Here is a 55,468-nt window from a genome sequence, read left to right on the forward strand (position 1 = left end):
GACGAACCCGGAGGCATCGCACCCGGAAACCGTCTCGGTGGAGATCAGCGGGTGCTCGCCGGACGACGCGCGCGTGGTCTTCGATGTGCTGAGCGCCTGCTTCGCATCGGACCGTGACGCGGGCGAGACCCCGCAGGCGCAGGACGAGGCACGCCCGACGGTGTGGCTCGGCACGTACGACATCGCGGACTCCCACACCGGGAACTGCCCGCCGGCCAAGCTCAGCGCGTCCGTCCAGGCGGACGTACAGGGCGGGTACTGGGCGGTGAACCGGTTCCGGGAGGCGCTGGACGAGATGTTCACGGTCCAGGAGACCGCCACGGCCTCCGGCGACCAGGAGCGGGAACTCCACCTGCTGCTGGGCAGCCGCTGACCGACCCCTCGTACGAAGTGCCCCGGCCGACCCCCGTCGGCCGGGGCACTCTGCTGTGTGGGCTGCGCCTGTGTGGGCGGCGCCCATGTGCCCTCCGTCCCACCCTTATGCAACTAGTTGCAAAAAGGTGAGCGCTTGCTCTACAACAAGAGGCGACCGCATCCCCACGGAGGGCCCGATGAGCCGTTACCCGCACCTGTTGTCCCCGCTCGACCTGGGATTCACCACCCTGCCCAACCGCGTCCTCATGGGCTCCATGCACGTGGGCCTGGAGGAGGCCGAGCGCGGCTTCGAGCGGATGGCGGCCTTCTACGCGGCCCGCGCACGCGGCGGAGTGGGCCTCATCGTCACCGGCGGCATAGCCCCCAACGACGAGGGGCGCCCCTACGAGGGCGGCGCCAAGCTCACCACCGAGACCGAGGCGGAGCAGCACCGCCTCGTCACCGACGCCGTCCACCGGGAGGGCGGACGCATCGCCCTGCAAATCCTGCACTTCGGCCGCTACGCCTACCACCGCGACCTGGTCGCCCCGAGCCCGCTCCAGGCCCCGATCAGCCCCCACGTCCCCCGCGAGCTGACCGACGCCGACGTCGAGCGGACGGTCGAGGACTACGTCCGCACCGCCCGCCTGGCCCGGCAGGCCGGGTACGACGGCGTGGAGATCATGGGCTCCGAGGGCTACCTGATCAACGAGTTCATCGCCGCGGGCACCAACCAGCGCACCGACCGCTGGGGCGGCTCGTACGAGAACCGGATGCGCTTCCCGGTCGAGATCGTGCGCCGGGTCCGCGAGGCCGTGGGCGAGGACTTCATCATCATCTACCGCCTGTCGATGCTGGACCTGGTCCCCGGCGGCTCCTCCCTGCCCGAGGTCGTCACCCTCGCCAAGGCGGTCGAGGCGGCCGGCGCCACCATCATCAACACCGGCATCGGCTGGCACGAGGCCCGTATCCCCACCATCGCCACCTCCGTGCCGCGCGGCGCCTACACCTGGGTCACCAAGAAGCTCATGGGCGAGGTGTCCGTACCGCTGGTGACCACCAACCGCATCAACACCCCGGAACTCGCCGAGGAACTGCTCGCGGACGGCCGCGCCGACATGGTGTCCGTGGCCCGCCCGATGCTCGCCGACCCGGACTTCGTCGCCAAGGCCGCCGAGGGCCGCCCCGAGGCCATCAACACCTGCATCGGCTGCAACCAGGCGTGCCTGGACCACACCTTCGGCGGCAAGATCACCTCCTGCCTGGTCAACCCGCGCGCCTGCCACGAGACCGAGCTGGTGCTCACCCCGACCCGGCTGCGCAAGCGCGTCGCCGTCGTCGGCGCCGGACCCGCCGGCCTCGCCTGCGCGGTCTCCGCCGCCGAACGCGGCCACCAGGTCACCCTGTTTGACGCCGCGAACGAGATCGGCGGCCAGCTCAACGTGGCCCGCAAGGTCCCCGGCAAGCAGGAGTTCGACGAGACCCTGCGCTACTTCCGCCACCAGCTCGACACCCACGGCGTCGACGTACGTCTCGGCACCTGGATCACCGCCGGTGACCTCGACGCGTACGACGAGGTCGTGGTCGCCACCGGTGTCACCCCGCGCACGCCGGACATCCCGGGCATCGATCACCCGCGCGTCGTCGGCTACCTCGACGTGCTGCGCGACAACGCCCCCGTCGGCGACCGGGTCGCCGTGCTCGGCGCGGGCGGCATCGGCTTCGACGTGGCCGAGTTCCTCACCGACGCCGGCGACAAGGCGCACGAGGACCCCGAGACGTACTTCCGTACGTGGGGCGTCGACATGGACTACGCGGCCCCCGGCGGCCTCACCGCACCGAGCCGCCCCGCGTCCCCGCGCACCGTCCACCTCCTCCAGCGCAAGGCCACCAAGGTCGGCGCCGGACTCGGCAAGACCACCGGCTGGATTCACCGCACCGAGCTGAAGCACCGGGGCGTCACCATGGTCCCCGGCGTCCGCTACGACCGGATCGACGACGCCGGACTGCACATTACCGTCGGCGAGGAGAGCCACGTCCTCGAGGTCGACACCGTCGTCCTGTGCACCGGCCAGGAGCCGCGCCGCGACCTGTACGAGGAGCTGATCGCGGCCGGAGTCAGCGCCCATCTGATCGGCGGCGCCGACGTGGCGGCCGAACTCGACGCCAAGCGCGCCATCAAGCAGGGCACCGAACTGGCGGCGGCCCTGTAGACACCGCGCGTCCCTAGGATGAGCCCATGTCACTCCCGCACGCCATCCTCACCGCCCTGCTGGAGAAGCCGTCCTCGGGTCTGGAACTGACCCGGCGGTTCGACAAGTCGATCGGCTACTTCTGGCCGTCGACCCACCAGCAGATCTACCGTGAGCTGGGGAAGCTGGAGGCCGACGGGCTCATCCGCGCGCTGCCGTCCGAGCAGCCGGCCCGTGGGCAGAAGAAGAGTTACGAGGTGCTGCCCGCGGGCCGCGAGGAACTGGCCCGCTGGACCGCCGCGCCCCAGGACCCCAAGCCGCTGCGGGACGCGATGCTGCTGCGTATGCGGGCGGCGGCGGTGGTCGGCACGGCGGGCCTGGCGGCCGACATGCGGCGCCATCTGGAGCTGCACCAGGGCCGGTTGGCGGTCTACCAGGAGATCGAGGAGCGCGACTTCCCGCCCGGCCGCGACTCCCCGCAGGACCGGCTCCGGCACCTGGTCCTGCGGGCCGGGATCGACCTGGAGACCTTCTGGGCCCAGTGGCTCGCCGAGGCGCTGAAGGAGTTCCCCGAGCTCGGACCGGACGCCTCCGAGGGCTGATCCGTCAGTACCGCCGGTACGCCTTGGGTCCTCGGCGCAGGAACCAGACGCCCGCGATGACCGCCGACCCCACCAGCGCCGCGCCCACCCCGAGGGTGAGCGTGCCGTAGTCGCGGGTGGCGCCGCCGAGACCCCCGGCCACACCCCGCGAGGGCGCGGCCGTGGCCACGCGGGTCGGCGTCGGTGTGGTGGCCGCCGACACGTTGACCACCTGGCTGCCCGCCGACACGCCGTTGGAGCACCGCACCGTGACCGTGTACGTCCCCGGTGCCACCCCCGCCCAGGCGGCCGACTGACTGGCCGTCGTACCGGTGAGCGCCACCTGCCGTCCCTGGGCGAAGCTCGTCTGCCCGCTGCCCAGCAGCGAGGCGGTGCCCCAACTGCCGCTGTTCAGGGCGCAGGCACTGGTCACCACCGACACGTTGGTGCCCGTCGTGCTGACCGAGATCCCGGCCGCCGCGGCGGCCGGCCCGGCGAGCGCCAGCGGCACCGCGACGGCGGCCAGGGGCGCGGCGGAACGGAAGAGAAGTCGTATGTAACGCATGGGCTCGCCTCCGGCGGCACGGTGGCGGTACGTCCCGTGCGCCGCCGGGGTCGGGAACAGCCGTGCCACCCCAGAAGCAGCCAACGCGGCCCGGCGGGGCGCCGCATGCGCAGGGCGTCCGCCCAGGTGACGCGCTCCGCCGTCCGGGCGGTCAGCGGCCCGTGGTGACGGTCCGTTCCGCGGAGAAGCCGCCCCAGGTGCCGTCCGGCAGCCGGGCCCGCAGCCGCACCCGGTGCACCTCCCCGGCCTTCCGCCCGGCGTACAGGCTGTGGTGCGCCCGGCCGGACGGCGGGGTGCCGCCCCACACCAGCGAGCTGTCCGTGCCCCGGTCCAGACGGATCTGGTACTCGGTGATCACCCCGTCCACCTTCGGCGGGTCCCAGGACAGATCCAGGTAGTACGACCCGGCTGTGTGGCGCGAGACCACGTCGAACCCGGTCGGCGCGGTGCCCCGGCGGTCGTCGGCGCCCGGTGTGGTGAGCCGGACCGGGGTGCTCGCGGGGGAGAGGTTCCCCGCCGCGTCCTGGGCCCGGACGGAGAAGGCGTAACGGGTACCGGGACGCAGCCCGGTGACCACGGTGGCGGTCTGGGCCCCGCCCACGGTGTGGATCGTCACCCCGCTCTGCTGGACGGCGTACGAGCGCACGCCCTGGGCGTCGTGCGCGGCCGCCCAGGACAACTGAACCGCACGGCCGTCCACCACCTTGCCGGTGACCCGTCCGGGACGGCTCGGCGCCACATGGTCCGCGGCCACATAAGCCGGAGTCTGGGCCCGTACCTCGCGGCTCGGCGGTCCGAGACGGCCATCCGCGCTCCGGGCCCGCACGGTGAAGACGTATGGGGTCGACGGCTTGAGCCTGGTGACATCCACCATGTGCTGCGCGGCCGGTACTTCGGTGACTTTTGTGGGGCCGCGATATACCTCGTAGGTGTGGACGCCGGAACCGACCGCGTTCCACATCACATGGACGCTGGTGGCGCTCCCCGCGTCGGCGGTGACGCCGGTCGGGGCTCCCGGTGCCGGGCCGTCGCCGGACTCGCCGTCGGCCGTTCTGCAGGAGACGGCCAGCAGAAGGGCCGCGCAGACCGGCGTCCAGCGGCAGGGGCGGAGGGGAACACGTCGCACGGCGCTGCCTCCCGGAGGCCCGCATCACGGCAAAGGTCCGGACCAATATGGCGCCCGTGAGGCCGTCCCGGCAAGGGGGCCGCGCTGGTGGGGGCGTCGGGGCGTTACGTATGCTGTGGTCTCTCCGAGGCGTGAACTGCCTCTCTGTGGAGCCCAGTTCATGCCCGTGGCGCGGACACGCTGTCGTCGCCGAATCCGCGCCGACGCGGGCGGCCGGGGGGCGGGCCCTCACCGGTCCGGCCCTCCGGACCCCCGTGAGCTGCTCCATCCGGCCGCAGAACGTGCCCTATCCGGCCGCAAAGCGGCAAGCCGTACGCGTCTCTCGCCACCCGCGTGGGTGATGGTGTCCGGAATGTCCCCTACGGGAGGTTCTCCAGCGTGCGTTTTCCGTCGTTGGTGCCGGTCCTGGCCGGTGCCGCCCTGCTCGCCCCGACGTCGCCACCCGCCGCTGCCGTACCCCACGGCGCCCGCCACGAGGCGCCGGTGACCGCCGCCGAACTGCGGGCCAGGACGCTGGACTGCGCACAGATCTCCCACGGCCGCTACCGCGAGGACGCGGGCGGGCCCGCCAAGGTCCGGGTGTGCGGCACCCGGAGCGCGGTGTTCTGGAAGGCGGACCTGGACATCGACTGCGACGGCCGGCCCGGCACCCGCTGCAACCGCCGCACCGACCCGTACTTCTCCCCGGCCACCGCCTTCCCCCAGTCCGACGGCCGTCCCCTCGACGCCGAACGGCTGCCCTACATCGTGATTCCGCCCGCCAGCGCCCTCTGGGACCACCGCGCCCACGGTGTCCGGGGCGGCTCGGTGGCCGCCGTCCTCTACCGCGACCGGGTGCGTTACGCCGTCGTCGGCGACACCGGCCCCCGCGACATCATCGGCGAGGCGTCCTACGCCACGGCGCGCGCCCTCGGCATCGACCCCGACCCGCGCGTCGGCGGTGCCCCGTCCGGCGTCACCTACATCGTCTTCCGCGACACGCAGGCCCGGCCCATCGAGGACCACGAGGACGCGGTCGCCCAAGGGGAGGAACTGGCCCGTAAGTTCGTCGGGCGCACGGACTGACGGCGTGCGGGCCGGCCCCCGGCGGCGGGACCGGCCCGGCGCTCACACCTTGCGGTAGGCGTACGCCTCGCTCGCTGCTGCCACCACCGCGTCCAGGTCCGCACCCGTCGCGGCCGTCACCACGGCGGCCACCGCGCCCTCCACGAACGGGGCGTCCACCAGGCGGGTGTCCGCCGGGAGTTCATCGCCCTCGGCGAGCAGCGCCTTCACCGTGAGCACCGCGCTGCCCAGGTCGGTGAGGACCGCGACCCCCGCGCCCTGGTCCACGGCGGCGGCCGCCGCGGAGATCAGCTCCGCGCTGGTGCCGAAGCCGCCGCCCTCCGTACCGCCCGCCGCGGCGACCGGCACCGAGGTGGCACCGCCCGCCAGGGCCTTCGCCAGCCCGGCCACCGACTCGGCGACCTCGGCGCTGTGCGACACCAGCACGATCCCGACATGCCGCTCCTCACTCATCGGAGCCTCCCTCCGCCGCGGTCACGAGCGCGGCGATCAGCAGCGCCGAGGAGGTGGCGCCGGGGTCCTGGTGGCCGATGCTGCGCTCTCCGAGATAGCTCGCCCGGCCCTTGCGGGCCTGCATCGGAGTCGTCTCCACCGCGCCGGACTCGGCGGCCCGGCGCGCCGCGTCGAAACCGTCGCCGAGCACGTGCACGGCCGGGATGAGCGCGTCCAGCATCGTCTTGTCACCCGGCGCCGCCCCGCCGAGCGCCTTCACCCCGTCCACCCCGGCCCGCAGCGCCTCCGCCAACTGCGCCTCGCTGACCTCGGGCGCGTCCCCGAGCACCTTCCCGGCCCGGCGCAGCAGCGTGCCGTACAGCGGGCCGGAGGCGCCGCCGACCGTCGAGATGAGCTGGCGTCCGGCGAGTGTGAGCACGGCACCGGGGGTGTCCGGCGCCTCCTTCTCCAGGGTGGCCAGCACGGCCGCGAAACCGCGCTGGAGGTTGCTGCCGTGGTCCGCGTCGCCGATGGCCGAGTCGAGCGCGGTGAGCCGCTGCGCCTCCCGGTCGACGGACGCGGCGGTCGCCGTTATCCAACGGCGGAAGAAGTCGGCGTCGAGCACTGGATCTCCTTGGCTGGTAGGGATGTTGACCACTGACTCCGCCGTATCACATCCCCCAGCGCAGGGCCGGTGTCCGGACCGGCGCGTCCCACAGCCGCAGCAGTTCCTCGTCGACCTGGCACAGGGTGACGGAGGCGCCCGCCATGTCGAGCGAGGTGACGTAGTTGCCGACGAGGGTGCGGGCGACGGCCACGCCCCGCTCCGCCAGCACCCGCTGCACCTCGGCGTTGAAGCCGAACAGCTCCAGCAGCGGGGTGGCGCCCATGCCGTTGACCAGGACCAGCACCGGGCCGCGCGGTGTCATGTCGTCCAGGATGGCGTTCACCGCGAAGTCGGCGATCTCCCCGGAGGTCATCATCGGGCGCCGCTCACGGCCCGGCTCACCGTGGATGCCGATGCCCAACTCCAGCTCGCCGGGCGGCAGATCGAAGGTGGGGGAGCCCTTGGCCGGGGTGGTGACGGCGCTCAGGGCCACACCGAAGCTGCGCGAGCTGTCGTTCACCTGGCGGCCGATGGCCTCCACCCGCTCCAACGGCTGCCCCTCGGCCGCCGCCGCGCCCGCGATCTTCTCCACGAACAGGGTCGCACCCGTGCCGCGCCGGCCCGCCGTGTAGAGGCTGTCGGTCACGGCCACGTCGTCGTTGACCAGGACCTTGCCGACCTGGATGCCCTCGTCCTCGGCCAGCTCGGCGGCCATGTCGAAGTTGAGCACGTCGCCGGTGTAGTTCTTCACGATGAACAGCACCCCGGCCCCGCTGTCCACGGCCGCCGCGGCCCGCGCCATCTGATCGGGCACCGGCGAGGTGAACACCTCACCCGGACAGGCCGCCGCCAGCATCCCGGGCCCGACGAACCCGCCGTGCAGCGGCTCATGCCCCGACCCGCCGCCCGACACCAGCCCCACCTGCCCGGCCACCGGCGCGTCGCGCCGGACGATCACCCGGTTCTCCACATCCACGTTCAGATCCGGATACGCGGCCGCCATCCCCCGTAGCGCATCGGCCACCACGGTCTCCGGGACATTGATCAACATCTTCATCGGTGTCTCCTGGTGAGAGCTAGCAGACGGGCCCCTGACCAGCGTTTCTGCTGGTCAGGTTGGGTAAGCTCGATTTTTGATCTTGGCGGTCCTGATGCTGACTTCGTGCCGACTTTCGTGATGGAGTGCCAGGTGTCGATGGGTGATCTGGGACGTCGTGATTGAAGTACTACTGTCGGAAGTATCGACCTTGCGGCTGCGAAGGTCACGTGGAGTGCGACAGGTGCTTGTACGCGCTCCGCACGCCTCCGTCGCGCGCTGGGCGGGCGTCAGCTCAGGCATTGCGGGGTGTCTGCTGCCCGCTCGACCTGTAGGGGCCCTGATGGGTGCGGGTCGTGCAGTGAGTGCGGCGAGGTAGCAGAATCGCCGCCCGCCCTACGAAGGGCCGGATCGTCCATTGGGGTGATTTTGGCGGTGAGAGGCAGGCAGGCGGGCGCTTCCATGGAAAAAGACCTGGTATGGCCGACTTTGCCATGAAGCGCCGGGTTCGATGTGACTGCTGAGAATGACTGCCTCGTGGGTGTAAGCCTGTTTCGAAAGTCGACTTGGTCCTGAATTATCAGGCGCCATGTGGATGTGAGGCGCGAGCAGTTGCGGGCTCGGGTTAGTCAAAAATGCCTGATCAGGTGGTTCGGACCAGTGTTAGCGTCGCCGACATGCCCGAACTGGTCACACCCACAGGTCAACTCCTTTCCTCATGGCTCGCCGCGCGCGACGAGTGGCCTCCAGGTGCCCACCAGGACGGCACCGGCTTGCGTCTTGCGCCGGACGGCGACCTCGCCAGCCCCGAGGTTTTCTCGGCGTGGGTCGAGCAACTGAAGCAGCAGTCGGACAAGTCAGTTGCTGTAGGAGAAGGGCGCGTCCACGCCACCCACTGGTGGATCGTCGAGGGCGACAGCTATCTGGGAGCCATCGATCTACGGCACTACCTGAACGCCCTGCTGCTCGATGTCGGCGGGCACATCGGCTACAGCATTCGTCCCTCCGCCCGAAGACGCGGCTTGGCCACGTGGGCCCTCGGTGCGGTTCTGCCCCAGGCCCGCGCGCTCGGCTTGGATCGGGTCCTCGTCACCTGCGACGACGGCAACGTCGGATCGGCACGCAGCATCGAGCGCAACGGTGGCGTCCTGGAGGATGTCCGCACCACCGGCGCGGGCATCAAGCGCCGCTACTGGATCACTCTGTAGGCAGTGGCGCAGCCGGGCTGGTCACAGCCACTCGTTGATGACTGGACCAGCACGGTCACCTCGTAGCGGACGGCGAGTTTGTCGTAGCGCGTGGCCACCGCGCGGTGGCGTTTGAGGCGGTTAATCCGGCACTCGACTGCGTGGCGCTCGCGGTAATCGGTCTTGGCGAACTTCGGCGGTAGGGCGCCGCGAGAGCCGAGGTTCTTACGATTTCGGACGCGGTCCGCCGGAACCGGAATGGTGGCCTTGATGCCGCGTCTGCGCAGGTAGGCGCGGTTCTTGCGCGAGTCGTGCGCCTTGTCCGCGCGGACTCGGTCCGGCCGCTTTCGGGGGCGCCCGAGCCTCAGCCGGGGCACCCGGATCGCTCCCAGAACCGGCTCGAACCGCGGCGCAGAGTGGACTTTTCTGGTCAGCCCGCCGCGGGATCGCCCGAGCCCGTGATCATCCAGCTCGGCGACGATCCCTCCGGGCGGCTCCTTTCCGGAGATCCCCCTTTTCACCGCCCCGGCGGCGTGCTGGTGGGCCCGGCCCCGGCACACCGTGGAGCCGATGTTCACGTCCCAGGTGGCCAGGCCCTAGACATCCGACTCGGCCTGGAGCTGGGTCACCGCTGTTAGTGCCGGAACAGGTCATAGACCCGGTCCCGCGACCCGTAGCGATTCGGCGCGTCGCGCCACGGGGCACCAGTCCGCGTCCGCCGCCGTATGCCGTTTATCAACTGCCGCCGTGTCCAAACCTGCGGACGACCCGGCTTGATGCCCTGCGCCAGCGACGGCTGCAGCCGGGCCCACTGGCCATTCGCCAGATCCCCACGTCCTACGACGTGTGATCATCCATGACCAAGATCGACTTTCGCAAAGGCCCTAGGCCGATGGCAGAGTGCCGAACAGCCGATGGCTTCCGTTGTCCTAAAAGAGCGTTTTGTCCCGTCAGAAGTGTTTGGTAAGTCGCGCGGTGTCAGCGGGTTGGGGCCACGCGCGGAAGCGTGTGAGGATCCGCTCGTGGAGTGCGATGTGTGTGGAAGGGCGATGTGGCGATGGCCGGTGCAGCCGACTGTGCCGCAAGAGGAGGTCTGGTCCTGTTCCTGGTGCCATGCCGTCACGCATGTGGGTGGCGAGTGGTTCGAGGTCTCGCGGCCGCCGTACTTGCCCGCGGGGATGCGCTGGGAGAGGGCCGTCGCGGACGGCCTTCCCGCCGATGTCTCCCACGCCTTCGGCGTCTTCGACAGGACGTTGTGCGGAATCCAGATAGCCGGTATGTCGCCTTCGGATCACTGGTGGCTGCCGGAGCGGGAGAACGCCTGTAGCGCCTGCCGGGAGGCGGCGGGTGTCATTGATGACCGCTGGTCGCAGGAAATGAGGGACGAGGACGCGCGGGTCAGCGTGGCCCGGCGGCTATGAGTCCTTCCAGTTCGGAGTCGATTCTCGTGTGAGCCTGCGGCTCATCAGGTCGATCATCGGGATGCGGATCATTGCTTCGGAGCGGTGTGGGTGGGTTTCGTAGTCGCGGGCGAGGCGGCGGTGGTTCATGAGCCAGCCGAAGGTCCGCTCGACGACCCAGCGCCGTGGGGTGACCTTGAGGCCTTTCTGGCCCGGGTCGCGGGGGGTGACCTCGGCGTCGATGCCGAGGATGGCGCCGTGTTCGATGGCCTTGATCCGATAGCCGGTGTCGGCCCACGCTTTGGTGATCGTGGGGTGGTCCTTGGCGATGTGGGAGAGCAGGTGGATGCCGCCGGCGTTGTCGGAGACGCTGGCCGCGGTGACCCAGACCGTGAGGAGGAGGCCGAGGGTGTCGACGCCGATATGGCGCTTGCGTCCGGCGATCTTCTTGCCCGCGTCGATGCCTTGCCCGGCGGTCGGGACGTTGGCAGAGGTCTTGACACTCTGGGCGTCCAGCACGCACGCGCTCGGTTCGGCGTCCCGGCCCGCGGCCTCCCGAACTAGTCGGCGAAGCAGGCCGTTGAGCTGGTCGAACACGCCGTCCTTCTGCCAGGCGGCAAAGTATCCGTAGACGGTTTCCCGCGGCGCGAAGTCGTGGGGAAGGTAGCGCCAGGGGATCCCGGTGCGGTCCACATACAAGACCGCGTCCATGATCCGACGCAGGTCGTGCTCGGGTGGCCGCCCGATGTCCAGGCCCTTCCCTCTCCGCTCGGCCCGCCAGGTCGACAGAATGGGCTCAAGCAGATCCCATCGGGCATCGGACAGGTCACTCGGGTACGGCCGCTGTCGGGACACGTTTCGATAGTCCCGTCAGCAGACACGCAGCCACAGGGCGCAAACAGGGGTGACTGGGGGCGCCTTGGGATCAGACAGGAGCGAACGGGCGGAAGCGTCTCCAGCAATCGAGTCAGCCGTCTCTCACATCACGGATAGCGACCCTAGCCTCAGCCGTCCCAACCCGCTCTGCCACCCATAACGGCACCAAATCTCCCTGACAGGACAAAACGCTCTTTAAGACGCCGTTTAATTTGGTGCAGCACGATGAGAGTGGCTGTCACAGTGATCGGTATGGATCTCCCTCCCGCCACAGTGCTCATCTTTGATCAGGACGAAGACCTGATTGTCTTCGAGTCCTTCGTGCACGCCACGAACTACCTTGAGGCGATTGACGTATCGGCGGGTGAGTACACGTCGGCGTACTCACCGGAGGGTCGCCTGCTGGCACTGGCTGCTCCCGAAGGCCCGCAAGGCTCGGTCGTTCTGACCACGACCGACAGAAGTGACCTGGCCGATTTGGAGCGGAGAGTGGCCCGCTACTGGCAACGTCATCAGATAGGCCAGCCCTCGCGTGATCCGCTGCAGACAGCCCGCTTCTTGATTGACAGGGACAGCCAGCCCCGCAAGGAATGGCTGAGCCGGGTCACTGGCCGCCTGCTGAGACGCAACAGTCCTGGGGACGAGCCGGCGGCACCGCCTCACGAGCGTTCCACCGGGCAAGGCGGCGGTGAGCGATGAGGGCTGCGGCGATGCCAACGAAGGCAAGGAAGTGCTCGGCATTGCGTTCGTAGCGGCGGTGCAGGCGTCGGCATCCGGCCAGCCAGGACACCGTCCTCTCGACCACCCACCGGTGGCGCCCCAGCCGTTGCGAGAACTCGATGCCTGTGCGGCGATGCGATGGCTGATGCCGCGCTTGCGGAGTCATCGGCGCAGATGGTGGGGGCCCTGACTGGACCGAATCCGACCGACCGCGGCAAGAACGGATCGAAAATCCACTTGATCACGGACCGGAACTGTCTACCCCTGTCGCTGGGCATCACCGGCGCCAACGTGCACGACAGTCTCGGCCTGAAGCCATTGGTGCGCGGGACCCCGCCGATCCGCTCCCGGCGCGGCCCGCGCCGCCGGCGACCGGCCAAGCTTCATGCCGACAAGGGCGACGACTACGACGGCACCAACCGCTCGATCAGATCGCCACGACGATCTCGCCGGCAGCCACGGCGGGAGCGACTTGGGCGTGCACGATGGAGCGGTACTGGAGTGCGGCGGCGAGAGTGAGCGTCCGTGGCGGTGTCGGAGCGGAACAAACGGGTGACGGCGCGAACGACGTCGGCATGCGCTGAGTCACCGTCCGGCCGGGCCTGGGTCGATCCTGCTAACTGGCCGGCCGGTGTCGGCCAGGCCAGGCAAGAGGTGGTCGACGATCGTGGTCTTGCCAGAACCGTCGGCCCTTCGATGACGACGAACAGGCCCGTAACGCGATGTTCAGCCACGATGCGCCTCCTGTTTCGCATCGCGATGGGGCACCACCGTATCCAGTCGAGAGCACTGAGCCGAGTTGCGGTCAGGGCTTCGATCGCGGCCGTCCGGAGCTGCCGAAGGGCGGACCCGGTACGAGGACAGCCAGCCGTCGGTAGGCGATGTAGTGGCGCAGCGTCGCGACCTCGACCTCGCCCCACGCTGTGAGCGCCTCGTTCAACTCCCCGTACGGGTCCCGAAGGCACTCGGGAACGTGGCCGGTATCCGTCGGCGAAGGAGCCCCCGCGACGCCGTCGCGCTGTCGAATACCGCGTCCCGCTCCCTGATTGCGGCGGGACGATGCCGTGCTCAGGGAGCCGGGCGTGGAGTCGACGAGGAGCAGGCTCAACAGGGCGCCCTCGAAGACCCGGTAACGCAGTAGGTCGATCCGTTCGGGCAGCCACTGCACGGCCACCCGGTCGGGGTGGGAGAAGCCGGCCGCGATGCAGACCACTAGCGGGCGGCGCCAGTCGCTCGACTCGGCAGCCTCCGGCCCCAGCAGCGCCCGGACCAGCGCTTCGAATTCGTGCTGCGCCGAGCGCAGCCAGGACAGGTGCAAGACGGCCTGCGACAGGACCCCGCTGTCGGAACCCTTCTTGAACTCGTCTGCGTCGGGTTTTCAGGGTCGACCGGCTTTATGAAGGATTGTGGTCAGGCGTGCCAGCCCCTCTGACCCGTAGCCGTCCGCGACAGCATGGTCGAGGATGATTCGAGCTGCGGTGAGCATGCCCACATCGATCCCGTGGCTGGTGGCGGTGTTGATGACGTGCGTGATCCCGGACGCGGCGGAAGCGATCGTGGATCGATCCCCGGGATAACTGCCAGTCTGGATCTGCTGGGCGAAACGCTTGATCATCTCCGGGAGGAGTCCGCCGATTCCGGTGGCGAAGGTCGCGAACCGTTCTGGCTCGATGCCCTCGGCCGACGCGAGAGCGAAGGCGTGCACGATGCCGTTGACCGAGGTGGCGAAGATGTCCAGGAGCGCGACCTCGTAGGCAGATGCCTGGCCGGGATCGTCCCCGAGATGCACCGCGGTGCCGCCCATGGCGGCCATCGTCTCCCGAGCGGCCTCGTAGACGTCGCGGGCGCCGCTGAAGAGGACGGTGGCAGATGGAGTGCCGATCGTCGGGGTCGGGGTCAGGATGGCGCCGTCCAGGTAGCCGATCCCGCGCGATGATGCCCACCGTGACATCTGGCGGGCCTGAGCCGGTTCTCCGCTGGTGAGGTTGACCAGCCACCGGTTCCCCCACCCCGCCTGCGGCGATTGTTCGAGCGTGGCCCGCACTGCTTCGTAATCCCTCAGGCAGGCGATGATCACTTGTCCGGCCTCCACCGCATCCTGGACCGAGTCGGCTGCCACGGCGCCCCGTTCGAGGAGGTCTCCGGCCTTTCCAGGCGTGCGGTTCCACACGGTCACCGGATGGCGGGCGTTGAGGAAGGCGGAGGCCAGGGCGCGGCCCATCGGCCCGAGGCCGAGGACGGTCACGGGTGTGCGTCGGGTGTTCTCATCAGAGGTTTCGACCATGCCCAGAACGCTAAACCTTCACATTGACGTCAAGGTCAAGCGCTGCTGGACTCTTTCTCATGAGGATCGGTGAACTGTCACGACACACCGGCGTGAGCCAGCGCTCCCTGCGCTATTACGAAGAACAGGGATTGCTCACCCCGACACGCCTGCCGAACGGATACCGCGACTATGACGAACACGCCGTCACCACCGTGCGACGCATCCAGATCCTGCTCTCCGCGGGACTCGGCACATCCGCCGTCGCGGAGATCCTTCCCGGCGCCGTCGACGACAGCGTCGTCCTGTCCGGGAAGTGCCCGGAACTCGTCGATGGCCTGGCGAAAGAGCGGCGCCGGATCAACGCGTCGATCGACGACCTGATCGCCGCTCGCGACATCCTCGACTCCCTCATCGGACGCCCACTGCAAGCCCAGGCCGTCCCTTCACGCTGAAGGCGATGGATATCGACACACTCGCTCGTGGGCCGGCCCGCTCCACCAGGTCGGTGGACGGGCCATCAGGTGTCAGCGGGTGTGATCAGGCTGTTGGTTCAGGGCCGGTGAGGCGGGCTTCGAAGTCGGCGACGCGCCGGTCCTGGAAGCGGAGGGTGGAACGGGCGGCCTTGAGTCGCTCGTCGAGGGCGCGGTTGTCGGTGGTGAGCTGGCGGACGTGCTGTTTGAGGCGGTGTTCTCGGTGGTGATCCGCTGGATGGCCTCCTCGGTCCGATCGGCTTGCAAGTCCCTTATATGGCTGGGGAGTTCACCGATGCGGGTGCTTTTAATGAGGACCTCGGCGTGGCCGGCCTTGAGAGCTTCTCCGGCGCGTTCAGGGCGCGTTCGCGCCAGGTCGCCTCGTGCTCGTCGTCCTGTTCAGCAAGCGTGCCGGGACTGGTGTTCGCCGGACTGTGCCATCGTTGCGGCGGTCGCGGCTCTGGCTTCGGGGTCGTCGTAGAGGAAGGTGCGCGAGACGTCCGCTCGGCGGGCGATTGCGGTGACGCTGACCTGGGCTCTCTCGCGTCGGAGCCGGGCGATGGCCTGGGGGACGCGCTCAAGAGCGGCGTTGGTCCTACGGCGGCGGGCGGCCAGGGCCGCCGCGGTGTGGGGGTCGGGAACGGTGGCGGTGTTCATGCGGCTTCCTGTTCGGGGCCACGGCAGATGAGCCCGCACAACGCCGGTGACGACGACGCCCTGATCGGGCAGGCCCTGGAACGCGCCAGCCGCGACACCACCAACCCGCCCCGCACCCTGAAGGGCCAGATCAGCTACCTGCTGGCCAAGTTGATGCGCCCAGGCGGCGAAGGAGTTGTACTTCCAGGACGGGGGTGCCGCGCTCAACGCCTGGACGTGAAACTGACCGGCATCGACTACATCGCCGCGCGGTTCTGAGGGAGGGGCGAGCACATGGTGTTCGGCAGCGACGATGAGCCGAAGCACGATAGCTGTCACATGGGCACGCTTGTTATCACCGGCGTAGTGATGAAGTACGTGTGGTGCGACTGTTCGGGATCACCGAGCAGACCGGCATGCGCTGCCTCGGCGTCGGCCCACCCGAAAGGCATCGCCAGGCTGCTCAGGTAGTCCGTCGGTTCAGCTCTCAAGCGTGGCGAGCCAGTCGGTCAGCAGGCTGTTGACCTCGTCGGGGCGTTCCTGCTGAATCCAGTGGCCGCAGCTTTCCAGGAGGTGGGAGGCCGACAGGCGGGGGAGGGTGGTGGGGTAGGCGTCGATGGCGTCGGACATCCAGATGGTGGAGGCGTCCAGGGCGCCGCCGATGAACAGGGACGGCTGCTGGATGGGAGCTCCGCGGTACGGGGCGAGGTCTTCCCAGTCGCGGTCCATGTTGCGGTAGCGGTTGAGGGCGCCGGTCATACCAGTGCGCTCGAACTCCCCGGCGTAGACGTCGAGGTCCTCCTCGCTCAACCAGGCCGGGAGCGGGCCGGCGGGGAAACGGTCGCGCAACTGACAGCCCAGGGCCACGAAGTGAGGGTCGGGCTCGCCCTCGGCGGGCATGGTGTCGGCGGACAGGGCTGCGTAGAAGCCTGCGAGCCAGTTCCTGACGTCGGGCTCGATCTCCGCCTCGGCACGGCCGGGCTCCTGGAAATAGGAGACGTAGAAGTCCTGCTCGGGGCCGCCGATCTGGCCGAAGATCTCGGTGGGGCGAGGACCGCCGGGTGGCGCGTACGGCACGCTCAGCAAGCCGACCGCGCGGAAGACTCCGGGGTGGAGCAGGGCGGAGGCGGCGGCGATGTTCGAGCCCCAGTCGTGGCCGACGATCACCGCGCTCTCCTCGCCGAGGGCGCGTACGACGGCGACGTTGTCCTCCACCAGGTCGAGCATTCGGTAGGCGTCGGTCGCGGCAGGCTTGGAGGAGCGGCCATAGCCGCGCACGTCGATCGCCACTGCCCGGTACCCGGCCGCGGCGAGGGCTGGGAGCTGGCGGCGCCAGGAGTACCAAGACTCGGGAAAGCCGTGCACGAGCAGGACCATCGGGCCGGTGCCCTGCTCTACCAGGTGCAGGCGCCCGGCGGGGGCCTCGACGGTGCGGTGGCGTGCGGCGGTCGGCTCGGATCGCATGGGCAACTTCTCCTCGGTTCACGGGCGGCCGGCGGGAACCCATCGATCATGCGGCGCTGCGGCCGCTCGGCGCGATCAGCATTGCCATTCTGGCAAGGTTGCAGGACGGAGCGGTGAAGCGGCACGGGGAAGGGGCGGGGACGGTGGCAGGTGACGACGTGGAACAGACGCTGGCAGCGATGGGGCCACGGTTGCGGGCCGTGCGCGAGCGCCGTGGCGTCACCCTCACCGCTGTCAGCGGTGCGACCGGCATCTCGCCCAGTACGCTGTCGCGGATCGAGACCGGCAGGCGCAAGCCCACCCTGGAGGTGGTGCTGCATCTTGCGAAGGAATACGGAGTCGCCCTGGACGAGTTGGCCGGTACCGCACCCGCCTCTGCGGCCGAGCCCCGCAGCGCGGCGCCGTACAGCTTCGGCGACGACAAGGCGGTGTTGCCGCTGACCCAGTACGTCGGCGGCCTGCACGCCCACAAGCACGTGCTGCCTGCCGTCGGGGAGCCGCCTGGGCGGCCTCGCCAGGTGTCCCACGAGGGCTACGAGTGGCTGTGCGTCCTGTATGGGCGGTTGTGGATCGCACTCGGCACCCAGGACCTCGTCCTGACCGCCGGGGACGTCGTCGAGTTCGACACCCGCATCCCCCACGGAGTCGCAAACGCCGGACCCGCCGGGCCGGTCGAGTATCTGATCATGTTCGGGCCTCAAGGAGAACGTCTACGGCCGCGCACCCCTCCAGCCGCTGGTCGCGGGACGGGGGACAGAAAGACTGCTGAATGAGCAGTTGCGACGAACCGCGTGCCTCGGCGGTGACAATCCTGCTTCGGGCGCCCGCATTCGCCACGTCACCCGACTTCTACCGGTGACAACTATCGTGCTTCGGCTCGGACGAACCGCTGGAGCAGCGCATCGACTGGCACCGCAAGGCGCGCGCAACTCGCGCTGCTGTTCTCCGGGGTGACGGAGGGGAAGGGGGCGCACGCGTTCACCATCACGGTGGCCCCCTCCCCGCAGCAGATCCTGAGCGGGGCCCAGCGGGGCGGGCGGGGTCAGCCGGCCGGTGAGTCGCTGACCTTGCCCACCGGGCTGACCTGCATCTTCCCGCCGTCCTCGCCGTCGGTGACGGCGAGCGTGCCCGCCGGCCACGTCAGGGTGACGTGCTTGGTCTCGTTCGGGGGCGTCACCACCATGTCGGTCAGCCGCACGCCCGAGCCGCCGCTGTTGTTGACCGGGAACGTGATGTTGAAGGCGGCGGTCTCGCCCTCCTTGAGGATCTGCGGCACGGCCTGCTCGCCGTTGCGGTCCACGGAGAAGGTGTCGCCCAGGGACGTCTTCAGGTCGACACCCGGGAAGCCGCTGATGCGGCAGTCGTTGCCGCCGCTGTTCTTGAAGGTGACGGTGACGACGCCTTCGGTCTTGTCCGTGGTGTTGTCGGCGGCGGCGGCCTCGAGCTCGTCGGTGCGGCAGATGTCGATCTTGCCGTTGCTGTTGTCACCGGTGCTGGTGTCGGCGCTCTGGTCGTTCCCGCCGGTGCCGGTGCCGGTGCCGGTGCCAGTGCCGGTGCTCTGGTCCGCCTGGTCCGCCCCGCCGGTGCCGCCCGCCTTGTCCGCCGACGCGGTGGGGCTGGCCTGCGTGCTGCCCGACGCGTTGTCGTCGCCGTTGCAGGCGGTGAGCGAGAGGGCGGCCACGAGGCCGATGGCGGCGGCGATGGCCTTGCGGGTGTGCAGCATGATTCCCCCGGGATGTGGTGCGGTCTGTGCGGTCTGGATGATGCCGTGGTGCGTGCTTATTTGTACCGCGCAGTTAGTTACGAGCCATCAGCGATCGTGTCCGTGTTCAGTCACAGGTGCGACCGTGCCCCCGGCGGCTAGGGCCTTTCCTTCGGATCATCTCGCCGACCAGATGAAGATGGCGGGTGTGCTGGAACTTCAGCGCGGCGGCCGCCTACTGCAGCGGACACGATCAGCGACCGCCAGACCGGGGTGCGGCGCTTCGCCGCGTACACCAACGCCTATCCATGGCAGTGGCCGGCGTCCGACCGGGACACCGATCTCGTTCGGCGGTGCGACGGCTTCTCGGGCCCGGTGCCGATGATTTTCGGCGGGCCGGTGGGTCTGTACCGGCATGACTGATGAGAACATGCCGGCGGTCGTCTCCCGCCGGGAGTGGCTGGACGCCATCGACACCCTGCGTGCCCGGGAGAAGGCGCACACCCGGGAGAGCGACGCGATCGCCGCCGCACGGCGGCGGCTGCCGATGGCCGAGGTGGACCCCTCGACCCCGCTCATGGGCAGCGAGGGCGAAGTCCCCCTGATCGACGTCTTCGAGGGGCGAACCCAGCTCTTCGTGTCGTATCACATGTGGCACGACGGCCGCCCCACCGCCGATCAATGCGAGGGCTGCACCTTCTTCACCGGCCAGGTCCGCGAACTGTCATATCTGCACCAGCGTGACGTCACCTTCGCCGTCTTCTGCCAGGGCCCCTACGCGGAGTCCGACCGCTACCGCCGCTTCATGGGCTGGGAGATGCCCTGGTACTCCGTGCCCGCCGAGTCCCACGAACGGCTCGTCGCCGACCGCCACTTCGGCATGAAGGCGTGCTACCTGCGCGACGAGGAGCGCGTCTACGAGACGTACTGGACCACCGGCCGCGGCGTGGAGCCCATGGCGCCCTCGTACGGCATCCTCGACATGACCGTCTACGGGCGGCAGGAGACCTGGGAGGCCAGCCCGGCGGGCTGGCCGCAGCCGTACGAGATCAACGGCGAGCAGTTCCGCGAGGACGGACGGCCGACCGCGCAATGGGCACGGATCGCCGCCGGCCACGACGACGACCTCGGCGGAGCGACCTCCCCGGCGCGCAGGTCAGGCTGCTGCGGCTGAACCGGGGGCGAGAGCCAGAGGGGGACCACCTCCGATGACCGCGGTGGGCACCCCATGTGCCCACCGCGCCCAGCGATGGCGTCCGCTGGACTCGATCCCGAGCGGGCAGAACAAGCCTCGGCTCCCGCCCATTGATCGGCCATCGGAGTGATCTTGACGGTCCGGCGTGGGCGGACGCGTGTTCTGCCGGCCGGCCCGTAGTCCGCGGGCGTGGCATGTCCGGGACCGGCGTCTGCCGCTCAGCGAGTCGGGTGCCGGGCGGAGGATACGTGGCCGGGATGCCGTGTGGAGTGCTCCCGAGCGGATATTCGTATGTCGCCGGTGGTCCGTGCGGAGCAACCGGCGGGCAGCCCCGGCGGAACCCCTGTCGGGACTTCCTCGAGTTCACCTAGAGCAAAGGAAGCACAGCGTGGGCATCATCGCCTGGATTCTCATCGGCCTCATCGCGGGCGCCATCGCCAAGGCGCTCATGCCCGGCAAGGACCCGGGCGGCTGCCTCGTCACGATGCTCATCGGTATCGTCGGCGGTCTGCTCGGCGGCTGGCTCGGCAAGGTGATCTTCGGTGTTGACTCCATCAACGGGTTCTTCCATCTGTCGACGTGGATCGCCGCGGTCGTCGGCTCGGTGATCGTGCTCCTGCTGTACCGCCTCGTGACCGGGCGGCGACGTTCGCACTGACCGCGACCGGCGGTCCGCGTCCGCGTAGCCGGGGTTCCTGCCCGGCCCCCGGTCGGCGAAACCGAACGGCATCGGCTCCGGGGTCCGTCCCCGCAACCGGTGCCGTTCGCCGTTTTCCGACAGCTCCCGGACCGCCGCAGATCGGCTCGATGGACGAATCCCGAGCCGACCGCACGGCGGGCGCATGCGGCCGGATGTCCGTGCGGCTGTCAGACCGCTGTGGAACCTGCCCCCGTTGCCCGGCGCCGTCTCGGAGACGCTGACGGCGCTCGTCGGCAAATGCGCTGCTCGGAGGGGGCTTTCCCCACGTGAGTGCCGACATGGTGGAGGAGGTACGTGGGACGAGGTCCGCGCGACGGACAGGGCGTGGACCGGCAAGAGGGTTGGCTGACCTTCAGAGCGCCGACCGCAGCCCGTCCAGTTCGGCGCTGATCGCTTTCCGGAGTGGGTCGTGCTGCGGGCCGAGTCTGGTGTGGTCGTCGCTCCATCGTTCGCGCGGGTGGAGCCACACGGGGGCACCGACCAACTCGGCCGGCTCCCAGTCGAACCGTGGCCAGATGTGTGCGTGCAGGAACGGCTCCGTGTTTCCCAGGATCTCCAGGTTGACGCGCCGGAAGGCCGGGTCCAGGCGGCGGCAGGCTCGCTCGACCGCTTCGGCGAGCTGGTCCATGTCGGAGAGGAATGACAGGCGCTTCGATTTCGGCAGGTCCGACAGCCGCTGCACATCCGGCTCGTCGACCAGCAGGACCGAGTAGCCGGGCAGGAACTGGACGTCCCCGATCACCGCGAACCCCGCCGTCAGCCGTCGCAGTACGGTCGGGTTCTCGCCTCTCAGCGCGGCCCCGATCCGGTCCGTCCGCCAGTCATCGCCAGGGCCGCCGAGATTCACCGGGACACCCCCGCCCGCCACTGCTCGAACGCCGTGAAGTGCTCCAGCAGCGTGGCGAGATGGTGCTCCCCCTCGGCGTAGAGGGAGCCGATGTGGGAGAGGGGGACGACGGCGGGCAGCGGGGCCTCGCCCGCTTCCTCGTCGGTGGTGAGCGCGTCGGTCTCCGCGGGGCTCAGGCGGTCGCGGGGGTAGGTGAGGCGGGGGGAGCCGGGCCAGTCCTCGCCGGGGTGGGGGCCGTCGGGGGACCAGGCCCAGATGGCGCCGTGGTGGCGGACGGCGATCTCGCCCAGGTACCAGGCGGCCGCCATGAGGGTGGGGTCGTCCGGGTGCTCGTAGATGTCCTCCCAGGTGCCGTAGCGGGAGCGCAGGAGCCGTTCGAGGCGGTCGAGGGAGGCGGAGGAGTAGTCCCAGTCGCCGCCGGCCCCGGAGGCCAGGGAGTCGAAGGCGGTGCGCGCGGCTTCCAGCCATGCGTCCAGGCGCGGGTTGTGGTGCCAGGCGGGGTCGTCGATGCTGCGCATGACCCTGACTCTACGACCCGCACGACCGGTACGACCGGATGTAACGATCCTGTGTGCGGCGGGAGTTGACGCAGACACGCAACGCGAAGCGATGGCTAGAGTGAGGAACTCGGCGCCACAGTCACGGGGGCCCTGGCGCCGGCCGTGAACCCGTATTCGCAGGGCTCCCGTTCGGAGAACCCTCGTGACTCAAGTGATATCGGCGTCGCGCCACCGGGTGTGGCCGCGTGCCGCGCTCGCGTTAACCGCGGCGGGCGTCCTGACGCTGACCGGCCTGCCGGGTCTGCACGACGACCTCGCGTACGCGGCCAAGGGGAAGCGGTGCGACAGCCTCCCCGGCGTCACCAGCACCCGGCCGGGCACCAACAACCTGCCGTGGGACCGCGGCGTCAAGGTCCGCGCACCGGGTGACCGGGACTCCTACACCTACGACGCGCCCCGGCAGAGCTTCGACGGACTCACCCTGCCCGGAGACGCCGAGAACCCCACCCCCGAACAGGCCGCCCAGCGCGCGAAGTTCCTCGCGAAGTTCGACAAGCCCTACTCCTCCTACCCGGAGAACAGCGAGGAGCGGGTCTTCGCCCGGTACAAGAGCTACCTGAACAACGGGAACCCGAAGTACAAGACGTTCGCGGACTGGCTCGAGGGCGGCTACATCATGCCGCACAACAACAACAAGCGCGGCGCGGCCTACGAGACGAAGGTGATCAACGACCTCGGCCTGGTCGGCGAGGACTGGCTCTGCCAGGAAGAGATCGCCATCAAGGACAAGAACGGCAAGCCCATCATGGTCAGTGATGGGAAGGGCGGCCAGAAGCCGCTGGTGCGCAAGTTCGACGCAGTGAACTACAAGACCGGACAGTTCCTGGAGTTCAAGGCCGGACCCGGCCGCGACACCGGCCAGGACCTGGCGAACAGGAGATTCCTGGAGGACCCGCGCTTCCAGAACGGCGAGCTGGCGAAGAACGGCCGCATCTCCTACGTCAACGGCCAGTCCAAGGACTCCGCGACCACCAAGTACCTCGGCAGAATGGCCGAGCAGTACAAGGGAACCGACGGACAGCCCCGCGTACGCGCCTACGAGCACCTCTCCACGGACGTGCCCAAGTACAAGCCCGTCAGCTACAAGCACGTGTCCGGCACCACCAGGCCCGACCCGAACTTCTCCGCGAGCGGCAACAACCGCCTCGGCGGGGCGGCCTCACGCACCATCGGCCAGTCCCCGGAGACCCCGAAGGAGATGGCCGACCGTATCCGCCGGCTCGGCGGCAGCGGCCCCGCGCGCTTCGGCGTCCGCGGCCCCGGCGGCGTCGACTTCTCCACCCTCGACCTCGCCTACGTCGGCAAGCCCGTCAAGGGCAAGGGGCTGCCCTACGCCTTCTCCGCAGACAAGGTGCAGGACGAGAGCCAGGACAAGGGCTGGGGCGGCAAGGCCAAGGCCCAGCTCATCTCCGACTCCTTCTTCACCTGGCTCGCGCTCACGCCGGACAAGTTCTGGGTCAACCTGAACCCCGACCAGCCCGACCAGATCATGGACAAGACCTTCGGCAGGACCGACGCCGGCCGTGTCCTGCTCCAGGCCGACCTCCAGATGAAGCACGACTACGCCAAGGACGTCGACTACCGCAAGGACCCGGGCAAGCAGTACGCCGAGGCCATGCGCGCCGCCAACATCCCCTGCGGGGACACCATCCGGCTTTGGATCACCCCGAAGACGGCCAAGGTCCGCGCCGACGACGGCGGCCTCTACATCCTCGACACCCCGCTGAAGGTCAACGTCGACCACATCGACCGGGAGACTCCCGACCCCAACGGCAACGACTGCAAGCTGACCCAGGCCCAGCGCGACACCGCGAACGGCCTGCTCAAGCAGTACATCATCCCGAGCGTCGAGAAGAAGGTGAACACCTCCGCCGACTACGCCGACCTGCGCCGGGTCTACAGCGCCCGCGTTGCCGCCGAGTACGTCCGCCAGAGCGACGCCGAACAGGCCGGTGACTACCACACGGTCATCAACAGCGGCGACGTCTCCCGCTGGCCCGTACGTTCTCCCAACCGGTCGTGGACGCCCAAGCAGACCTGGGACGACTACATGAAGTCGTTCACCAAGGGCGACTACTCCCTGCCGTGCGAGGTGGGCGGCCAGCAGAAGATGTGCGTCATGGGCGGCGTGGACTTCGGTAAGGCGCCCAAGCAGAACATCAGCCGTGTGGAGTTCAAGGCCCAGCACCCGAACCTGGAGAAGACGACGAAGATCGCCACCGAGGGGCAGACGGAAAGCGCCGACAACGCGGCGCTGGCCCTCCTCGGCGGCGGCAGCGCGTCCGCCGGCGGCGGGGGCGGGACCACCCCGCCTCCGACGCATTCCTCCGAGCCGACCCACCGGCCCACCACGTCTCCGACGGACCACGGCAGCACACCTCCGGCGAACCACACCCCGTCGCCGGTCCCCTCCACCCCGGCCGGCGGTCCCACGCCACCGGCCACCCCGCCCTCGAACGGTAACGGGGGTGGCGGCGGTCTCGCCGCCACCGGCACCCAGGTGCTCACCGTCGCCGGACTCGCCGCCGCGCTCCTCGCGGCCGGACTCGGCCTGCTCTGGGCCAAGCGCCGCAGGGCCGGCCGGCGGTAACCGGTACACGGCACAAACCTCGGCCCCGCGTCCAAGCACCTCGGACGCGGGGCCGAGGGTTTCGCTAGCGCGCGCGTCAGCCGTCGCCGCGAACCCGTCGCCGGGCGAGCAGTTGGAGCGCGGCGCCGACGCCACGCCCTCGGACCGCTACGGCGCCCAGGGCTTGAGCATGTCCTTCATCGTGTCCGTCAGCGCGAGTTGCAGCAGCGGGCCGTAGGTGACGCGGCCGACGCCCAGGCGACGGAAACGTTCGAGGTCGTGCTTGACCGGGTGCGCGGTGGAGTTCACGGGGATGCTCACGGCGCCGGTCACCGCCGTGAGCAACTCGTCGTTGTCCTGGATGGCCACCGGGTAGACGCTGTCGGCGCCGGCCTGCTCCATGGCCCGCAGGCGCTCGATCGCCTCGCCGAGGACGGCGGCCGGGTCCTCCGCGTGCAGGAAGAGGTCGGTGCGGCCGTTGACCCAGACCGGAACTCCCGCCTCGTCGGCCGCCGCCCGGAGACCGGCGATGTAACGGGCGTGCTCCTTCGTGTCGCGCACCCGGCCGCCGTCCGAGTGGACGGTGTCCTCCAGGTTGAGGCCGACGCCGCCGGCTTCGATGAGCCCGGCGATGAGGTCCGCGGGCTCCTGGCCGTACCCGGCCTCCAGGTCCACCGAGACCGGGACGTCGACCGCCGCGATGATCGGCCTGACGGCGGCGAGCACCTCCTCGAAGGTCTGCCCCTCGTGGTCCTCGGCGCCCCGCGAGTCGGCGAGCGGGTGGCTGCCGATCGTCAGCGCGGGGAAACCGGCGCCGGCCGCCGCCCGCGCGGACCAGACGTCCCACACGGTCGGCAGTACGAGTGGCTGGTACTCGGCGTGCAGCTTCTTGAGGCGCTGAGCGCGCTCGACAGTGGTGTGAAGGCTCATGCCGAGGACGCTACCCCCGGATCGCCGCGCACAAAGCGCCGACGGGGCGCGGTCGTCGGGTCAGGACGACGGTGGCCCGTCGCGGAGCACGGCGCGGCGGACCTCGCCGGTCCGGGTCGTTGTGCTTCGATCCGGCGGCGGGCTCGTCCTCCGGTGCCCTCTGGCCTAGAACGGTCCCCGGCAGGGAACATGTCGACATAGCGTCATGGTCATCCCGCACGGTCCGTCTCGTTCCGGGCCCGGTCCCCGCCAGGAGATCACGAAGTGTCCTACGACAGCTCCGAGTTACCCTTCGATCGTCACGAGCCCAGTTGGTCGAGGGGACACGGTCCGACGGAGCCGCCGGGCCCGCGCTCCGGTCCGCACCGCACCCTGCGCATGCTGCGCCGCGCCTACCGCTGGCAGCGGCGCGTGGCGTCCCTCACCGCGCTCGGCTACTTCGCCGTGTTCCTCACGCTGACCGTCAAGGCCCCTTGGCTGATGACCCGTCCGGGTCCGGGCGGACTGCCCACCGGGCTCGTCCTGGCCCTCGTACAGATCCCTGTCACCTGGCTGGCCGTCCTGCTGTACGAGGCCACCGCCTACCGGCTCGTCGACCCGCTGGCCCGTAGCGCCCGCTCGTCCTACCCGGCGCCCGTGCACCGGGAAGGAGGCCGGTGACGGAGTTCAGCGGTCCCGCGCAGTCCTGGTCCCTGGCCGCCTTCTGTTCCGTCGTCGCGCTGACCCTGCTGCTCTGCGTTCTCACCGGTCCGGACGCGGACGACCTCGCCGAGTTCTACACCGGCTACAAATCCCTCTCGCCGCTGCGCAACGGGCTCGCCATCGCCGGGGACTACATCTCCGCCGCCACCGTGCTCACCATCGGCGGCATCATCGCGCTCTGCGGGTACGACGGGGTGGTCCTCGCGCTCAGCGCCGTACTGTCCCTGCTCCTGCTGATGTTCCTGCTCGCCGAGCCGCTCCACAACACCGGCCGCTACACCATGGGCGACGTGCTCGGCCACCGCCACCCCGCACGGTCCGTCCGTATCGCGGCCTGCGCGGTCACCCTGCTCGCGCTCGTCCCGATGATGATCGTCCAGCTCGCCGGGGTGGGTGAACTCCTCGCCTACGTCATGGGTTTCACCGAACCGGCCGCGAAGAACGGCTGTGTGGCCGGAGCCGGGATACTCATGATCAGTTACGCGGCGCTCGGCGGGATGCGGGGTACCGCGCTCGTGCAGATATTCAAGACGGTGATGCTGCTCGCCTCCGGTCTGGTCGTCAGCGGGCTGATCCTGCACACCTTCGGCTGGAGCGCCGAGGCACTGTTCCGCACCGCCGCGCGCGAGAGCGGGGCGGGCCCCGCCTATCTGCGCTGGGGACTGCAGTACTCCAGCAGCCCACACCCCGCGCTCGACCTGGCGAGCACCCAGTGCGCGATCGTGCTGGGCGCCGGGTGTCTGCCGCACGTCACCATGCGCATGTACACCGCCGGGACCCCGCGCCAGGTGCGGCGGGCGATGTCCTGGGCGGTCTCCTCGGTCACCCTGTTCATTCTGATGCTCGTGCTGATCTGCACCGGGGCCACCGCGCTTCTCGGGCACGCCCGCATTACCGGGGCCGATCCGCACGGCACGACCGCCTATCTGCTCGGTGCCCGCGCCGCGTTCGGCGCGAGCCTCTCCCGGTCCGGGAGTCTGCTCTTCGCCACCGTCACCACCGCCGTGTTCCTGACCCTGCTCGCCTCCGTGGCCAGCATGACGCTGGCCTGCGCGAACGCTCTCGCCCACGACCTGACGGCCTCCCGCCCGATGGCACCGGCGCGGGAACTCACCCTCGCCCGCTCGTGCGCCCTGCTGGTCGGCATCCCCGTCATCCTGGTGGCCGCACTCGCCCAGCACCGCAGCCTGCAGCCGCTGGCGACCCTCTCCTTCACCCTCGGCGCCTCCGCCATCGCGCCCGCGCTGCTCTACACCCTCTTCTGGCGTCGCTACAGCCGCGCCGGCCTGCTCGCCACGCTCGTCGTCGGCTCCCTCACCGTCCTCGCCCTTACCCCGGGCACCACCCTCGTCTCCGGCACCCCTCTCTCCGCCTTCCCCGAGGCCGACTTCGACTGGTTCCCCTACAACACCCCGGCCCTCGCCTCCATCCCGGCGGGCTTCCTCGCCGGCTGGCTCGTCTCCCTCCTCTCCGGCAAGTCCGCCGCCGACCGGGAGCGCGCGCGGTACGAAGCCACCGAGCACCGCCTCCTCACGGGGCCGTCGGCTCAAGACCGGCCGGCGGGAGGCACGGATGGCTCTTGACGAGTTCCGGCGACGGGCGGGGCACGTCCGCGACCTCTACGACCGGCTGAACCTCTCCGAACGGGGCCGGGTGTGGACCAACGAGGAGTTCATGCTCGGCTTCGTCGGGGACGTGGGCGACCTGGCCAAGCTGGTCATGGCGGCGGAGGGCGCCCGCGAAGTGCCGGGCGGCCGCGCGGCGTTGGAGCACGAACTCGCGGACTGCCTCTGGTCCGTGCTCACCCTCGCCGACCGCTACGGCATCGACCTCCACGAAGCGTTCCACCGCACGATGACGGAACTGGAGACGACGATCAAGGCCCGCCTGGCCACCGGCGGACCCGAGAAGGCCGAGGACGATGACCATGGACCTTGACGCCTATGCCGCCCGCGCTCGCAACGGCCCCTGCTTCATCTGCGCGTACCTCGACGGCCACCCCGACTACCGGCACGAACCGGTCTACGAGGATGACGCCCACGTGGCCTTCCTCGACCGGTGGCCCACCCTCCCTGGCAAGCTTCTCGTCGCACCCAAGGCACACATCGAGCACGCCGTCCGCGATCTGGACGAGACGGCGTACACCGAGTTGATGCTGGTCGTCCGCCGGGTCGCACTGGCCATGGAGGAGGCCCTGCGCCCGGAGCGGACGTACCTGCTGTCCCTTGGTAGTCGGCAGGGCAACGCGCACCTGCACTGGCACATCGCCGGCCTGCCGCCCGGCGTGCCGTACGAGCGGCAGCAGTTCCACGCCTTGATGACCGAGAACGGTGTCCTCACCCCGACCCCGGCCGAGAACGCCGACCTGGCGCGGCGGCTGCGTGCCCTTCTCGGGGCGGGCCCGGGCGGGGCCTAGAGCGTCGCCGCGAGGGAGTCCGTGTCCTCCGGCTCGCCGAGCTCCGGCGGCTTGCTGGCCAGGGTGAAGACGATGCGGGTGCCCTCGGTGTGGGTGAGGTCGACCGCGATGGTGCCGCCGTGGAATTCGACGATCTTCTTGCACATGGCGAGGCCGATGCCGCTGCCCTGGTAGCGGTCCTTGGTGTGGAGGCGCTGGAAGATGACGAAGACCTTCTCGGCGTACTCGGCGGCGATGCCGATGCCGTTGTCGGTGACGGCGAAGCGCCAGAACTCGCCGTCCTGCTCGGCGGAGATGTGGATGACCGGGGTGTCGCCCGGGCGGCGGAACTTGATGGCGTTGCCGATCAGGTTCTGCCAGAGCATGCCCATCTGCGTGGAGTCGGCGATGAGGGTGGGCAGTTCGTCACGGGTGATCACCGCGCCCGACTCCTCGATGCTGACGCTGATCGCGGTGAGGGTCCGCTTCATCACCGTGTTGAGGTCGACGCTCTGGTGGGTGTTGTGGACGCGTCCCACGCGGGAGAAGTCGAGCAGGTCGTTGATGAGGGTCTGCATGCGGTTCGCGCCGTCGACGGCGAAGTCGATGTACTGGTCCGCCCGTTCGTCGAGCTGACCGCCGTACCGCCGCTGGAGCAACTGCGTGAAGCTGGACACCTTCCGCAGCGGTTCCTGGAGGTCGTGCGAGGCGACGTACGCGAACTGCTCCAGCTCCGCGTTGGACCGCTTGAGGTCGGCGGACTGCTCGTCCAGGCGCAGCCGGGCCTCCTCGCTGTAGTCCAGCGCCCGCACCAGCCGCCTGCGCATGGACTCGATCTCGCCGCTCAACTGCCGCAGGTCGGCGGGGCCGGTCGGGGTGATCGAGTGCCCGAAGTCGCCCTCCGTGATGGTCCGGGCGTCCGCGGCGATCCGCTCCAGCGGCCCGGTGATACCCCGGCGCAGCGCCTCGGAGACGATCACCGCGAGGGCAACGATGACGGCCGCGATGGCGGTGAAGATCCAGCTACGCAGGCGCATCGTGGCGGCCAGGTCCGCCCGCGTCGCCGCGCGGTCGGCGCGCAGTCGGTCCTGCTGGGTGGTCATGGCCGCGCGCACGGCGTCGAAGGCCCCCTTGCCCTTGACCGCGTACTGGGTGGCCAGGGGCGAGGGCCTGCCGGGCGGTGAGGCCGCGATCGGCCGCGCGACCTGCGCCTGCCACGTCTCGACGCGGTCCTCGACGGCCTTCAGGTCACGCAGGCGTGCGGGGTTGCCCCGGAGGAGGTCCGACAGATCCTTCGTATAGGTCCTCTGCTGATCGAGCCCCTGCCGGTACGGTTCGAGGAAGTCGGTCGTGCCGGTGACCCCGTAACCGCGGATGCCCGTCTCCTGGTTGAGCAGCGCCGACTCCAGCCGGATCGAGGTCGTGAGCGCGGGGGACTTCACGTCCACGAGGTTGTCGCTGATCGACGCGGTCCGCGCCAGGGCCCAGGCGCCGGTCGCGCCCAGGAGCACCAGGACGGACATCGCTACGGTGACTCCGAGGCGAAGCCAGCGCCGAGTCGTCCAGCGGGACAGCTCCCGCGGGTGCGGCGGCTTCTCGTCGACGGTCATCCTCTGTTCCCCTCCGCGGTGACGGCCGCGATCGCAGCGGCGCAGGCTTACCTTAGGCGACGATGACAACTGTTGTTGTCGCGGGTGAGGCCGAGGGCTTACTCTGCTGGTCATGCCTGGCAAGAACTTCGTCGTGCCGACCGCACCGCAGGAGATGGCCGCGCTCGCGGACGCCGCGGTCGACGAGGCCGCGCGGCGCATCGTCCACGAGGTGGCGGAGGAGAGTTCCCGTCTTCCCTCGCCGGACGATCCCATGCACGCGCTGACCCGGCTGCACGTACTGACGCATCTCCAGCGGGCCGCCGAACGCCTCCAGCGTGCGGCGGCCGTGGACGCCGCACGCGCGGGCGCCGGCTACCCCCAGCTCGGCGAGGCCAGCGACATGACGCGCCAGGGCGCCCGGCGCCGCTGGCCGGGCCTCTTCACCCACTCCAATGAAGCACCCACGGAGCATCCGATGATGACCACCCCCACCCGCCCCTTCGACGTCCTGCTCGTCGAGGACGACGTCGCCGACGCCCTCCTCATCGAGGAGGCCCTCTCCGAGCGCGGCGCCCGGAACCTGGTCCAGGTCACCGACGGAGTCGCCGCGCTGGAGCACCTGCGCTCCCCGGACAGCGTGCGGCCCGACCTCATCGTGCTCGACCTCAACATGCCCCGTATGAACGGCCGCGAGCTGCTCCAGATCCTCAAGGCGGACGAGGAGCTCCAGACCATCCCCGTCGTCGTCCTCACCACGTCCTCCGCTCCCGACGACGTCGCCAGCGCCTACCAGGGCCACGCCAACGCCTACGTCACCAAGCCCGTCAACCTCGCGGAGTTCGAACAGGCCGTCCAGAGCATCGACGCCTTCTACCTGGAGACGGCGACCCGCCCGCCCCGCGCCTGAACCGCGGGCCCTCAGTCCAGGGCCACGTTCTTCGTTTCCGGGGCCCAGGCCACCGACGCCGCCAGGCCGATCGCGAGGACCGCGGTCAGGGCCAGCATGGTGGGGGAGAAGCCGATGTGGTCGAGGCTCAGGGGGAGGAGGAACGTGCCGATCGCGGAGCCGATGCGGCTCATGCCGTTGAGGAGGCCGACGCCGGAGCTGCGGAGGTCGGTGGGGAAGAGTTCGGCCGGGTAGACCTGGTCGAGGTTGACGGCCGCCGACATGGTGAAGGTGAAGACCAGGAACAGCGGGAAGAGCAGGGCCTTGGGCGCGTCGGGCCAGGCCGCCATGGGGGCGAGCGCGGCGATCAGGACGACGAAGGACCAGATCGTCAGCCCGCGCCGGGTCATCTTCGCCACGAACCACAGGCCCGCCACACTGCCGCCCAGCAGGAACAGGTTCAGGATGCCGTCGCTGGTGGTGTCCTGCTCGCCGACCCCGATCTTGGCCAGCACCAGCGGCAGGAACGTGTAGATGGCGAAGTACGGCACCACCTGGGCGTTGTAGAAGATGACGCCGAACGCCGTGCGCCGCCAGTACTCGGGGCCGAAGAGGTCGCGGTAGCGGGCACGGGGGCGCTCGGCGGCGGCGCGCGCGATACGGGCGAGCGACGCGACCGCGTCCTCGTGGCCGCCCAGTCGGCGCACCACGGCCCGCGCCTGATCGAGGTGCCCGCGCGCGACCAGCCAGCGCGGGGACTCCGGCACACCGAGCCGCAGCAGCACCACCGCCAGCGCGGGCAGACTGCTGGACGCGAGCAGCCACCGCCACGCCTCGCCGCCCAGGCCGACCACCCAGTTGCCGAGGAAGAACGCCACCACGTACCCCACCGTCCACATGACGGTCAGGGACGCGAGCAGCCCGCCCCGGTAGCGGCGCGGTACGAACTCGGCGACCAGCGTCGGGCCCAGCGCGTAGTCGGCGCCGATACCGATGCCGATCAGCAGCCGCAGTACGAACAACTGGGTGGGACCGGTCACGAAGAACTCGGCGGCCGACGCGACCGAGATGAGCAGGAAGTTGTACGTGTAGAGGCGCTGACGGCCGATCCGGTCGGCACCTAAGCCGACGACGACGCTGCCGAGGAAGATGCCGATCAGCGCCGCCGCGCCGAGCAGCCCCTCCCACACGGAGCCGAACCCCAACTGCTTGGCGATCAACGGCAGGGCGATGCTGATGATGCCCAGTTCATAACCGTCGGAGTAATTGGCGCAGAACGTCAGTGCCGTGATGCGCAGATGGAAGCGGTTGAGGGGAGCGTCGTCGAACGCGGTCGCCGCCTGGTCGCTCCCCGCGGGTCCGGGGTTGTCACTCCCGGAGGAAGAGGTCTTGCTCTGCGGCATAGTCTTCGAAACCTTCCAGTCGTTGCCTGGCCGAGGCACCGGCCGCGTCGGCCATCGCCTCCACCAGCGCCACGGTCAGCGAGACGACCGCGGCGTGCGAGTCGAACACGAACTCGGAGGCGACTCCCGCGCTCAGCACGTCGTCGGCGAGCGGGGTGAGCGCCGTGACGAGCCGGTCCGTGATCACAAGCGTGTGCAGGCCCAGGGTGCGAGCCTGTTGGAGCGCGGCCGCGCACTCCCGCGGGTAGCGGGGGAGCGCGACCATCACCAGTGTTTGAGCGCCACACCGGTGGGCGTGCCGCAAATGGTCGCCGAACACACTGCCCGAGTCGGTCAGCAGCCGGACATCCGGATGGATCTTGCTGGCAAGGTAGGCGAACGACGCGGCCTGCGCGGCCGACACGCGGTACCCCACGACGACCAGCGGAACGGACGCCATCAGCCGCTCGGCGATCGCGCGCAGCCGGGACTCGTCGGCGAGCTGGGCGCGCAGCGCGGCGAGGTTGCGCAGGTCGGCGTCGACGGCGGCCTGGAACTTGTTGCCGCCGCGCTCCACGACCGGCTCGGTCGTCGCCGTACGGAGATAGCGCCGGAACTGCGCGTACCCGTCGAAGCCGAGCAGCGCGACGAAACGGGTCACCGACGGCTGGCTCACCTGCGCGTGCTCGGCCAGCTCGGCGCTGGTCAGCGCGGCGGCGTCGCGCGGACGCTCGGCCAGGTAGCTGGCGATGCGCCGCTGGGCGGGGGTGAGGCGGTGCGCGGTGAGCAGCTCGTGCAGCGACCGGGGCACCAGGTTCTCCTTCTCGCCTTCTCGCCTTCTCGCCGGCAGGTTCTTGCCAGCAGGATGAATCAAGAGTTACATGCTATTCGCATCAATGAATGAACTCTTGTCAAGAGGGGTGGCGATGACCGACTCCAGCCGCATCCTGATCAGCGGCGCCGGGCTGCGGTGTGCCGACGTGGTCCGCGTGGCCCGGCGCAGCGCGTGGCCGAAGCTGGCGTCCGACGCGCTGACCAGGGCGGAACAGAGTTACGAACTGGCCGTGGAGCTGGGCGCGAAGGGCGCGGTCTACGGCCGGACCACCGGCGTCGGCGCCAATCGTCACATCGTCGTCGACCCCGACGGCGCCGACCTGCACGGCCTGCGCCTGCTGCGCAGCCACGCCGGCGGCACCGGCGCCCCGCTGCCCGACGACGCGGTGCGCGCGGTCATGGCCGTACGCCTCAACCAGCTCGCCGCCGCCGGCAGCGGCGTACACCCCCGGCTGCTCCGGGCGCTGGAACAGGCCCTGCGTGTCGGAGCCCTGCCCCTCGTACACACCCGTGGTGCGATCGGCACCGGCGACCTCACCGCGCTGGCCGAGATCGCGCTGACCCTCGCCGGTGAACTGCCCTGGGAGTCCGGCGGGATCGACCCCGTCGCGATCAGCCCCGGTGACGCGCTCGCCTTCATCTCCAGCAACGCCGCGACCCTCGCGGAGGCGGTGCTCGCCTGGCACGACCTGTCCCGGCTCCTTGCGGCGAGCCATGTCGTGACCGCGCTGACCTTCTGCGCGCTGGGCGGTTCGGCGGAGGCGTACGACGAGCGCGTACACGCCTCGCGGCCGCACCCCGGCGCCGTGCGGTGTGCCGCCGAGCTGCGCCGGCTGCTCACCTCCGGCGGCGACCTGCCGCCCGGCCGGCGCCTCCAGGACCCGTTCGGTCTACGGGCCTTCCCCCAGGTGCAGGGGCCCGCGCTGGAGGCCGCCGCGCATGTGGAACAGGTGCTGGAGGTCGACATCAACGCGGCGGCGGAGAACCCGCTGATCGACACGGAGACCCAGCAAGCCTTCCACCACGGGCAGTTCTCCACGGCACCGGTCGCGCTGGCCTTCGACTACCTGCGCGCCGCGCTCCACCACACCGCCGAGCTGTCCGCCGCCCGCCTCAGCGACCTCGTCGAACCCGACCTCAGCGGCCTGCCGCCCTTCCTCGCCGAGGGCCCGGCGGACAGCTCCGGCGTCATGATCCTCGAGTACGTCGCCCACGACGCCCTCGGCACCCTCCGCCACGCCGCTTCCCCGGTCACCCTCGGCACCGCCGTCATCTCCCGCGGCCTGGAGGACCACGCCAGCTTCTCCACCCACGCCGTCCGCAGCACGGTCGCGGCCACAGCCGCCTACCGCACGGTCCTGGCCTGCGAACTCCTGGGCGCGGTCAGGGCGTTGCGCATGTCCGGCACCGAACTCCCCGACACCCCCCTCCGCCACGCCTTCACCATGGCCTCGGCCGGCCTCCCGCATGTGGCCGAGGATCACCCCCTGAGCACCGAAATCCAGCAGGCGGAACGGCTGTTGGACCGGCTGGCGGTTCTGTAGGCGCGGAGCCCTGCATGGGTAGTCGATCCGCGATGAGTTTCAGAGGTCCCGTCAGTCTCACCATCACCGTCGACAGTCCGGAGGAAGCCGTGGGTCAGCTATTGCGGGTGCAGAACTTCAATGTTTCCAGTGATGGGATCGGGGCCGGGGAGGATCAGACGCTGGAGCGGCCGTTCGGGCATGTCGATCCCGGGAGGTTCTTCGGGTGGGCCGGGGCCACGGCGAGCTGGCCGATGCGGACCGAGCCGGGCGGGAGCCGGGGGCTGGACGACTACCTCACGCGGGACTACGCGCGGAACATCGGCGCGGAGATCATGGGGCGGAACAAGTTCGGGCCGCAGCGCGGGCCTTGGGAGGACTTGGAGTGGCAGGGGTGGTGGGGCGACGAACCGCCTTTCCGGACACCGGTGTTCGTGCTGACGCACCACAAGCGGCCCTCGATCACCCTGTCCGACACCACCTTCCACTTCGTGGAGGGGGAACCGGCGGACGTGCTCGCGCAGGCCAAGGAGGCGGCGCAGGGCAAGGACGTACGGCTCGGGGGCGGGGCCACCACCATCCGGGAGTTCCTCGACGCCGACCTGGTCGACACCCTGCACGTGGCGGTCTCGCCGTTCGAGCTCGGCTCGGGCGTACGCCTCTGGGATTCCCCCGACGACCTGCTGGACCGGTTCCACCGGGACGTCGTGCCCAGCCCGAGCGGGGTGACGCACCACCTGTTCTGGCGCAAGTGACCAGCGCTCAGGGCAGCCCCGCGACCGGAGCTGCCCTGAGGCGGGGGGGCCGCTCTTTACTCCTTGTCCGCGCCGGTCAGGGCGTCGGTGACCATGCGGGTGGCGAAGTCACGGTCGTCGGACATCCGGTTGATGTGCTCGGCGAGCAGAACCGCCGTCCCCTCCAGCGGGTTCATCTCGGCGTCGGTCCAACGCCCGTACTGCGCACGCCACAGGCTCGGGCTCAGCCCGAGGCCCGAGGAGATGAGCAGCCCGGCCATGATGGGGATGACCTCGGGACGGAAGGTCTGCGGCATCTTGCGCATCGTGCTCACCAGGGTGGGCACCACGGTCTCGATGACGTCCTGGTCGTGCGCCTCGCAGGCCAGCCGCAGCCACTTCATGTACAGGTAGATCAGCGTGCAGGTGCCGTCCAGCAGCGCGTCGAGCCCCGAAGGGCCCAGGGACGCGGCGAACTGGTCGAGCAGCCGCTGGTATTCGGGATCGACCTCAGCCTTGTCGTCATAGATCGCCTGGAGCCGAGAGTCGATCATCAGGAGCGCTCCACCCACGTCGCCGACGGGCGCTTTTGAGGGATCGCAAGGTGATGACACAGGACTCCTCTCACGGGGCCGCGACGGTCCGCGCGGCGTGCCTTCACGGTAGACCGCGGACGGGACGAGGGGTGAGGAATCCAGATGAATCACCGGTACGTGGCCGACCTGCACCGTGGCGGGGTACGCCGGCGGCTTGAACCGGTGCGCGAACCGCCCATGTTCGGAGCCAGGTGATCTGGTCCGTCTGCACGGTGTGGTCAGGGGGTGGCCGGGGGTTCGGCGATGCCGATGAAGTTCCCGGCCATGGTCCGGATATGAACCGACCACCCGAGCGTGGTGAGGTCGTCCGTGAGGGTCTGGGCATCGTGGAACACCTTCACGATGCGGTACTGGCTGCCATCGTCGAGCCGGCGCAGTGCTGCCGGGGCCGGCTGGTCCGCGAGGACTTCCTCGTGTGCCGCTGCGGCGGGGCCGTCGTCGACGAAGACTGCCTTGCCGCCCGGCGCGAGCGCGGCGGCGACGGTGTTCCAGAAACGGGGCAGCCGTGCCGGCGGGACATGGGAGAGCCAGAAGGCGAAGAACACGGTGTCGTAGCGTCGTGGCGGCTGCCACTGGAACAGGTCTGCCTGGAGGAATTGGACGGTGGGGGATGCCGTGCGCGCACGGGCGAGGGCCAACACTTCGGCTGACGCATCGACAGCCGTCACCGACCGCGCCCGCGCTGCGAGCCTCGGGGTCCACTGACCGGTTCCGCAGGCCAACTCCAACGTGCTCAGCTCGCCGGCTTGGTCACCGCGGATACTGTCGGCCTTCACCTTTGGGCAAGGTCAAGTGCCGTGGTGTGATCCCAGTTTGAGAACCGCCCAGGTCTACGCATGGTCCCGCACGATGATCTTTCCGGTGTTCTTGCCGTGCAGCATGCCCAGGAACGCGTCCACGATGTGCTCGAATCCGTCCACCACCGTCTGGTCCAGCGCTAGCCGGCCGCTCTGCAGATGGGGAACCGCGAACTCGTACAACTCGTCCTGCAGATCACGGTAGTTGCTGACCAGGAAGCCCTCCATGCGGAGGCTCTTCTCCACGATGTCCGAGTAGTTGAAGTGCGGCGGGGGCGCGTCCGGGGTGTTGTAGCGGCTGATGGTGCCGATCCGGACGATGCGCCCGAACTCGCGCAGTGCGCCCACCGCGGCGGCCAGTTGTTCGCCGCCGACGTTGTCGACGAAGACGTCGATGTCGTCCGGTGCCGCCTTGGCGAGCAGTTCAGCGGCGAGGCCGTCGTGGTAGTCGAACGCCGCGTCGTAGCCCACCTCCCGGATCAGGTGGTCGACCTTGGCCGCCGAGCCCGCGCTGCCCACGAGTCTGCCGGCGCCCAGCAGCCGGGCGAACCTGCCGGTGGCGGTGCCGACCCCGCCGGCCGCGGCGGAGACGAAGAGGTCGTCGCCCTCCCGGAGCCGGGCGATGCGGGTGAGGCCCACGTAGGCGGTCAGTCCGGTGCCGCCGAGGACGCTCAGGTAGGCCGTCAGGGGGACCCCGTCGAAGCGGGGGAGTTTGCGGATCTCCTCGGGCCGGACCACGGAATGCGTGCGCCAGCCCTGCCGGTGGAACACGATCTCGCCCTCAGTCAGCGCCGGCGTCCGCGAGGCGACGACGCGCCCGAGAGTCCGGCCCTCTAGCGGCGTGTGGAGCGCGAAGCCGCCGGGCACGTCGTCCATCATCTCGCGGTGGTACGGGTCGACGGACCAGTAGAGGTTCTCCACGAGCGCGGTGCCGACCGCGGGATCGGGAATCGCGGACTCGACGAAGGCGAAATCCCTGGTGGTGGGGAAGCCGTGAGGGCGGGCGGTCTGCTGGACGGTGATCGCGTTCTCGGTCATGACGGGACCGTAGGAAGGGAATGGGGCCCTCGGGCAGGCAGTTGACCTCATGTGACGCCCTGTTCCATGAGTCGTTCTCATATCCTGAGGTGAGCACCCTGTGGCCCGCACCAGCGACACCGATCTCGCTCCGCACGAACTGCGCATCCTGGTGGCGGTCGCGGACGCCGGCGGCTTCTCGGCCGGGGCCGAAACGCTCGGCCTGACCCAGTCCGCGGTCTCCCACTCGGTGCGCGGCAGCGAGCGCAAGATCGGCGCCGTTCTGTTCGAACGCGGCCGCAGCGGTGCGAGACCCACTCCGGCGGGGGAGAAGGCTGTGGCGCATGCGCGCCGTGTCCTGCGGCTGCTGGACGTGCTCGTCGCCGAGGTGCGGGGAGCCTCCCGGCCCGAGGCGACGCAGGGGCCGGAGGGCCCGCTGCGGATCGCGGCCTTCCGCAGCACGGCGCTGCACCTGCTGCCGCCGGTCCTGCAGCGGCTGCGCGCGCGGTATCCCGGGATCGAGCCGCAGGTACGCATCGTCCGCGAGCTCGGGCGCGGCACGGCGGGCGAGGTGGCCGACGGGCGGTCGGATCTCGCCATCGCCACACTGGACGCAGCGCGGTTGCCGGCGGGGCTGCTGGCGCGCGGACTCTTCGAAGAGAGCTACTCCCTGGTGCATCCGGCCGGGCACCCGGCTCCGCGCTCGCTGCCGCTGGTCGACTGGGTCGAGAACTGCGGCTCGTACACCCGCGCCTGGTGGGGCGCACAGGACTGGATCCCGCGGGCCACCATCGAGGCCGAGGACGACGGAGCAGTGCTCTCGCTCGTGAGCGGGGGGCACGGAATGGCGATCATGCCCGCGCTCTCCCTGGTCGGAGCACCGGACTCGATCGAGATCACCGATCTCGGTCCGGAGCGCCCGACGCGCCGTATCGGCTATGTGACCACCCCGGAGCTCGCCGGCTCCGCCGTCGTGCGCGCTCTGGTGCGAGAGCTGCGGGCCGCCGGCTCCGCCATCTGACGCAGCCAGTGCCCAAGGCTCTGCTGGGCGCGACCACGGGGGACCCGAGCGTCGACTCCACCGCGTGCCGCGCGTCGGACCGGGCCGACCACGCGTCCGACCCCATCGGGTCCGCGCGGAGTACGGGGGCCGCCCGCTACGACTTCCCCTTCTTCCTCAGCGCCGAAGGCTTGTGCACCGCGGTCCGTCCAGACTTGTCGCTGCGGACCTCGTACTGGGGGTCGTCGGGAGAGGCGTCGACCGTGCGGCCGGCGGCCTCGGTGCGGTCGGTGATCTTCTTCTCGACCTTGCCGGTGGTCTCGGTGCCGTGGGTGCTCCAGGCGACCTTGTCGCCCTTGGCGGGGCGGTCCCTGTCGGAGGCGTTCATATGGGCTCCTGGGTGAGGGGGCTGTCCTCCCACCCTGGCCGGGCGCCGGCCCCTTCGCACCCGGGCGCGGGGTCGGGGGCGGTTCCGGGGGTACACGGTGGGGCGTAGGACCGTGGCCGATCAAGGAGGAAGTGGCGATGGACAGCGTGCGCGAGATCATGACGGGAAACCCCACGACGGTGGACGGCCAGGAGTCGGTCACGTCCGTGGCGCGGACGATGCGTGACGGCGAGGTCGACGTCGTGCTCGTGGTGGAGGGCGGTGCGCTGCGGGGACTTGTCAGCGATCACGACCTCGTCGTACGCGCCCTCGCGGAGTCGGCCGACGCCGACAGGACGACCGTGGCCGAGATGGTGCGTGGCGGGCTCGTCACCGTCGACATCGACGACGGTCTCGACAACGTCGCCCGGCTGATGGAGGAGAACTCGGTCCGCCAGGTCGCCGTCATCGAGAGCGGTTCCCCGGTGGGCATCGTGAACGCGAGTGATCCCCGCCTCCAGGGCCGCTCGGGCCGCATCGACTCACCCACCCCGGAACACGCCCGCAAGTCGCGCGGCGACAGCTAGGCCACTCCTGCCGGCGAGCGGGCAGGCGCCCGGACGGCGTCCCCGCTCGTCGCGCATCTTCGCGCCCACCCTCGTACATTGGGCCGGACACCGCTGGGAGGTCGGTCATGCGGCATACCGTCACGGTTGCGGGCCCCGCCGCGCCCGATGTGGTCTGGGAACGGTACGCGCGGTACGAGGAGTGGGCCCGGTGGGCGCCGCATCTGCGGGCGGTCCGGACGGAGGGGGACGTCATCCGGCCGGGTGCCCGGGGTGAGGTGGAGGTGGCGGGGTTCCTGCGGGGGCGGTTCGTGGTCACCGAGGTCGATGAACCCAGGGGCGCCTGGGCCTGGAAGGTCAACTTTCTCGGTATCCCGGTACTGGTGGGGCACACCATGGAACCGCAGGGCACCGGTACCAGGGTCGCCGTCCACCTGACGGCACCCGTACCGGTACCGCTGGTCTACGCGCCCATGGTCGACTGGGCGCTGCACCGGCTCACCCGCGTCTGACCCGGCGCTCGCGCCGCACCTGAGCCCCGGCGCGCGACTCAGCGCCCGCGCCCCACCTGAGCCCCCGCGCCCGACTCAGCGCCCGCGCCGCACCTGCGCCGCCCGCCTGGCCTCGGCCAGCTTGCGGGCCTCGCTCGTCTTGCGGGACGGCCGGCCGCCGGACGTGTCCTTGCTGGAGCCCATGCCCCGGAAGGGCGCGTTGGTGTTCTTGGGCCGCGACGACGGACCACCGTCGAGCGGGGTGCCGGACGGCCTGCGCGCGCCGGTGATGCGGGACAGCGCCGCCTCGCCCGAGCGCACCTTGGTGACCGTCGGCTCGATACCGGCCTCCGACGTCACCTTGCTCAGCTCGCGCCGCTGGCCCGACAGCACCAGCGTGACCACCCTGCCGGAGTCGCCGCCGCGCGCGGTACGGCCCGCCCGGTGCAGGTAATCCTTGGCGTCGGCGGGCGGGTCGACGTTGACCACGAGGTCGAGGTCCTCGATGTGCAGGCCGCGCGCCGCGACGTTGGTCGCCACCAGCGCGGTGATCTGCCCGTCCTTGAACTGCGCGAGGGTACGCGTGCGCTGCGGCTGGGACTTGCCGCTGTGCAGGGCCGCCGCGTGCACCCCGCTGGCCCGCAGGTGCCGGGTGAGCTGGTCGACGCCGTGCTTGGTGTCCAGGAACAGCAGGACGCGGCCGTCGCGCGCGGCGATCTCCGTGGTCACGGCGTACCGGTCCGGGCCGTGCACCACCAGGACATGGTGGTCCATCGTCGTGACGGCGCCCGCCGACGGGTCGACGGAGTGCGCGGCCGGGTCCTGGAGGTGGTCGCGGACCAGTCCGTCGACATCGCCGTCCAGGGTCGCGGAGAACAGCATGCGCTGACCGTCGGGCCGTACCTGCTCCAGCGCCTCGGTGACCTGCGGCAGGAAGCCCATGTCGCACATCTGGTCGGCCTCGTCGAGGACGGTGATCCGGACCCGGCCCAGACGGCACGCCTTGCGCTCGATGAGGTCGTGCAGCCGGCCCGGCGTGGCGACGACGACCTCGGCGCCGTCGCGCAGCGCGGCGATCTGGCGGCCGATCGACATGCCGCCGACCACCGCGGCCATCCGCAGCCCCAGCGCGTCGGCGTACGGGGTGAGCGCCTCGCAGACCTGCTGGGCCAGTTCGCGGGTGGGTACCAGGATCAGGGCCAGCGGCTGCTTGGATTCGGCGCGACGACCCGCCGTACGCGCGAGCAGCGGGAGGCCGAAGGCGAGGGTCTTGCCGGAACCGGTGCGGGCGCGTCCCAGGATGTCGCGCCCGGCGAGGGCGTCGGGGATCGTGGCGGCCTGGATCGGGAAGGGCTCGCGCACGTCCAGCTCGGCGAGCTTGCGCTGCACCGCGGGCGGCAGGTCCAGGCCGGCGAAGGAGGTGGCCGACGGCTGCGACTCGGCGGGGTCCGGGTGGTTCATGACAAGCCTTCCGTAAGAGGGGACGTACCGAGGAAGGCCCGGTAGGACGAGGTACGGCGACCGGACGGGCGGGGTCACCGGCCGTCACCACCGTGCAAAAGTTTCACGCTAACACAAGGGGCGTACCGGGGTCCGGTCGGGCCGGTACCCGGCTCCGGTCGGCCTGATACCCGGATCAGCTCGGGCAGGAGCGGACCGGGAGTGCACGGCATAGTGGTATGAGCTGATGCAAAAGACGCGCCCCGTGTGCTCGTACCGGGGCGGTCGACGGGAAGGCGACAGGTATGGGTGCCGAGGACCTGTGGGAGCACGGGCCCGGCCCGGCCGAGGACCGGGCGGTCAGGCTGCCCGGCGGCCTGCTCGACCTGCTGCACGCCTCCGCCGTGGTCACGGACGCCGGGGGCCGCATCGTCCTGTGGAGCCCCGAGGCCGAGCAACTGTTCGGCTACGACGCGACCGAGGCGCTCGGCAGGTCCATGGCCGAGCTGCTGGCGCTGCCCGAGGACGCGCAGCGCATCCGCGAACTGTTCCGGCAGGCGCAGGTCGGCACCAGCTTCGCGGGGGTCTTCCTCGCCCGGAGCAAGGACGGTTCGACCCGTTCGGTCGAATACCGCAAGGGCCGTCTGCACGACCCCGACGGGAACGTGCTCGGGCTGACGCTCGCCGCCGACGTCGACACCGTGCGCCGGGTGGAGAGCGACCTCGCCCTGTCCGAGCTGCTGATCAACCAGTCGCCCGTCGGCCTCGCGGTCTTCGACACCGAGCTGCGCTGGATGCGTATCAACGCCGCCCTGACCACCGCCAACGGCGTGACCGAGGAGGATGTCGTCGGGCGGCGGCTGGAGGACACGCTGCCGGGCGTGGACACCCAGGCCATCGAGTCCGCGATGCGGCGGGTGCTGCGCACCGGCGAGCCGATCCTCGACCACCGCACCATCGGCCGCGTCCCGGCCGACCCGGACCGCGACCACGCCTGGTCGGAGTCGTACTACCGGATCGAGGACCGGCGCGGGAAGGTGCTGGGCGTAGCGGTGTCCGTCGTGGACGTCACCGCCCGCCACCTCGCCGCCGCCGAGATCGCGGCCGCGCACCGGCACCTGGCCACCCTCTCCGAGGCCAGCGCCGACATCGGCAGCACGCTCGACCTGCGGCAGACGGCGCGCGAGCTGGCCGAGGCCGTCGTACCCCGGTTCGCGGACCTGGCCACGGTCGACCTGCTGGAGTCCGTCGCCACCGGCCGGCGCACCGCGCCGGGCGACCAGGCCCGCTTCGTCACCGTCGCCGTCGCCCCGGCCGAGCCGGACGACGCCATGGGCGGCGCCGCGCTGTGGGAGGACCTCGACACCGAGGAACCGCCCCCGATGATGCGCCGCAGCGTCCGGGAGGGGACCCCGGCGATGATCCCCGGCGTGGACTCCGGCGCGCTGCGCCGGATCTCGGGCGACGAACAGGCCGTCGCGGCACTCCGCAAGGCGGGCGTACGCAGCTACCTCGTGGCGCCGCTGGTCGCGCGCGGCACCGTGCTCGGCGTACTGAGCCTGTACCGCACGGGCAACACCCGCCCCTTCGACAGCCGCGACCTGCAGATGGTGTGCGAGATCGTCGGGCGGGCCGCCATCAGCGTGGACAACGCCCTGCTGTACGGCCGCGAGCGGGACACCGCGCTCACCCTCCAGCGCAGCCTGCTCCCGCAGACCCCGCCCGACCAGCCGGAGGGGCTGGAGATCGCGGTCGGCTACCGTCCCGCGGGCAGCGGCACCGAGGTCGGCGGCGACTGGTACGACGTACTGCCGCTCAGCGACGGCAAGGTGGGCCTGGTGGTCGGTGATGTGATGGGCAGCGGTGTCCGGGCCGCCGCCATCATGGGCCAACTGCGCACCACCACAAGGGCGTTGGCCCGCCTCGACCTGCCGCCCGCCGAACTGCTCGGCCACCTGGACGAGACCGCCGCCACGCTCAGCGAGTCCTTCGCCACCTGCGTCTACGCGGTCTGCGACCCCAGGCGCGGCACCTGCACCTTCTCCAGCGCGGGCCACCTCCCGCCGGTCCTCGTCCAGCCGGACCACGGGGCCACGCTCCTCACCGTCCCCACCGCCGCGCCCCTGGGAGTCGGTGGAGTCCCCTTCGGCACACTGGAGGTCAAACTCCCCGAGGGCTCCCTGCTCGCCCTGTACACCGACGGTCTGGTGGAGACCCGGTACGACGCCATCGACGTCGGACTGCATTCCCTCTGCCGCACGCTGGAGAGCGCGACCGGCTCCCTCCAGCAGACCTGCGACAGCGTCCTCGACACCGTCGACCACTCTTCGGCCGACGATGTGGCGCTGCTGCTGGCGCGGTTCGGCGGGGCGTAGGCCCGCCTGCGGCTGCCGGGCACGCCGACCGATGGCGTGCCCGGCGGAGTCGGTCAGGAGCGGGCGGTGTCCGCGCCCTTCAGGCCGAAGATGTCGACCGCGTGGTAGTAGGTCCAGGCCGTCGAGTTGCAGGAGGTCTTGGTGGCGCCGGAGTAGTTGTTGCAGACGCGCTTGAGGTCCTCGTAGAAGGCGGAGTCGATACGGGACTTGTTCGCGGAGAAGGTGCCGGCGGCCTTGTAGTTGCGGTAGCCGAAGTCGTGGCGGGCGCAGGCGGTCTGGAAGGGGAAGCCGAAGGGGTTGTCGGGGGAGGAACTGCAGTAGTCCGTCGACCAGTCGAAGCCGTACGCGGCCCAGGCGCCCTGGTTCGCCCGCGCGGAGACCCACGCGTTGTAGCTGGTGACGCTGGTCTGGGTCCAGGAGCTGAGCACCTGCGGTTTGTCGGCGGGCGCCGCCGATGCGTCACTGGCGAGAACCAGCACCGCGGGGAGTGCCAGGGCGGCACCGGCGGCGGCGAGGGAGACGGCGTGGGGACGGCGCATGGAAGACCTCCGGAGTGTGGGGCCCAGCAGGGCCTCGCGGGGTTTGCGAGGCGGGGTCAGCTTGGCCCACCACTCGGCGGCGTGAACAGTCCATGTCAAAAGATTCTTCGCGTGAATTCAACAAACCGTCAGCTTGAATCAGGTCCAACCCGGTCAATCCGGTGGGGATGCCGGCTCGATGGCGGACATCGTCAGCGTCGAGGGGGCGGCCGAATTGGGTAGCGTGGGAGTCCAGCAGGCGCATCGAGAAAAGGGGTGACCCGTGCGGATCTCCGTCTCCTCCGACATGGACGAGCCCGTGGCCCGGCTACTCGTGGCGGAGCTGCGCGAGCGCGGTCACGAGGTGCGCGAGCACGGCGCGCTGCGGACCGGCGCCGACCCGCAGTGGGCGGTGTGCTCCGAGGCCGCCGCGCGGGAGGTGGGCGAGGGTGCGGCCGATCAGGCGGTCGTGTGCTGCTGGACCGGCACCGGCGCCTCGATCGCCGCGAACAAGGTGCCGGGGGTGCGGGCCGCGCTCTGCGCGGACGCCGCCACGGCGGAGGGCGCGCGCCGCTGGAACGACGCCAATGTCCTCGCCCTCAGCCTCCGCCTCACCTCGGAGCCGCTGCTGAAGGAGATCCTCGACGCCTGGTTCGCGGCCGCGCCCAGCCATGACGAGGAGGACCGCCGCAACGTGGCCCACGTCGAAGCACTCGACGCACGGTCACGCTGAGACGGTCCCCGCAGGAAGGGTTCCGGGTCAGTGGGCGCCCAGGCCGCCCCCGCCGAAGGAGCCGCTGGACCCCTTGCTCCAGCGCGGCCGGTCCTTGTTCTCGCTGGTCCTGGTGTGCATGTTGTGGAGTTCGTACGGGGTGAGCGCGCGGCCGCCCTTGGGGGTCCGCGGGATCTCGTCGGGTTCCCGGTTCTCCTGTATCTCCCGAGTCACGCCCTCCGGGGGAAGGTGCGGCTGTTCCTCGGCGCTGGGCCGGGGCGGCTCCCTGTCCTTGATCCGGCTGTTGATCCAGAAGCCGCCCCCGAGCAGCGCCAGCACGCCGACGGCGACGACGAAGAGCACCAGGCTCATGAGCCCGCTCGGCGCCGCCAACTGTGTCATCGCGGTGTCCATAACAGTGGAGTACCCCGTACAAAAGGTGTGAATCGGACACTTTCCGTGGTTGTGCGGACACCGCCCGTGCCCCGCGAACTCTCGTCGCCCATCAGGCCGTTGCCCACGCGTTTACGCCGCCGCACCACGGCTACCCGCCCTCTGTGACACCTCCGCCCCACCCTTCGCGGGAGCAGCTCTACCAGTTCCTGGAGGACCGGTTCGCCTGTGCCCAGGCTTGCTCCGACTGTGCGCGCGCCTGCGCGGTGCGCGCCAGCCTCGTGGGCTCGTACGGCACCGCCGGGCAGGAGCGCGCCCGGCGCCTCGGGATCATGTGCGCCGAGGTGTGCGACACCACCTGCCGCGCGCTCTCCGAGGAGGGCCGCGCGGACGGTGAGGGCACCGAGGACGAGATCCGGCTCCAGCTCGAATGGTGCCGTTCGCTCTGCGTAGAGGCGGCCGAGGCGTTCGACGGCCAGCCCGGCGCCGAGAACGCCGCAACCGCCTGCCGCACCTGCGCCCAGGCGTGCACGGACTTCATGGCGGCCCTCGCCGCCTGACCCTGTCCCGGCGCGGAACGCACGGCGTAGCCTGCGGGCATGGACGACGCGCGCGGACGCGATCCCGGCCTGTTCACCCCGGCCTCGGTGACCTGGCATCTGCACGGCGACCCCATGATGTGGATCGCCGGCATCCGCGCGCTCTACCTCCAGGCCCTGCATCCGCGCGCGGTGCGCGGCGTGCTCCAGAACTCCGACTTCCGCCGGGACGCCTGGGGCCGGCTCCTGCGCACCGCGGACTTCGTCGGCGTCACCACCTACGGCACCACCGGGGACGCCGAGCGCGCCGGCGAGCGCGTACGCAAGATCCACAGCATGCTGACCGCGACCGACCCGGACACCGGTGAGCGCTACGGGGTCGGCGAGCCGGAGCTGCTGCTCTGGGTGCACTGCGCCGAGATCGGGTCCTACCTCCACGTGCTGCGCCGCTCCGGCTTCCCGCTCACCGGCGCCCAGGCCGACCGCTACCTCGCCGAGCAGCGGGTCGGCGCCCGCCTGGTCGGCCTCGACCCGGCCCAAGTCCCCGCCGGCCGGGCGGCGCTCGACGCCTACTTCGAGAAGGTCCGCCCCGAGCTGGCCGGACCCGAGGCCCACGAGGTCGACGACTTCCTGTGCCGCCCGCCGACCCACCCCCTCCTCGTCCCGGCCCGCGCCCTCCTCTGGCGCCACGTCGCCGGCCTCGCCTACGCCTCCCTCCCCGCCTGGGCGCACGCCCTCTACGGCCGCCCCGCACCCCCGCCCGCCACGGTCACCCGCCGCCTCCGCACCACGGGCACCCTCCTGCGCGCGATCCCCGCCGGCCTGCGCCACCGGACCCCACCCCGGCACCTGCTGCACGCGGTCACCCGCCTGGGCCCGTCGGCCCGCCCCGGCCCGGCACCCGTACCGCGGTGAGACCATGATCGTCTTTGATCAAGGGCTGGTAAAAACAGGGAAGTCGGCGGCGGAGATAGCTCCCGGATAGCTCCCGTTGCGATCCTTTGGCATCTTTTCGATCATCGTAACTTCACAGGCGCTTCACACCTGTGATGCACCGTCACGAAGTGAAATGGCCGAAGAATCATGACGATCCACCGGTCTAGGCCCTCGCGGCACAGACATTTCCGGATCGGACGCGGCACCCGCTGGAGCGCGGCTGTCATGTCCCTGACGTTGAGCATCACCCTGCTCGACACCGCCTACGTGGCCGCCGCCGCTTCCGCGCAGCAGTCCCGGCCCGCCGAGACGGCGAAGAAGCCGGCCGCCACCCAGGCGCCGGACCTCCCGTCGGCACGGGTCGCGGCCCGGCTCTCGGGCAAGCGCGTGGAAGCCCTGTCCGAACGGACGGAGACCTCCACCACCTGGGTGAACAAGAACGGCTCACTCACCACCGAACTCACCGCAGGACCCGTCCGGTTCAAGGACCCCGGCACCGGCAAGTGGCGCGGCGTCGACCTGGACCTGGTGCATGACGCGAACGGCGACATCGAGCCGAAGGCCCACCCGCGCGGCCTGCGCCTGGCCGGCCCCACCGGCATTGCGCCCAAGTCCCTGACCGGCAAGGCGACTTCGGCCAGGACCACCGACCTCGTGACCCTCGGGAACGGCGACCGCGAGGTCACGCTCCAGTGGAAGGGCGCGCTGCCGAAGCCCGCTCTGAAGGGCAACCGGGCCACCTACCGGGACGCGGTACCCGGCGGTGACATGGTCGTTACGGCCACCCGCACCGGATTCGAGCAGTTCGTCAACCTCAACACCCGCCCCGATCACGGCGGTTACCACTACACCCTGCCGCTGAGGGCGAAGGGTCTCAAGGCCGCCCAGCAGAAGGACGGCAGCCTGCTCCTCACCGACAACAAGGGCAGGAAGCAGGCGGTCATGCCCGCCCCGGTGATGTGGGACGCCCGTGTCGACCCCGTCTCCGGGCTGCACACCCACCGCGCACCGGTCAAGCTCACCGTCCGGCGGACCCACGGCGCGCTGGACCTCACCTTCACCCCGGACGCGAAGTTCCTGGCCGACCCGGCGACCACCTACCCGGTCACGGTGGACCCCTCGACCACCGCGCTGTCCAGCGTCTTCGACACCTACGTCCAGCAGGGCGAGACCGTCGACTGGTCCGGTGACGTCGAACTCGACCTCGGCAACCCCGGCACCAAGAACGGTGACGGCACCCCCCGTACCGCCCGGTCCTTCATCACCTGGAACACCGCGCCCATCAGCGACTCCCTGGTGTCGAACGCCAAGCTGAGCCTGTGGAACTTCCACTCCGGCAACACCGACTGCAAGAACTACCCCTGGGACGTGTGGGACACCGGCAAGGCGTCCACCGCCTCCCGCTGGACGGCCCAGCCCGCCTGGAACCAGAAGGCGGCCACCTCCAGCGAGACCCGCGGCAACCCCGGCTGCGCCGCCGCGCCGGACGGCTGGGTCAACGCCGACGTGACCACGCTCGTCCAGAACTGGGCCTCCGCCAGGAACACCACCAGCGGCATGGGCCTCCAGGCACCCGACGAAGCCTCCACCCTGCAGTGGAAGCGGTTCAACTCGGCCAACGCAGCCTCCAACGTGCCCAAGCTGACGGTCACCTACAACTACCGGCCCAAGACCGGCACCGACCAGCAGGCCGGGCCCCCGTTCTTCAAGGGCACCAACGGCACCTGGTACGTCAACACGACCACGCCGACGCTCACCGACACCTTCGTGGACGTCAACAACGACACCGTCGACGGCACCTTCCAGATCTACGACGCGGCCACCAACACCCAGGTCGGCAACGTCCTGGTGTCGCCGTACGTGCCCAGCGGGCAGCCCGCCTCGGTGACCGTCCCGGCCGGGGTGCTCACCGACGGCAAGACCTACAAGTTCCGTACCAGCCCCTACGACGGCACCCACTACAACCTGGGGTGGTCGTCCTGGGCCACGTTCACCGTGGACACCACCGCGCCCTCCGCGCCCACCTCGGTGACCTCCACCGACTATCCGGCCAGCGGCTGGGTCAAGGGCGTCGGCCAGGCCGGTGACTTCACCGTCACGCCCCCTTCGGGCGACCAGAACGGCGTCGAGTGGTCGCTGGACGGTGTCACCTGGACCCAGGTGCCCACCGGCGGCACCACCACCCCGGTGAAGATCACGCTGAAGCCGGACACCGCGGGCACCAACGTCCTGTCGGTGCGCACCACGGACAAGGCGGAGAACAAGTCCGACCCCGTCGTGTACACCTTCCACGTCGGACCCGGCGGCGTCACCAGCCCCCGCAACGGCACCCGCACCGCGGCCCGCGTGCCGCTGACCGCCGAGGCGGACGGCAGCCGGTTCACCGGGGTGTCCTTCGACTGGCGGCGCGGTGACGACGCGGCGTGGACCCCGGTCCCGGCCGCCGACGTCACGGTGGGCGGCCAGCCGCTGTCCTCCTGGCCGGCCCCGCTGACCTCGGGCAAGAGCGCCAAACTGACCTGGAACGCCACCACCACGGTCACGCCCGACGGCACCGTCCAGCTCCGCGCCGACTTCACCGGCTCCGGCGCCCCGGCCTCCTCCGACGCCATCGAGGTCGTCGTCGACCGCAACGCCGACGGCGCCGCGACCGAGGACGTCGGACCGGGCTCGCTCAACCTGCTGACCGGCGACTACACCCTGTCCGCGACCGACGCCTCGTTCTTCGACATGTCGGTCCAGCGCACCGCCTCCTCCCGCACCCCGCAGGCCGGCGGCGACGACGACCAGGCGCCCGTCTTCGGCAAGGAGTGGGTGTACGGCGCCGCCTCCGACCAGGTCGACACGCCGTTCTCCTACCTGCGCAAGACCTCCGCGACCTCGCTGAGCGTGGTCTCCGCCGCCGACGGCTCGGAGATCCACTTCACCTCCGCCGAGAGCGGCACGGACTGGACGCCCGAGCCGGGAGCCGAGGACTACACGCTGACGGGCTCCTTCTCGGGCGGCTTCAGCATCGAGACCAGCGACGGCCAGATCACCACGTTCGTCCGCACCACGGCCACCAGCACCACCTGGCAGGTGCGGACCTCCTACACCGAAGGCGTCGCCGACTCCACCACGACGACCGTGTCCGAGCCGGTGACGGTCGGCGGGGTGCAGACCGCCCGGCCCAAGTACCTGATCGCGCCCACCTCGGCGGTACCGGCGGCCACCTGCCAGGCGACCCCGTCCACCAAGGGCTGCCGCGTCCTGGAGTTCGGGTACGCCACCACGACCACCGCGACCGCCACGGTCCCCGGTGACGTGAAGGACCAGGTCGCCTCGCTCAAGCTGTGGTCCACCGCGCCGGGCGCCGCCTCCGCGACCGCCACCACCGTCGCCGCCTACCGCTACGACGGCTCCGGCCGCCTGGTGGAGTCCTGGGACCCGCGGATCTCCCCGGCGCTGAAGACGGTGTACGGCTACGACTCCACCGGCCGCGTCACCACCCAGACCCCGCCCGGCCGGCTCCCGTGGACGTTCACCTACGGGCAGGCCGGGTCCAACCCGGCGGCCGGTGACGGGATGCTGCTGAAGGTCTCCCGCGCCACGCTCACCCCCGGCAGCGCCACCCAGACCAACGGCACCGCCGAGACGAACGTCGTCTACGGCGTCCCGCTCAGCGGGGGAGCGGCACCGGAGGACCTGGGCGCCGCCGCGCTCGCCTCATGGGGCCAGAGCGACCTGCCGACCGACGGCACCGCCGTCTTCCCCGCCGACCAGGTGCCCGCGAGCCACGACGGACCGTCCCTGACGTCCGGCTCCTACACCCGCGCCGACCTCCACTACCTGAACGCCTCCGGCCGCGAGGTCGACCGGGCCGCACCCGGACACCGCATCGGCGTCACCGAGTACGACGGGTACGGCAACACCGTCCGCAGCCTCACCGCGGGCAACCGTGAACTGGCGCTCGGCACCACCGCCGACCAGCGCACCCAGCTCACCGCGCTCGGCATTAACGCCCTGTCCTCGGCCGAACGCGCCCAACTGCTCTCCGCCACCTCGGTGTTCAGTGCGGACGGCGTCCGGGAGACCGACACCTACGAGCCGCTGCACCAGATCACCCTCGCCGCGGACCTGGTGAGCGGCACCACCACACTCGCCACGGCCGGCACCCGGCTGGCCGCCCGCGCCCACACCGTCCAGGAGTACGACACGGGCCGGCCCACCGACGGCTCGGCGATCGTCCAGGACCAGGTCACCAAGTCCACCGTGGGTGCCCAGCCGCGCTCCTGGCCGACCCTGACCGCCGACCCCCGCGTCACCTCGTACGCGGTCGACTGGGCCAAGGGCCAGCCCACCGGGACCACGCAGGACCCCGGCGGACTCGACATCACGTCCACCACCGCCTACGACGCCCAGAACCGGGTCTCCGCCACCGCCCAGCCCGCCTCCAGCGGCAGCGACGCCGGAACCACCCGGACCACCTACTACACCGCGACCGGCACCGGCACCTGCGGCAACCGGCCCGAATGGGCCGACCTCGTCTGCCAGACCGCGCCCGCCGCGGCGATCACCGGCGGCGGCTCCAACCCGGCCGCACTGCCCACCCGCACCTTCGAGTACGGGCAGTACGGGCAGGCCGTGAAGGTCACCGAGACCGCCAACGGCGTGACCCGCACCGTGAGTTCCGGCTTCGACACGGCCGGCCGCGCCACCACCCTCACCACCGCGGGCGGACTCGGCGCCGCCGCACCGGCGAGCACCACCTCCTACGACCCCGCCACCGGCCTGCCGGTCAAGGTCACCTCCACGAGCGGCGGCACGATCACCGAGGCGTACGACGCGCTCGGCCGGCGCATCTCCTACACCGACGCCGACGGCGGCACCACCACCACGGCCTACGACGCCCTGGACCGGCCGGTCACCGTCTCCGACAGCGTGCCCTCCACCACCACCTACACCTACGACACCGGCATCGACCCGCGCGGCCTCGCCACCTCCGTCACCGACTCGGTGGCGGGCACCTTCTCCAGCCGCTACGACGCGGACGGCGCCGTCACCACCCAGACGCTGCCCGGCGGCTACACCATGGCCCAGACCACCGACCCGACCGGGGCGCAGACCGCCAAGGTCTACACCCGCACCTCGGACGGCACCGTCCTGGTCTCCGACAGCGTCACCCTGACCGTGCACGGCCGGCGCGCCACGCACACCGGCACCCCCGGCGTCACCGCCTCGCAGAGCTTCACCTACGACGCGGCGGGCCGCCTCACCCAGGCCCAGGACACCAGCACCGACGCCTACTGCACCACCCGCACCTACACCTTCGACAAGAACAGCAACCGCAAGACGCTCGCCACCGCCGTCGCTCCCGTCGGCGCCGACTGCACCACCTCGGGGGCCACCACCAAGAGCTACACCTACGACAGCGCCGACCGGCTGGTGAACTCCGGCTACGTCTACGACGCGTTCGGCCGCACCACCACCAGCCCCGGCACCACGCTGGCCTACTTCGCCAACGACATGGTCCAGCAGATGACCTCGGGCGCCCGGCGCCAGACCTGGACCCTGGACTCCACCCAGCGACTCCGCACCTGGACCGAGGAGAGCAACGCCTCGGGCACCTGGACCCAGAGCGCCGCGAAGGTCAACCACTTCGGCGGCGACGAGGACAGCCCCCGCTGGATCGCCGAGGACACCGCGGGCGCCGTCACCCGCAACGTCACCGGCACCGACGGCGACCTGGCGGCCACCAGCACCAAGACCGGCGGTGTCGTCCTCCAACTGGCCAACCTGCACGGCGATGTCACGCTCCAGCTCCCGGCCGACCAGGGCATCGCCCCGACCGTGCTGGACGCCGACGAGTACGGCAACCCGCGCACCGGCCAGCCCGCCGCCCGCTACGGCTGGCTCGGCGGCAAGCAGCGCTCCGCCGAGACCGTCAGCGGCATCGTGCTCATGGGCGCCCGGCTCTACGACCCCGCCACCGGCCGCTTCCTCTCCGTGGACCCGGTACGCGGGGGCAGCGCGAACGCCTACGAATACGCCGGCGGCGACCCCGTCAACAGCTACGACCTGGACGGGCGTTGCAACAAGGAGTGCCACGAGGTCCGGGCGTGCATGAGCCTCGGCTACTCCAACTGCGTGTTCGTGATGTACCTGTCCGGCGTGCTGTCCTGGAACATCAAGGGCAACCGCGGCCGCCGCAACGCCGTACGCCACTTCATCTGGCAGGCCAGCCTCACGTACTTCTTCGGCTGGAACGCGGCGGAGCGGATCGGCAACGCCCATGAGTGGGGCGAGCGTTGCCCCCGGCACGGGCGGTGCGACACCCGCGTCGACCAGCACAACAACCGGGTCGCGCGGATCTTCGAGTCCAGCAGCTACAACCGGAGGCAGACCCGGTACTGGCTGAACAGGGGCCTGCTGCTCCAGTATCTCTACCAGGTCGGCAGCTACCTCTTCCGTTACGGCTACCTCTGGGGATAGCCGCTCGCGGCGCACCCCGGTGACACCCTCGCGCCGGTGCGCTCCCGCCTTGCCGGAGCGCACCGGCGCTCGTCAGATCCCGTTCCCAGGAGCAGAGTTGTCCCCCACCGTCCCCCCTCTCTTCCGCCACACCGCCCTCGCCGCCGTCCTTCTGCTGCCCGCGGCCCTGCTCAGCGGATGCTCGCTCGTCGGCAGCGGCGCGAGCTGCGACGGCTCGGATGCCGCGCGCAAGGACCTCGCCGCCCAGAAGGTGCTGTCCTCGCCCCCCGCCGGCGCCGCCGACCCCGCCAACTACCGTGGCGCGGGCGTCTCCACGGGCTGTGACGACGACAGCGCGGGCCCGGCCTGGCTGCACGCGGACCGTGTCTACGCCTTCTCCGGCACCCGCCAGGCCGTCATCGACCACTACACCCGCACCGCCGCCGCACAGGGCTGGCACACCGGACCCGCCCCGCACACCGGTGCCGCCTGCTGGACCCGGACCGACGACGGACGCCACCTGGTGCTCGACGTCGACTTCCAGCTCGGCGCCTGGTCACCCGCCCCCGCCCCCGGCAAGGGCCTCGCCTACGAGGTGACGGTCGGCTCCAACGCCGACGGCAGCGCGGCGGGGGCGAGCTGCACCGACTAACCCCCTACCCGGCGAAGATCAACCGTGCTACCAAGAACCATGCCTGCACACGAGGGAACCCGGACCTACGACGCCGTCATCGTCGGAGGGGGACACAACGGACTGGTCGCGGCCGCCTACCTGGCCCGCGCCGGGCGCTCGGTCCTGCTGTTGGAGCGGCTCGGGCACACCGGGGGCGCCGCCGTGTCGAGCAGGCCGTTCGCCGGGGTGGACGCACGGCTGTCGCGGTACTCGTACCTCGTCAGCCTGCTGCCGGACAAGATCGTCCGGGATCTCGGGCTGGACTTCCGGGTGCGGGGGCGGACCATCTCCTCGTACACCCCCGTCGAGCGCGGCGGGCGGGCCACCGGCCTGCTCGTCGGGGGCGGCGAGGAGCGCACCCGGCGCGCCTTCGCCGAACTGACCGGCGACGAGCGCGAGTTCACCGCCTGGCAGCGCTTCTACGGGATGACCGGCGAGGTCGCCCGGCAAGTCTTCCCCACCCTCACCCAACCGCTGCCCACCCGCGCCGAACTGCGGGCCCGCGTCGATGACGAGGACGCCTGGCGGGCCCTGTTCGAGGAGCCGATCGGGGTCGCCGTCGAGGAGAACTTCCACGACGACCTGGTCCGGGGCGTCGTCCTCACCGACGCGCTGATCGGCACCTTCGCCGACGCCCACGACCCCTCCCTCGCCCAGAACCGCTGCTTCCTCTACCACGTCATCGGCGGCGGCACCGGCGCCTGGGACGTGCCCGTCGGCGGCATGGGCGCCCTCACCGACGCCCTCGCGGCGGCGGCCCGCGCGGCCGGGGCCGAGATCGTCACCGGGCACGAGGCCGTCCGTATCGACACCGACGGCCGCACCGCCGAGGTCACCTACCGCACCGCCGACGGCGAAGGCGTCGTCGCCGCCCGGCACGTCCTGGTCAACGCCTCCCCGCGCGAACTCGCCGCCCTCACCGGCGACGCGGCGCCCGAGCCCGCCGAGGGCGCCCAGCTCAAGGTGAACATGCTGCTCAAAAGGCTGCCCCGGCTCAAGGACAGCTCCGTCGACCCGCGCGAGGCGTTCGCCGGGACCTTCCACATCGCCGAGGGCTACCGCCAGCTCGC

The 55,468-nt window shown here is 70.7% G+C and carries 53 protein-coding genes and 3 pseudogenes (2 of these 56 running past the window's edge); 30 read left to right on the forward strand and 26 right to left on the reverse strand.

Annotated elements, in window-relative coordinates; genetic code table 11:
* From ACZ3HQ_RS21760 to ACZ3HQ_RS21770, 3 genes are all read left to right on the forward strand, one after another.
* A protein-coding gene (locus tag ACZ3HQ_RS21760) for a hypothetical protein (RefSeq protein ID WP_467513215.1) crosses the window boundary here: on the forward strand, window positions 1–373 show its 3' portion. 2 nt of this gene lie to the left of the window's left edge; the window shows 373 of its 375 coding nt (coding positions 3–375); only part of the start codon is in view: it crosses the left edge, with 1 base visible at window position 1; its stop codon occupies window positions 371–373.
* Window positions 374–551: 178 nt separating this feature from the next.
* Window positions 552–2,567 carry an NADPH-dependent 2,4-dienoyl-CoA reductase gene (locus ACZ3HQ_RS21765; RefSeq protein ID WP_467513216.1) on the forward strand — a complete coding sequence of 672 codons (2,016 nt, stop codon included), beginning with the start codon at window positions 552–554 and terminating at the stop codon, window positions 2,565–2,567.
* 26 nt (window positions 2,568–2,593) lie between these two features.
* Window positions 2,594–3,148: a PadR family transcriptional regulator gene (locus tag ACZ3HQ_RS21770; protein WP_467513218.1), complete on the forward strand. Its 555-nt coding sequence runs from the start codon at window positions 2,594–2,596 to the stop codon at window positions 3,146–3,148.
* A gap of 4 nt (window positions 3,149–3,152) precedes the next feature.
* Here the strand turns inward: ACZ3HQ_RS21770 and ACZ3HQ_RS21775 are convergent, their stop codons facing one another.
* Window positions 3,153–3,692: a hypothetical protein gene (locus ACZ3HQ_RS21775; protein WP_467513219.1), complete on the reverse strand. Its 540-nt coding sequence runs from the start codon at window positions 3,690–3,692 to the stop codon at window positions 3,153–3,155.
* Window positions 3,693–3,843: 151 nt separating this feature from the next.
* Window positions 3,844–4,818, reverse strand: a complete 975-nt coding sequence (locus ACZ3HQ_RS21780) for a fibronectin type III domain-containing protein (RefSeq protein WP_467513221.1) — start codon at window positions 4,816–4,818, stop codon at window positions 3,844–3,846.
* Window positions 4,819–5,196: 378 nt separating this feature from the next.
* On the opposite strand from ACZ3HQ_RS21780, the gene ACZ3HQ_RS21785 reads away from it, so the two are divergent.
* The gene (locus ACZ3HQ_RS21785; RefSeq protein WP_467513222.1) at window positions 5,197–5,883 is read left to right on the forward strand and encodes a glycoside hydrolase family 75 protein; all 687 of its coding nucleotides are present in this window, start codon (window positions 5,197–5,199) and stop codon (window positions 5,881–5,883) included.
* Window positions 5,884–5,925: 42 nt separating this feature from the next.
* On the opposite strand, the gene ACZ3HQ_RS21790 is transcribed toward ACZ3HQ_RS21785, so the two are convergent.
* The 3 genes from ACZ3HQ_RS21790 to dhaK are packed head-to-tail and all read right to left on the reverse strand — an operon-like array spanning window position 5,926 to window position 7,979.
* The gene (locus ACZ3HQ_RS21790; RefSeq protein WP_467513223.1) at window positions 5,926–6,336 is read right to left on the reverse strand and encodes a PTS-dependent dihydroxyacetone kinase phosphotransferase subunit DhaM; all 411 of its coding nucleotides are present in this window, start codon (window positions 6,334–6,336) and stop codon (window positions 5,926–5,928) included.
* Window positions 6,329–6,940 (reverse strand): dihydroxyacetone kinase subunit DhaL, encoded by a 612-nt coding sequence (gene dhaL, locus ACZ3HQ_RS21795; protein ID WP_467513225.1) that lies wholly within the window; start codon window positions 6,938–6,940, stop codon window positions 6,329–6,331. The genes ACZ3HQ_RS21790 and dhaL overlap by 8 nt, the downstream gene beginning before the upstream one ends.
* Before the next feature lie 46 nt (window positions 6,941–6,986).
* Window positions 6,987–7,979 carry a dihydroxyacetone kinase subunit DhaK gene (gene dhaK, locus ACZ3HQ_RS21800; RefSeq protein ID WP_450247781.1) on the reverse strand — a complete coding sequence of 331 codons (993 nt, stop codon included), beginning with the start codon at window positions 7,977–7,979 and terminating at the stop codon, window positions 6,987–6,989.
* Between the two features lie 656 nt (window positions 7,980–8,635).
* Between dhaK and ACZ3HQ_RS21805 the strand changes: the two genes are divergently transcribed.
* On the forward strand, window positions 8,636–9,166 hold the full coding sequence (locus ACZ3HQ_RS21805; RefSeq protein WP_467513228.1) for a GNAT family N-acetyltransferase: 531 nt from the start codon (window positions 8,636–8,638) through the stop codon (window positions 9,164–9,166).
* 21 nt (window positions 9,167–9,187) lie between these two features.
* Here the strand turns inward: ACZ3HQ_RS21805 and ACZ3HQ_RS21810 are convergent.
* Together ACZ3HQ_RS21810 and ACZ3HQ_RS21815 are read right to left on the reverse strand one after the other, a co-directional pair.
* Window positions 9,188–9,971, reverse strand: a pseudogene (locus tag ACZ3HQ_RS21810) (transposase).
* Between the two features lie 589 nt (window positions 9,972–10,560).
* Complete coding sequence (locus ACZ3HQ_RS21815) at window positions 10,561–11,400, reverse strand: IS5 family transposase (RefSeq protein ID WP_467513230.1); 840 nt, start codon at window positions 11,398–11,400, stop codon at window positions 10,561–10,563.
* A gap of 273 nt (window positions 11,401–11,673) precedes the next feature.
* Between ACZ3HQ_RS21815 and ACZ3HQ_RS21820 the strand changes: the two genes are divergently transcribed.
* The gene (locus tag ACZ3HQ_RS21820) at window positions 11,674–12,120 is read left to right on the forward strand and encodes a hypothetical protein (RefSeq protein ID WP_467513232.1); all 447 of its coding nucleotides are present in this window, start codon (window positions 11,674–11,676) and stop codon (window positions 12,118–12,120) included.
* Here the strand turns inward: ACZ3HQ_RS21820 and ACZ3HQ_RS21825 are convergent.
* Window positions 12,092–12,303: pseudogene (locus tag ACZ3HQ_RS21825) on the reverse strand (transposase); the annotation flags it as partial. The gene ACZ3HQ_RS21820 and the pseudogene ACZ3HQ_RS21825 overlap by 29 nt on opposite strands.
* Window positions 12,304–12,321: 18 nt before the next feature.
* Here ACZ3HQ_RS21825 and ACZ3HQ_RS21830 point away from each other — a divergent pair.
* A pseudogene (locus ACZ3HQ_RS21830) lies at window positions 12,322–12,550 on the forward strand (transposase); the annotation flags it as partial.
* Between the two features lie 396 nt (window positions 12,551–12,946).
* On the opposite strand, the gene ACZ3HQ_RS21835 reads toward ACZ3HQ_RS21830, so the two are convergent.
* Window positions 12,947–13,459, reverse strand: a complete 513-nt coding sequence (locus ACZ3HQ_RS21835; RefSeq protein ID WP_467513234.1) for a hypothetical protein — start codon at window positions 13,457–13,459, stop codon at window positions 12,947–12,949.
* Window positions 13,460–13,519: 60 nt separating this feature from the next.
* The gene (locus ACZ3HQ_RS21840) at window positions 13,520–14,425 is read right to left on the reverse strand and encodes an NAD(P)-dependent oxidoreductase (RefSeq protein ID WP_467513236.1); all 906 of its coding nucleotides are present in this window, start codon (window positions 14,423–14,425) and stop codon (window positions 13,520–13,522) included.
* A gap of 59 nt (window positions 14,426–14,484) precedes the next feature.
* Here ACZ3HQ_RS21840 and ACZ3HQ_RS21845 point away from each other — a divergent pair, with 59 nt between their 5' ends.
* Entirely contained in the window at window positions 14,485–14,859 is a 375-nt protein-coding gene (locus ACZ3HQ_RS21845; protein ID WP_467513237.1) for a MerR family transcriptional regulator, read from the forward strand.
* Between the two features lie 417 nt (window positions 14,860–15,276).
* On the opposite strand, the gene ACZ3HQ_RS21850 is transcribed toward ACZ3HQ_RS21845, so the two are convergent.
* Entirely contained in the window at window positions 15,277–15,534 is a 258-nt protein-coding gene (locus ACZ3HQ_RS21850; protein WP_467513239.1) for a DUF6262 family protein, read from the reverse strand.
* Window positions 15,535–15,561: 27 nt separating this feature from the next.
* On the opposite strand from ACZ3HQ_RS21850, the gene ACZ3HQ_RS21855 reads away from it, so the two are divergent.
* Window positions 15,562–15,792 (forward strand): hypothetical protein, encoded by a 231-nt coding sequence (locus tag ACZ3HQ_RS21855; RefSeq protein ID WP_467513241.1) that lies wholly within the window; start codon window positions 15,562–15,564, stop codon window positions 15,790–15,792.
* Window positions 15,793–15,993: 201 nt separating this feature from the next.
* On the opposite strand, the gene ACZ3HQ_RS21860 is transcribed toward ACZ3HQ_RS21855, so the two are convergent.
* Window positions 15,994–16,977, reverse strand: a complete 984-nt coding sequence (locus tag ACZ3HQ_RS21860) for an alpha/beta fold hydrolase (protein ID WP_467513243.1) — start codon at window positions 16,975–16,977, stop codon at window positions 15,994–15,996.
* A 143-nt stretch (window positions 16,978–17,120) separates the two neighbouring features.
* Here ACZ3HQ_RS21860 and ACZ3HQ_RS21865 point away from each other — a divergent pair, with 143 nt between their 5' ends.
* The gene (locus ACZ3HQ_RS21865) at window positions 17,121–17,750 is read left to right on the forward strand and encodes a helix-turn-helix domain-containing protein (protein ID WP_467513245.1); all 630 of its coding nucleotides are present in this window, start codon (window positions 17,121–17,123) and stop codon (window positions 17,748–17,750) included.
* Window positions 17,751–18,019: 269 nt separating this feature from the next.
* On the opposite strand, the gene ACZ3HQ_RS21870 is transcribed toward ACZ3HQ_RS21865, so the two are convergent.
* A complete protein-coding gene (locus ACZ3HQ_RS21870) occupies window positions 18,020–18,700 on the reverse strand; it encodes a DUF4232 domain-containing protein (protein WP_467513247.1) in 681 nt (226 codons plus the stop codon).
* Window positions 18,701–19,094: 394 nt separating this feature from the next.
* Between ACZ3HQ_RS21870 and ACZ3HQ_RS21875 the strand changes: the two genes are divergently transcribed.
* Window positions 19,095–19,853, forward strand: coding sequence for a DUF899 family protein (locus tag ACZ3HQ_RS21875; RefSeq protein WP_467513249.1), 759 nt, complete (start codon window positions 19,095–19,097; stop codon window positions 19,851–19,853).
* A gap of 409 nt (window positions 19,854–20,262) precedes the next feature.
* A complete protein-coding gene (locus tag ACZ3HQ_RS21880; protein ID WP_467513251.1) occupies window positions 20,263–20,532 on the forward strand; it encodes a GlsB/YeaQ/YmgE family stress response membrane protein in 270 nt (89 codons plus the stop codon).
* Window positions 20,533–20,926: 394 nt separating this feature from the next.
* Here ACZ3HQ_RS21880 and ACZ3HQ_RS21885 read toward each other — a convergent pair whose 3' ends face one another.
* Entirely contained in the window at window positions 20,927–21,421 is a 495-nt protein-coding gene (locus ACZ3HQ_RS21885) for a diadenosine tetraphosphate hydrolase (RefSeq protein ID WP_467513253.1), read from the reverse strand.
* Window positions 21,418–21,939, reverse strand: a complete 522-nt coding sequence (locus ACZ3HQ_RS21890; RefSeq protein ID WP_467513254.1) for a hypothetical protein — start codon at window positions 21,937–21,939, stop codon at window positions 21,418–21,420. Before ACZ3HQ_RS21890 ends, ACZ3HQ_RS21885 begins: the two co-directional genes overlap by 4 nt.
* A gap of 184 nt (window positions 21,940–22,123) precedes the next feature.
* Between ACZ3HQ_RS21890 and ACZ3HQ_RS21895 the strand changes: the two genes are divergently transcribed.
* On the forward strand, window positions 22,124–24,571 hold the full coding sequence (locus ACZ3HQ_RS21895) for a hypothetical protein (protein WP_467513256.1): 2,448 nt from the start codon (window positions 22,124–22,126) through the stop codon (window positions 24,569–24,571).
* Window positions 24,572–24,718: 147 nt separating this feature from the next.
* Here the strand turns inward: ACZ3HQ_RS21895 and ACZ3HQ_RS21900 are convergent, their stop codons facing one another.
* A complete protein-coding gene (locus ACZ3HQ_RS21900) occupies window positions 24,719–25,480 on the reverse strand; it encodes an isocitrate lyase/PEP mutase family protein (RefSeq protein ID WP_467513257.1) in 762 nt (253 codons plus the stop codon).
* 264 nt (window positions 25,481–25,744) lie between these two features.
* On the opposite strand from ACZ3HQ_RS21900, the gene ACZ3HQ_RS21905 reads away from it, so the two are divergent.
* Genes ACZ3HQ_RS21905 through ACZ3HQ_RS21920 form a run of 4 tightly spaced genes read left to right on the forward strand, consistent with a single transcriptional unit; the run spans window position 25,745 to window position 28,598 of the window.
* Window positions 25,745–26,140, forward strand: coding sequence for a DUF485 domain-containing protein (locus tag ACZ3HQ_RS21905; RefSeq protein WP_467513258.1), 396 nt, complete (start codon window positions 25,745–25,747; stop codon window positions 26,138–26,140).
* Window positions 26,137–27,765 carry a sodium/solute symporter gene (locus ACZ3HQ_RS21910; protein ID WP_467513259.1) on the forward strand — a complete coding sequence of 543 codons (1,629 nt, stop codon included), beginning with the start codon at window positions 26,137–26,139 and terminating at the stop codon, window positions 27,763–27,765. Before ACZ3HQ_RS21905 ends, ACZ3HQ_RS21910 begins: the two co-directional genes overlap by 4 nt.
* Complete coding sequence (locus ACZ3HQ_RS21915; RefSeq protein ID WP_467513261.1) at window positions 27,755–28,120, forward strand: MazG nucleotide pyrophosphohydrolase domain-containing protein; 366 nt, start codon at window positions 27,755–27,757, stop codon at window positions 28,118–28,120. Before ACZ3HQ_RS21910 ends, ACZ3HQ_RS21915 begins: the two co-directional genes overlap by 11 nt.
* Window positions 28,104–28,598, forward strand: a complete 495-nt coding sequence (locus ACZ3HQ_RS21920) for an HIT family protein (protein ID WP_467513263.1) — start codon at window positions 28,104–28,106, stop codon at window positions 28,596–28,598. Before ACZ3HQ_RS21915 ends, ACZ3HQ_RS21920 begins: the two co-directional genes overlap by 17 nt.
* Here ACZ3HQ_RS21920 and ACZ3HQ_RS21925 read toward each other — a convergent pair.
* Window positions 28,595–30,187, reverse strand: a complete 1,593-nt coding sequence (locus ACZ3HQ_RS21925) for an ATP-binding protein (protein ID WP_467513264.1) — start codon at window positions 30,185–30,187, stop codon at window positions 28,595–28,597. The two genes, ACZ3HQ_RS21920 and ACZ3HQ_RS21925, sit on opposite strands and share 4 nt — an antisense overlap.
* Before the next feature lie 112 nt (window positions 30,188–30,299).
* Between ACZ3HQ_RS21925 and ACZ3HQ_RS21930 the strand changes: the two genes are divergently transcribed.
* Window positions 30,300–31,076 (forward strand): response regulator, encoded by a 777-nt coding sequence (locus ACZ3HQ_RS21930; protein ID WP_467513266.1) that lies wholly within the window; start codon window positions 30,300–30,302, stop codon window positions 31,074–31,076.
* Window positions 31,077–31,087: 11 nt separating this feature from the next.
* Here ACZ3HQ_RS21930 and ACZ3HQ_RS21935 read toward each other — a convergent pair whose 3' ends face one another.
* Window positions 31,088–32,458, reverse strand: a complete 1,371-nt coding sequence (locus ACZ3HQ_RS21935; protein WP_467513267.1) for an MFS transporter — start codon at window positions 32,456–32,458, stop codon at window positions 31,088–31,090.
* Entirely contained in the window at window positions 32,424–33,311 is an 888-nt protein-coding gene (locus tag ACZ3HQ_RS21940) for a MurR/RpiR family transcriptional regulator (RefSeq protein WP_467513268.1), read from the reverse strand. The genes ACZ3HQ_RS21935 and ACZ3HQ_RS21940 overlap by 35 nt, the downstream gene beginning before the upstream one ends.
* A gap of 52 nt (window positions 33,312–33,363) precedes the next feature.
* Here ACZ3HQ_RS21940 and ACZ3HQ_RS21945 point away from each other — a divergent pair, with 52 nt between their 5' ends.
* Entirely contained in the window at window positions 33,364–34,815 is a 1,452-nt protein-coding gene (locus ACZ3HQ_RS21945; protein WP_467513270.1) for an aromatic amino acid ammonia-lyase, read from the forward strand.
* Between the two features lie 89 nt (window positions 34,816–34,904).
* Entirely contained in the window at window positions 34,905–35,549 is a 645-nt protein-coding gene (locus tag ACZ3HQ_RS21950) for a dihydrofolate reductase family protein (RefSeq protein ID WP_467513271.1), read from the forward strand.
* Between the two features lie 56 nt (window positions 35,550–35,605).
* Here ACZ3HQ_RS21950 and ACZ3HQ_RS21955 read toward each other — a convergent pair whose 3' ends face one another.
* The 3 genes from ACZ3HQ_RS21955 to ACZ3HQ_RS21965 form a co-directional block, all read right to left on the reverse strand.
* Window positions 35,606–36,142, reverse strand: a complete 537-nt coding sequence (locus ACZ3HQ_RS21955) for a hypothetical protein (RefSeq protein ID WP_467513273.1) — start codon at window positions 36,140–36,142, stop codon at window positions 35,606–35,608.
* A gap of 200 nt (window positions 36,143–36,342) precedes the next feature.
* Window positions 36,343–36,900, reverse strand: coding sequence for a class I SAM-dependent methyltransferase (locus ACZ3HQ_RS21960; protein WP_467513275.1), 558 nt, complete (start codon window positions 36,898–36,900; stop codon window positions 36,343–36,345).
* Between the two features lie 54 nt (window positions 36,901–36,954).
* Window positions 36,955–37,959, reverse strand: a complete 1,005-nt coding sequence (locus tag ACZ3HQ_RS21965; protein ID WP_467513276.1) for an NADP-dependent oxidoreductase — start codon at window positions 37,957–37,959, stop codon at window positions 36,955–36,957.
* Window positions 37,960–38,059: 100 nt separating this feature from the next.
* On the opposite strand from ACZ3HQ_RS21965, the gene ACZ3HQ_RS21970 reads away from it, so the two are divergent.
* Entirely contained in the window at window positions 38,060–38,959 is a 900-nt protein-coding gene (locus tag ACZ3HQ_RS21970; RefSeq protein ID WP_467513278.1) for a LysR family transcriptional regulator, read from the forward strand.
* A 136-nt stretch (window positions 38,960–39,095) separates the two neighbouring features.
* On the opposite strand, the gene ACZ3HQ_RS21975 is transcribed toward ACZ3HQ_RS21970, so the two are convergent.
* Window positions 39,096–39,326: a hypervirulence associated TUDOR domain-containing protein gene (locus tag ACZ3HQ_RS21975; protein WP_467513279.1), complete on the reverse strand. Its 231-nt coding sequence runs from the start codon at window positions 39,324–39,326 to the stop codon at window positions 39,096–39,098.
* A gap of 137 nt (window positions 39,327–39,463) precedes the next feature.
* Here ACZ3HQ_RS21975 and ACZ3HQ_RS21980 point away from each other — a divergent pair, with 137 nt between their 5' ends.
* Both ACZ3HQ_RS21980 and ACZ3HQ_RS21985 read left to right on the forward strand, forming a co-directional pair.
* Window positions 39,464–39,892, forward strand: coding sequence for a CBS domain-containing protein (locus tag ACZ3HQ_RS21980; protein WP_467513280.1), 429 nt, complete (start codon window positions 39,464–39,466; stop codon window positions 39,890–39,892).
* 107 nt (window positions 39,893–39,999) lie between these two features.
* Window positions 40,000–40,383, forward strand: a complete 384-nt coding sequence (locus ACZ3HQ_RS21985; protein WP_467513282.1) for an SRPBCC family protein — start codon at window positions 40,000–40,002, stop codon at window positions 40,381–40,383.
* A 75-nt stretch (window positions 40,384–40,458) separates the two neighbouring features.
* On the opposite strand, the gene ACZ3HQ_RS21990 is transcribed toward ACZ3HQ_RS21985, so the two are convergent.
* Window positions 40,459–41,823, reverse strand: a complete 1,365-nt coding sequence (locus ACZ3HQ_RS21990; protein ID WP_467513283.1) for a DEAD/DEAH box helicase — start codon at window positions 41,821–41,823, stop codon at window positions 40,459–40,461.
* Between the two features lie 284 nt (window positions 41,824–42,107).
* Between ACZ3HQ_RS21990 and ACZ3HQ_RS21995 the strand changes: the two genes are divergently transcribed.
* Window positions 42,108–44,177 (forward strand): SpoIIE family protein phosphatase, encoded by a 2,070-nt coding sequence (locus ACZ3HQ_RS21995; protein ID WP_467513285.1) that lies wholly within the window; start codon window positions 42,108–42,110, stop codon window positions 44,175–44,177.
* 53 nt (window positions 44,178–44,230) lie between these two features.
* On the opposite strand, the gene ACZ3HQ_RS22000 is transcribed toward ACZ3HQ_RS21995, so the two are convergent.
* On the reverse strand, window positions 44,231–44,716 hold the full coding sequence (locus tag ACZ3HQ_RS22000) for a phospholipase (protein ID WP_467513286.1): 486 nt from the start codon (window positions 44,714–44,716) through the stop codon (window positions 44,231–44,233).
* Between the two features lie 262 nt (window positions 44,717–44,978).
* Between ACZ3HQ_RS22000 and ACZ3HQ_RS22005 the strand changes: the two genes are divergently transcribed.
* Entirely contained in the window at window positions 44,979–45,428 is a 450-nt protein-coding gene (locus tag ACZ3HQ_RS22005; RefSeq protein ID WP_467513287.1) for an RpiB/LacA/LacB family sugar-phosphate isomerase, read from the forward strand.
* A gap of 27 nt (window positions 45,429–45,455) precedes the next feature.
* Here the strand turns inward: ACZ3HQ_RS22005 and ACZ3HQ_RS22010 are convergent, their stop codons facing one another.
* Complete coding sequence (locus ACZ3HQ_RS22010) at window positions 45,456–45,809, reverse strand: DUF6479 family protein (RefSeq protein WP_467513289.1); 354 nt, start codon at window positions 45,807–45,809, stop codon at window positions 45,456–45,458.
* Window positions 45,810–45,964: 155 nt separating this feature from the next.
* Between ACZ3HQ_RS22010 and ACZ3HQ_RS22015 the strand changes: the two genes are divergently transcribed.
* The 5 genes from ACZ3HQ_RS22015 to ACZ3HQ_RS22035 all read left to right on the forward strand — a co-directional run.
* A complete protein-coding gene (locus ACZ3HQ_RS22015; protein WP_467513291.1) occupies window positions 45,965–46,360 on the forward strand; it encodes a four-helix bundle copper-binding protein in 396 nt (131 codons plus the stop codon).
* Between the two features lie 39 nt (window positions 46,361–46,399).
* Window positions 46,400–47,254 carry an oxygenase MpaB family protein gene (locus tag ACZ3HQ_RS22020; protein WP_467513292.1) on the forward strand — a complete coding sequence of 285 codons (855 nt, stop codon included), beginning with the start codon at window positions 46,400–46,402 and terminating at the stop codon, window positions 47,252–47,254.
* Between the two features lie 246 nt (window positions 47,255–47,500).
* Entirely contained in the window at window positions 47,501–53,746 is a 6,246-nt protein-coding gene (locus ACZ3HQ_RS22025) for a DNRLRE domain-containing protein (protein ID WP_467513293.1), read from the forward strand.
* A 97-nt stretch (window positions 53,747–53,843) separates the two neighbouring features.
* On the forward strand, window positions 53,844–54,377 hold the full coding sequence (locus tag ACZ3HQ_RS22030; RefSeq protein ID WP_467513295.1) for a hypothetical protein: 534 nt from the start codon (window positions 53,844–53,846) through the stop codon (window positions 54,375–54,377).
* 39 nt (window positions 54,378–54,416) lie between these two features.
* Window positions 54,417–55,468 carry the 5' portion of a phytoene desaturase family protein gene (locus tag ACZ3HQ_RS22035; protein WP_467513296.1) on the forward strand. It continues 508 nt past the right edge of the window, so only the first 1,052 of its 1,560 coding nucleotides appear in the window; it begins with the start codon at window positions 54,417–54,419; the stop codon falls past the right edge of the window.

This window comes from Streptomyces sp. NPDC018263 (assembly GCF_055562575.1).

Bases quoted from the DNA above. Each gene is read 5' to 3' on its own strand.
- ACZ3HQ_RS21765 (WP_467513216.1), top strand. From the start codon at position 552: ATGAGCCGTTACCCGCACCTGTTGTCCCCGCTCGACCTGGGATTCACC.
- ACZ3HQ_RS21770 (WP_467513218.1), top strand. From the start codon at position 2,594: ATGTCACTCCCGCACGCCATCCTCACCGCCCTGCTGGAGAAGCCGTCC.
- ACZ3HQ_RS21775 (WP_467513219.1), bottom strand. From the start codon at position 3,692: ATGCGTTACATACGACTTCTCTTCCGTTCCGCCGCGCCCCTGGCCGCC.
- ACZ3HQ_RS21790 (WP_467513223.1), bottom strand. From the start codon at position 6,336: ATGAGTGAGGAGCGGCATGTCGGGATCGTGCTGGTGTCGCACAGCGCC.
- dhaK (WP_450247781.1), bottom strand. From the start codon at position 7,979: ATGAAGATGTTGATCAATGTCCCGGAGACCGTGGTGGCCGATGCGCTA.
- ACZ3HQ_RS21805 (WP_467513228.1), top strand. From the start codon at position 8,636: ATGCCCGAACTGGTCACACCCACAGGTCAACTCCTTTCCTCATGGCTC.
- ACZ3HQ_RS21820 (WP_467513232.1), top strand. From the start codon at position 11,674: ATGGATCTCCCTCCCGCCACAGTGCTCATCTTTGATCAGGACGAAGAC.
- ACZ3HQ_RS21840 (WP_467513236.1), bottom strand. From the start codon at position 14,425: ATGGTCGAAACCTCTGATGAGAACACCCGACGCACACCCGTGACCGTC.
- ACZ3HQ_RS21845 (WP_467513237.1), top strand. From the start codon at position 14,485: ATGAGGATCGGTGAACTGTCACGACACACCGGCGTGAGCCAGCGCTCC.
- ACZ3HQ_RS21850 (WP_467513239.1), bottom strand. From the start codon at position 15,534: ATGAACACCGCCACCGTTCCCGACCCCCACACCGCGGCGGCCCTGGCC.
- ACZ3HQ_RS21855 (WP_467513241.1), top strand. From the start codon at position 15,562: ATGAGCCCGCACAACGCCGGTGACGACGACGCCCTGATCGGGCAGGCC.
- ACZ3HQ_RS21860 (WP_467513243.1), bottom strand. From the start codon at position 16,977: ATGCGATCCGAGCCGACCGCCGCACGCCACCGCACCGTCGAGGCCCCC.
- ACZ3HQ_RS21870 (WP_467513247.1), bottom strand. From the start codon at position 18,700: ATGCTGCACACCCGCAAGGCCATCGCCGCCGCCATCGGCCTCGTGGCC.
- ACZ3HQ_RS21875 (WP_467513249.1), top strand. From the start codon at position 19,095: ATGACTGATGAGAACATGCCGGCGGTCGTCTCCCGCCGGGAGTGGCTG.
- ACZ3HQ_RS21890 (WP_467513254.1), bottom strand. From the start codon at position 21,939: ATGCGCAGCATCGACGACCCCGCCTGGCACCACAACCCGCGCCTGGAC.
- ACZ3HQ_RS21900 (WP_467513257.1), bottom strand. From the start codon at position 25,480: ATGAGCCTTCACACCACTGTCGAGCGCGCTCAGCGCCTCAAGAAGCTG.
- ACZ3HQ_RS21915 (WP_467513261.1), top strand. From the start codon at position 27,755: ATGGCTCTTGACGAGTTCCGGCGACGGGCGGGGCACGTCCGCGACCTC.
- ACZ3HQ_RS21920 (WP_467513263.1), top strand. From the start codon at position 28,104: ATGACCATGGACCTTGACGCCTATGCCGCCCGCGCTCGCAACGGCCCC.
- ACZ3HQ_RS21925 (WP_467513264.1), bottom strand. From the start codon at position 30,187: ATGACCGTCGACGAGAAGCCGCCGCACCCGCGGGAGCTGTCCCGCTGG.
- ACZ3HQ_RS21930 (WP_467513266.1), top strand. From the start codon at position 30,300: ATGCCTGGCAAGAACTTCGTCGTGCCGACCGCACCGCAGGAGATGGCC.
- ACZ3HQ_RS21935 (WP_467513267.1), bottom strand. From the start codon at position 32,458: ATGCCGCAGAGCAAGACCTCTTCCTCCGGGAGTGACAACCCCGGACCC.
- ACZ3HQ_RS21945 (WP_467513270.1), top strand. From the start codon at position 33,364: ATGACCGACTCCAGCCGCATCCTGATCAGCGGCGCCGGGCTGCGGTGT.
- ACZ3HQ_RS21965 (WP_467513276.1), bottom strand. From the start codon at position 37,959: ATGACCGAGAACGCGATCACCGTCCAGCAGACCGCCCGCCCTCACGGC.
- ACZ3HQ_RS21975 (WP_467513279.1), bottom strand. From the start codon at position 39,326: ATGAACGCCTCCGACAGGGACCGCCCCGCCAAGGGCGACAAGGTCGCC.
- ACZ3HQ_RS21980 (WP_467513280.1), top strand. From the start codon at position 39,464: ATGGACAGCGTGCGCGAGATCATGACGGGAAACCCCACGACGGTGGAC.
- ACZ3HQ_RS21985 (WP_467513282.1), top strand. From the start codon at position 40,000: ATGCGGCATACCGTCACGGTTGCGGGCCCCGCCGCGCCCGATGTGGTC.
- ACZ3HQ_RS21990 (WP_467513283.1), bottom strand. From the start codon at position 41,823: ATGAACCACCCGGACCCCGCCGAGTCGCAGCCGTCGGCCACCTCCTTC.
- ACZ3HQ_RS21995 (WP_467513285.1), top strand. From the start codon at position 42,108: ATGGGTGCCGAGGACCTGTGGGAGCACGGGCCCGGCCCGGCCGAGGAC.
- ACZ3HQ_RS22000 (WP_467513286.1), bottom strand. From the start codon at position 44,716: ATGCGCCGTCCCCACGCCGTCTCCCTCGCCGCCGCCGGTGCCGCCCTG.
- ACZ3HQ_RS22010 (WP_467513289.1), bottom strand. From the start codon at position 45,809: ATGACACAGTTGGCGGCGCCGAGCGGGCTCATGAGCCTGGTGCTCTTC.
- ACZ3HQ_RS22020 (WP_467513292.1), top strand. From the start codon at position 46,400: ATGGACGACGCGCGCGGACGCGATCCCGGCCTGTTCACCCCGGCCTCG.
- ACZ3HQ_RS22025 (WP_467513293.1), top strand. From the start codon at position 47,501: ATGTCCCTGACGTTGAGCATCACCCTGCTCGACACCGCCTACGTGGCC.